The sequence below is a fragment of the Exiguobacterium sp. s34 genome (assembly GCF_018617435.1).
In the GTDB taxonomy this organism is placed as follows: domain Bacteria; phylum Bacillota; class Bacilli; order Exiguobacteriales; family Exiguobacteriaceae; genus Exiguobacterium; species Exiguobacterium aestuarii.
Genome location: NZ_JACSKE010000009.1, coordinates 1 through 53,487 on the forward strand (window position 1 = coordinate 1; position 53,487 = coordinate 53,487).

The 53,487-nt window shown below is 47.3% G+C and carries 68 protein-coding genes and 2 other annotated features; all 68 genes read left to right on the top strand.

Annotated features, from left to right (window positions below; translation table 11 throughout):
• The first annotated feature begins 196 nt into the window (after window positions 1–196).
• The 68 genes from KNO87_RS14535 to KNO87_RS14870 all read left to right on the top strand — a co-directional run bounded on the left by KNO87_RS14535 (window position 197) and on the right by KNO87_RS14870 (window position 53,140).
• Window positions 197–673, top strand: a complete 477-nt coding sequence (locus KNO87_RS14535; protein WP_214791026.1) for a CtsR family transcriptional regulator — start codon at window positions 197–199, stop codon at window positions 671–673.
• Between the two features lie 5 nt (window positions 674–678).
• The gene (locus KNO87_RS14540) at window positions 679–1,113 is read left to right on the top strand and encodes a UvrB/UvrC motif-containing protein (RefSeq protein WP_214796624.1); all 435 of its coding nucleotides are present in this window, start codon (window positions 679–681) and stop codon (window positions 1,111–1,113) included.
• The gene (locus KNO87_RS14545; protein ID WP_214796626.1) at window positions 1,113–2,156 is read left to right on the top strand and encodes a protein arginine kinase; all 1,044 of its coding nucleotides are present in this window, start codon (window positions 1,113–1,115) and stop codon (window positions 2,154–2,156) included. The genes KNO87_RS14540 and KNO87_RS14545 overlap by 1 nt, the downstream gene beginning before the upstream one ends.
• A 24-nt stretch (window positions 2,157–2,180) precedes the next feature.
• Window positions 2,181–4,616: an ATP-dependent Clp protease ATP-binding subunit gene (gene clpC / locus KNO87_RS14550; protein WP_214791038.1), complete on the top strand. Its 2,436-nt coding sequence runs from the start codon at window positions 2,181–2,183 to the stop codon at window positions 4,614–4,616.
• A 57-nt stretch (window positions 4,617–4,673) separates the two neighbouring features.
• Complete coding sequence (gene radA, locus KNO87_RS14555; RefSeq protein ID WP_074032385.1) at window positions 4,674–6,050, top strand: DNA repair protein RadA; 1,377 nt, start codon at window positions 4,674–4,676, stop codon at window positions 6,048–6,050.
• Between the two features lie 114 nt (window positions 6,051–6,164).
• Window positions 6,165–7,229, top strand: coding sequence for a PIN/TRAM domain-containing protein (locus KNO87_RS14560; protein ID WP_214791040.1), 1,065 nt, complete (start codon window positions 6,165–6,167; stop codon window positions 7,227–7,229).
• Between the two features lie 56 nt (window positions 7,230–7,285).
• Entirely contained in the window at window positions 7,286–7,966 is a 681-nt protein-coding gene (gene ispD / locus KNO87_RS14565; RefSeq protein WP_214796644.1) for a 2-C-methyl-D-erythritol 4-phosphate cytidylyltransferase, read from the top strand.
• Window positions 7,963–8,436 (top strand): 2-C-methyl-D-erythritol 2,4-cyclodiphosphate synthase, encoded by a 474-nt coding sequence (gene ispF, locus KNO87_RS14570; RefSeq protein ID WP_214791050.1) that lies wholly within the window; start codon window positions 7,963–7,965, stop codon window positions 8,434–8,436. Before ispD ends, ispF begins: the two co-directional genes overlap by 4 nt.
• 45 nt (window positions 8,437–8,481) lie before the next feature.
• Window positions 8,482–9,939 carry a glutamate--tRNA ligase gene (gene gltX, locus KNO87_RS14575; RefSeq protein WP_214796646.1) on the top strand — a complete coding sequence of 486 codons (1,458 nt, stop codon included), beginning with the start codon at window positions 8,482–8,484 and terminating at the stop codon, window positions 9,937–9,939.
• Window positions 9,936–10,143, top strand: a binding site (T-box leader). It overlaps the preceding gene by 4 nt.
• 52 nt (window positions 10,144–10,195) lie before the next feature.
• Window positions 10,196–10,885, top strand: coding sequence for a serine O-acetyltransferase (cysE, locus tag KNO87_RS14580; RefSeq protein WP_214796628.1), 690 nt, complete (start codon window positions 10,196–10,198; stop codon window positions 10,883–10,885).
• On the top strand, window positions 10,854–12,251 hold the full coding sequence (cysS, locus tag KNO87_RS14585; RefSeq protein WP_214796630.1) for a cysteine--tRNA ligase: 1,398 nt from the start codon (window positions 10,854–10,856) through the stop codon (window positions 12,249–12,251). The genes cysE and cysS overlap by 32 nt, the downstream gene beginning before the upstream one ends.
• Window positions 12,248–12,652, top strand: coding sequence for a Mini-ribonuclease 3 (locus KNO87_RS14590; RefSeq protein ID WP_214796632.1), 405 nt, complete (start codon window positions 12,248–12,250; stop codon window positions 12,650–12,652). Before cysS ends, KNO87_RS14590 begins: the two co-directional genes overlap by 4 nt.
• Window positions 12,653–12,761: 109 nt before the next feature.
• Window positions 12,762–13,511 (top strand): 23S rRNA (guanosine(2251)-2'-O)-methyltransferase RlmB, encoded by a 750-nt coding sequence (gene rlmB / locus KNO87_RS14595; protein ID WP_214791111.1) that lies wholly within the window; start codon window positions 12,762–12,764, stop codon window positions 13,509–13,511.
• A complete protein-coding gene (locus KNO87_RS14600) occupies window positions 13,508–14,047 on the top strand; it encodes an NYN domain-containing protein (protein ID WP_214791058.1) in 540 nt (179 codons plus the stop codon). Before rlmB ends, KNO87_RS14600 begins: the two co-directional genes overlap by 4 nt.
• Window positions 14,048–14,256: 209 nt before the next feature.
• A complete protein-coding gene (gene sigH, locus KNO87_RS14605; RefSeq protein WP_031421852.1) occupies window positions 14,257–14,898 on the top strand; it encodes an RNA polymerase sporulation sigma factor SigH in 642 nt (213 codons plus the stop codon).
• A 128-nt stretch (window positions 14,899–15,026) separates the two neighbouring features.
• The gene (gene rpmG / locus KNO87_RS14610; protein ID WP_026824819.1) at window positions 15,027–15,173 is read left to right on the top strand and encodes a 50S ribosomal protein L33; all 147 of its coding nucleotides are present in this window, start codon (window positions 15,027–15,029) and stop codon (window positions 15,171–15,173) included.
• 34 nt (window positions 15,174–15,207) lie between these two features.
• Complete coding sequence (gene secE / locus KNO87_RS14615) at window positions 15,208–15,378, top strand: preprotein translocase subunit SecE (protein WP_074032412.1); 171 nt, start codon at window positions 15,208–15,210, stop codon at window positions 15,376–15,378.
• 16 nt (window positions 15,379–15,394) lie between these two features.
• On the top strand, window positions 15,395–15,946 hold the full coding sequence (gene nusG / locus KNO87_RS14620; RefSeq protein WP_012727691.1) for a transcription termination/antitermination protein NusG: 552 nt from the start codon (window positions 15,395–15,397) through the stop codon (window positions 15,944–15,946).
• Between the two features lie 147 nt (window positions 15,947–16,093).
• Window positions 16,094–16,519 (top strand): 50S ribosomal protein L11, encoded by a 426-nt coding sequence (gene rplK / locus KNO87_RS14625; protein WP_012727690.1) that lies wholly within the window; start codon window positions 16,094–16,096, stop codon window positions 16,517–16,519.
• A 94-nt stretch (window positions 16,520–16,613) separates the two neighbouring features.
• Window positions 16,614–17,300: a 50S ribosomal protein L1 gene (gene rplA / locus KNO87_RS14630; RefSeq protein WP_074032415.1), complete on the top strand. Its 687-nt coding sequence runs from the start codon at window positions 16,614–16,616 to the stop codon at window positions 17,298–17,300.
• Between the two features lie 59 nt (window positions 17,301–17,359).
• Window positions 17,360–17,513 (top strand) — a sequence feature (ribosomal protein L10 leader region).
• A gap of 44 nt (window positions 17,514–17,557) precedes the next feature.
• Window positions 17,558–18,064, top strand: coding sequence for a 50S ribosomal protein L10 (rplJ, locus tag KNO87_RS14635; RefSeq protein WP_214697119.1), 507 nt, complete (start codon window positions 17,558–17,560; stop codon window positions 18,062–18,064).
• A gap of 60 nt (window positions 18,065–18,124) precedes the next feature.
• Complete coding sequence (gene rplL / locus KNO87_RS14640; protein WP_074032420.1) at window positions 18,125–18,493, top strand: 50S ribosomal protein L7/L12; 369 nt, start codon at window positions 18,125–18,127, stop codon at window positions 18,491–18,493.
• Between the two features lie 79 nt (window positions 18,494–18,572).
• Window positions 18,573–19,169: a class I SAM-dependent methyltransferase gene (locus tag KNO87_RS14645; RefSeq protein WP_074032423.1), complete on the top strand. Its 597-nt coding sequence runs from the start codon at window positions 18,573–18,575 to the stop codon at window positions 19,167–19,169.
• Window positions 19,170–19,362: 193 nt separating this feature from the next.
• Window positions 19,363–22,911 (top strand): DNA-directed RNA polymerase subunit beta, encoded by a 3,549-nt coding sequence (rpoB, locus tag KNO87_RS14650; protein WP_214791113.1) that lies wholly within the window; start codon window positions 19,363–19,365, stop codon window positions 22,909–22,911.
• Between the two features lie 22 nt (window positions 22,912–22,933).
• Window positions 22,934–26,533 carry a DNA-directed RNA polymerase subunit beta' gene (gene rpoC, locus KNO87_RS14655; protein WP_214791060.1) on the top strand — a complete coding sequence of 1,200 codons (3,600 nt, stop codon included), beginning with the start codon at window positions 22,934–22,936 and terminating at the stop codon, window positions 26,531–26,533.
• A 290-nt stretch (window positions 26,534–26,823) separates the two neighbouring features.
• Window positions 26,824–27,246, top strand: coding sequence for a 30S ribosomal protein S12 (rpsL, locus tag KNO87_RS14660; protein WP_012727683.1), 423 nt, complete (start codon window positions 26,824–26,826; stop codon window positions 27,244–27,246).
• Window positions 27,247–27,294: 48 nt separating this feature from the next.
• Window positions 27,295–27,762 carry a 30S ribosomal protein S7 gene (gene rpsG / locus KNO87_RS14665; protein ID WP_012727682.1) on the top strand — a complete coding sequence of 156 codons (468 nt, stop codon included), beginning with the start codon at window positions 27,295–27,297 and terminating at the stop codon, window positions 27,760–27,762.
• 112 nt (window positions 27,763–27,874) lie between these two features.
• Window positions 27,875–29,953 carry an elongation factor G gene (gene fusA, locus KNO87_RS14670; protein ID WP_214791067.1) on the top strand — a complete coding sequence of 693 codons (2,079 nt, stop codon included), beginning with the start codon at window positions 27,875–27,877 and terminating at the stop codon, window positions 29,951–29,953.
• A 114-nt stretch (window positions 29,954–30,067) separates the two neighbouring features.
• Window positions 30,068–31,255 (top strand): elongation factor Tu, encoded by a 1,188-nt coding sequence (gene tuf / locus KNO87_RS14675; protein ID WP_214697124.1) that lies wholly within the window; start codon window positions 30,068–30,070, stop codon window positions 31,253–31,255.
• A 108-nt stretch (window positions 31,256–31,363) separates the two neighbouring features.
• Complete coding sequence (locus KNO87_RS14680; protein WP_214796634.1) at window positions 31,364–31,873, top strand: hypothetical protein; 510 nt, start codon at window positions 31,364–31,366, stop codon at window positions 31,871–31,873.
• A gap of 377 nt (window positions 31,874–32,250) precedes the next feature.
• A complete protein-coding gene (gene rpsJ, locus KNO87_RS14685; RefSeq protein WP_074032438.1) occupies window positions 32,251–32,559 on the top strand; it encodes a 30S ribosomal protein S10 in 309 nt (102 codons plus the stop codon).
• 61 nt (window positions 32,560–32,620) lie between these two features.
• Window positions 32,621–33,247, top strand: a complete 627-nt coding sequence (gene rplC / locus KNO87_RS14690) for a 50S ribosomal protein L3 (protein ID WP_026824832.1) — start codon at window positions 32,621–32,623, stop codon at window positions 33,245–33,247.
• A gap of 28 nt (window positions 33,248–33,275) precedes the next feature.
• On the top strand, window positions 33,276–33,899 hold the full coding sequence (gene rplD / locus KNO87_RS14695) for a 50S ribosomal protein L4 (protein WP_214791072.1): 624 nt from the start codon (window positions 33,276–33,278) through the stop codon (window positions 33,897–33,899).
• Entirely contained in the window at window positions 33,899–34,180 is a 282-nt protein-coding gene (gene rplW, locus KNO87_RS14700; RefSeq protein WP_026824834.1) for a 50S ribosomal protein L23, read from the top strand. Before rplD ends, rplW begins: the two co-directional genes overlap by 1 nt.
• A 34-nt stretch (window positions 34,181–34,214) precedes the next feature.
• Window positions 34,215–35,045 carry a 50S ribosomal protein L2 gene (gene rplB, locus KNO87_RS14705; protein WP_012727674.1) on the top strand — a complete coding sequence of 277 codons (831 nt, stop codon included), beginning with the start codon at window positions 34,215–34,217 and terminating at the stop codon, window positions 35,043–35,045.
• Between the two features lie 66 nt (window positions 35,046–35,111).
• Window positions 35,112–35,387 carry a 30S ribosomal protein S19 gene (gene rpsS / locus KNO87_RS14710; protein WP_012727673.1) on the top strand — a complete coding sequence of 92 codons (276 nt, stop codon included), beginning with the start codon at window positions 35,112–35,114 and terminating at the stop codon, window positions 35,385–35,387.
• A gap of 20 nt (window positions 35,388–35,407) precedes the next feature.
• Window positions 35,408–35,740 carry a 50S ribosomal protein L22 gene (gene rplV / locus KNO87_RS14715; RefSeq protein WP_214791081.1) on the top strand — a complete coding sequence of 111 codons (333 nt, stop codon included), beginning with the start codon at window positions 35,408–35,410 and terminating at the stop codon, window positions 35,738–35,740.
• 13 nt (window positions 35,741–35,753) lie between these two features.
• Window positions 35,754–36,413: a 30S ribosomal protein S3 gene (gene rpsC / locus KNO87_RS14720; protein ID WP_012727671.1), complete on the top strand. Its 660-nt coding sequence runs from the start codon at window positions 35,754–35,756 to the stop codon at window positions 36,411–36,413.
• 32 nt (window positions 36,414–36,445) lie between these two features.
• Window positions 36,446–36,883 carry a 50S ribosomal protein L16 gene (gene rplP / locus KNO87_RS14725; protein ID WP_012727670.1) on the top strand — a complete coding sequence of 146 codons (438 nt, stop codon included), beginning with the start codon at window positions 36,446–36,448 and terminating at the stop codon, window positions 36,881–36,883.
• Window positions 36,870–37,073, top strand: a complete 204-nt coding sequence (gene rpmC / locus KNO87_RS14730) for a 50S ribosomal protein L29 (protein ID WP_012727669.1) — start codon at window positions 36,870–36,872, stop codon at window positions 37,071–37,073. The genes rplP and rpmC overlap by 14 nt, the downstream gene beginning before the upstream one ends.
• A gap of 32 nt (window positions 37,074–37,105) precedes the next feature.
• Window positions 37,106–37,366, top strand: a complete 261-nt coding sequence (rpsQ, locus tag KNO87_RS14735; RefSeq protein ID WP_012727668.1) for a 30S ribosomal protein S17 — start codon at window positions 37,106–37,108, stop codon at window positions 37,364–37,366.
• A 44-nt stretch (window positions 37,367–37,410) separates the two neighbouring features.
• On the top strand, window positions 37,411–37,779 hold the full coding sequence (rplN, locus tag KNO87_RS14740) for a 50S ribosomal protein L14 (RefSeq protein WP_012727667.1): 369 nt from the start codon (window positions 37,411–37,413) through the stop codon (window positions 37,777–37,779).
• A 36-nt stretch (window positions 37,780–37,815) separates the two neighbouring features.
• Entirely contained in the window at window positions 37,816–38,124 is a 309-nt protein-coding gene (rplX, locus tag KNO87_RS14745) for a 50S ribosomal protein L24 (protein WP_074032448.1), read from the top strand.
• 32 nt (window positions 38,125–38,156) lie between these two features.
• Window positions 38,157–38,696, top strand: a complete 540-nt coding sequence (rplE, locus tag KNO87_RS14750; protein ID WP_012727665.1) for a 50S ribosomal protein L5 — start codon at window positions 38,157–38,159, stop codon at window positions 38,694–38,696.
• Window positions 38,697–38,716: 20 nt separating this feature from the next.
• The gene (gene rpsN, locus KNO87_RS14755) at window positions 38,717–38,986 is read left to right on the top strand and encodes a 30S ribosomal protein S14 (RefSeq protein ID WP_012727664.1); all 270 of its coding nucleotides are present in this window, start codon (window positions 38,717–38,719) and stop codon (window positions 38,984–38,986) included.
• A gap of 31 nt (window positions 38,987–39,017) precedes the next feature.
• Window positions 39,018–39,416: a 30S ribosomal protein S8 gene (rpsH, locus tag KNO87_RS14760; RefSeq protein ID WP_026824842.1), complete on the top strand. Its 399-nt coding sequence runs from the start codon at window positions 39,018–39,020 to the stop codon at window positions 39,414–39,416.
• Window positions 39,417–39,449: 33 nt separating this feature from the next.
• Complete coding sequence (gene rplF, locus KNO87_RS14765; RefSeq protein WP_012727662.1) at window positions 39,450–39,989, top strand: 50S ribosomal protein L6; 540 nt, start codon at window positions 39,450–39,452, stop codon at window positions 39,987–39,989.
• Window positions 39,990–40,023: 34 nt separating this feature from the next.
• Window positions 40,024–40,386: a 50S ribosomal protein L18 gene (gene rplR / locus KNO87_RS14770; RefSeq protein ID WP_034804040.1), complete on the top strand. Its 363-nt coding sequence runs from the start codon at window positions 40,024–40,026 to the stop codon at window positions 40,384–40,386.
• Between the two features lie 20 nt (window positions 40,387–40,406).
• Window positions 40,407–40,907 (top strand): 30S ribosomal protein S5, encoded by a 501-nt coding sequence (gene rpsE, locus KNO87_RS14775; RefSeq protein ID WP_012727660.1) that lies wholly within the window; start codon window positions 40,407–40,409, stop codon window positions 40,905–40,907.
• Between the two features lie 15 nt (window positions 40,908–40,922).
• Window positions 40,923–41,108, top strand: a complete 186-nt coding sequence (gene rpmD / locus KNO87_RS14780) for a 50S ribosomal protein L30 (RefSeq protein ID WP_012727659.1) — start codon at window positions 40,923–40,925, stop codon at window positions 41,106–41,108.
• Window positions 41,109–41,139: 31 nt separating this feature from the next.
• The gene (rplO, locus tag KNO87_RS14785; protein WP_012727658.1) at window positions 41,140–41,580 is read left to right on the top strand and encodes a 50S ribosomal protein L15; all 441 of its coding nucleotides are present in this window, start codon (window positions 41,140–41,142) and stop codon (window positions 41,578–41,580) included.
• A complete protein-coding gene (gene secY, locus KNO87_RS14790; protein WP_214697130.1) occupies window positions 41,580–42,869 on the top strand; it encodes a preprotein translocase subunit SecY in 1,290 nt (429 codons plus the stop codon). The genes rplO and secY overlap by 1 nt, the downstream gene beginning before the upstream one ends.
• A 79-nt stretch (window positions 42,870–42,948) precedes the next feature.
• Window positions 42,949–43,599 carry an adenylate kinase gene (locus KNO87_RS14795; protein WP_012727656.1) on the top strand — a complete coding sequence of 217 codons (651 nt, stop codon included), beginning with the start codon at window positions 42,949–42,951 and terminating at the stop codon, window positions 43,597–43,599.
• On the top strand, window positions 43,596–44,354 hold the full coding sequence (map, locus tag KNO87_RS14800; RefSeq protein ID WP_214791083.1) for a type I methionyl aminopeptidase: 759 nt from the start codon (window positions 43,596–43,598) through the stop codon (window positions 44,352–44,354). The genes KNO87_RS14795 and map overlap by 4 nt, the downstream gene beginning before the upstream one ends.
• A 105-nt stretch (window positions 44,355–44,459) precedes the next feature.
• The gene (gene infA, locus KNO87_RS14805) at window positions 44,460–44,678 is read left to right on the top strand and encodes a translation initiation factor IF-1 (protein ID WP_021066622.1); all 219 of its coding nucleotides are present in this window, start codon (window positions 44,460–44,462) and stop codon (window positions 44,676–44,678) included.
• Window positions 44,679–44,708: 30 nt separating this feature from the next.
• Window positions 44,709–44,822 (top strand): 50S ribosomal protein L36, encoded by a 114-nt coding sequence (gene rpmJ, locus KNO87_RS14810; protein ID WP_003156543.1) that lies wholly within the window; start codon window positions 44,709–44,711, stop codon window positions 44,820–44,822.
• Between the two features lie 19 nt (window positions 44,823–44,841).
• A complete protein-coding gene (gene rpsM, locus KNO87_RS14815) occupies window positions 44,842–45,207 on the top strand; it encodes a 30S ribosomal protein S13 (protein WP_012727653.1) in 366 nt (121 codons plus the stop codon).
• Between the two features lie 16 nt (window positions 45,208–45,223).
• On the top strand, window positions 45,224–45,619 hold the full coding sequence (rpsK, locus tag KNO87_RS14820) for a 30S ribosomal protein S11 (RefSeq protein WP_012727652.1): 396 nt from the start codon (window positions 45,224–45,226) through the stop codon (window positions 45,617–45,619).
• Window positions 45,620–45,711: 92 nt separating this feature from the next.
• Window positions 45,712–46,656, top strand: a complete 945-nt coding sequence (locus KNO87_RS14825) for a DNA-directed RNA polymerase subunit alpha (RefSeq protein WP_012727651.1) — start codon at window positions 45,712–45,714, stop codon at window positions 46,654–46,656.
• 24 nt (window positions 46,657–46,680) lie between these two features.
• Entirely contained in the window at window positions 46,681–47,034 is a 354-nt protein-coding gene (gene rplQ / locus KNO87_RS14830) for a 50S ribosomal protein L17 (RefSeq protein WP_012727650.1), read from the top strand.
• A 69-nt stretch (window positions 47,035–47,103) separates the two neighbouring features.
• On the top strand, window positions 47,104–47,940 hold the full coding sequence (locus KNO87_RS14835; RefSeq protein WP_214791086.1) for an energy-coupling factor transporter ATPase: 837 nt from the start codon (window positions 47,104–47,106) through the stop codon (window positions 47,938–47,940).
• On the top strand, window positions 47,916–48,794 hold the full coding sequence (locus tag KNO87_RS14840; RefSeq protein WP_214796636.1) for an energy-coupling factor transporter ATPase: 879 nt from the start codon (window positions 47,916–47,918) through the stop codon (window positions 48,792–48,794). Before KNO87_RS14835 ends, KNO87_RS14840 begins: the two co-directional genes overlap by 25 nt.
• Window positions 48,791–49,582, top strand: coding sequence for an energy-coupling factor transporter transmembrane component T family protein (locus KNO87_RS14845; RefSeq protein ID WP_214796638.1), 792 nt, complete (start codon window positions 48,791–48,793; stop codon window positions 49,580–49,582). The genes KNO87_RS14840 and KNO87_RS14845 overlap by 4 nt, the downstream gene beginning before the upstream one ends.
• Window positions 49,579–50,319, top strand: coding sequence for a tRNA pseudouridine(38-40) synthase TruA (truA, locus tag KNO87_RS14850; RefSeq protein WP_214796640.1), 741 nt, complete (start codon window positions 49,579–49,581; stop codon window positions 50,317–50,319). The genes KNO87_RS14845 and truA overlap by 4 nt, the downstream gene beginning before the upstream one ends.
• 143 nt (window positions 50,320–50,462) lie before the next feature.
• A complete protein-coding gene (rplM, locus tag KNO87_RS14855) occupies window positions 50,463–50,900 on the top strand; it encodes a 50S ribosomal protein L13 (protein WP_026824852.1) in 438 nt (145 codons plus the stop codon).
• 25 nt (window positions 50,901–50,925) lie between these two features.
• Window positions 50,926–51,318, top strand: coding sequence for a 30S ribosomal protein S9 (gene rpsI, locus KNO87_RS14860; RefSeq protein ID WP_012727644.1), 393 nt, complete (start codon window positions 50,926–50,928; stop codon window positions 51,316–51,318).
• A 134-nt stretch (window positions 51,319–51,452) separates the two neighbouring features.
• A complete protein-coding gene (locus KNO87_RS14865; protein WP_214791103.1) occupies window positions 51,453–52,484 on the top strand; it encodes an Mrp/NBP35 family ATP-binding protein in 1,032 nt (343 codons plus the stop codon).
• Window positions 52,485–52,495: 11 nt separating this feature from the next.
• Window positions 52,496–53,140 (top strand): KinB-signaling pathway activation protein, encoded by a 645-nt coding sequence (locus KNO87_RS14870; RefSeq protein WP_214796642.1) that lies wholly within the window; start codon window positions 52,496–52,498, stop codon window positions 53,138–53,140.
• Window positions 53,141–53,487 lie beyond the last annotated feature (347 nt).

Consider the following 53,487-nt stretch of genomic DNA (forward strand, 5'->3'; position numbering starts at 1 on the left):
AGTAGTTGGGGGATCTCCCCCTGTGAGGATAGGACGTTGCCAGGCAACAACGCAGAGGACGACCGAGCATAACGCTCGGTCGTTTTTTTTATCGATTAGCGGTGCTCTTTATAGAGGGCACCGCTTTTCGTTTGCCTTTTTTTAAATCAATGATAAAATATAGTCAAAAGTCAAAGATGGTCAGAGGGTGGTGGAGATGAGAAATATTTCGGATGTCATTGAACAGTATTTGAAGCAAGTGTTGAAGGAAAGTCAGGCAAATGCGATCGAGATTAAACGTCAAGACATCGCGCAACGATTCGAATGTGTTCCATCCCAAATCAATTATGTCATCAACACACGTTTCACCGTCGAAAAAGGATATTTAGTAGAAAGTAAACGTGGCGGTGGCGGGTATATTCGAATCCGACGCGTCATTTTACACGAAAAACAAGACGTTCTTTCAAGTTTAATGGATGTCATTCATAATCACCCACGCCTAAATGAACAACTCGTTGAAAATGTGCTCGTTCGATTAGTGGAAGAACAAATGATGGACGAGCAAGAAGCACAGTTGATCTATCATCTCTTATCAGATGAAGCGTTAAACTTACAGGTTGATGATCGCTTTTTTATTCGACGTCAACAATTACTCGCACTGATGAAAGTACTTCGTTATCGTAATGGGGGATAAGTCGTATGTTATGCGAACGCTGTAAACAACGACCTGCTGTCAATGAAGTCGTTGTGATGGAACAAGATGTACCCGTAAAAAAACGATTATGTCGGCAATGTACGGTAGAACTCATGACGGGTTATGTACCGGTCGTGAAGCGGTGTCCGACTTGCCAGATGACACGCCAAGACTTATTGCGTGTACGAAAAGCAGGATGCGCAACATGTTATACCGTATTTCGGGATGAGTTGATCAAGATTACTCGTCAATATCAACAAGGGCACGATCATCACATTGGATCGATCCCCGACCATTTGCGCACGCCTCATGAACGGATTGAAGAACGGCTCGAAAAGTTGGCAGGGGAGTTGACCCGCGCTGTCGAACAAGAAGATTATGAACGGGCAGCACGGATTCAAAAAGAAATGAAGCAATTAGAAGGGCAGGGAGATGTATAATGGAAACTTTCCTAACACATCCACTTGGTCCAAAAATGAAAGAGCGTGCCAAACTCGATGACTTGGTCGTTTCTACGAGAATTCGACTGGCACGTAACGTCAAAGACACGGTATTCTCTCCCGTACTTTCTAAAGAAGGCGAACGACAACTTTGTGATCGTCTCGAAGGGCGTCTACGTGGGTTAAAGGGATTTGAATATCTTCATATGCGTGATTATGATGAAGTAACACGACAGGCATTGATGGAGAAACACTTGATTAGCCCGGCTGTTGCAACAAATGAAGAGAGTGCGGTCTTCTTAAGTGAAGATGAGACAATCAGCGTGTTGATTAATGAAGAAGACCATCTACGCATTCAAACGTTGCTTCCAGGATATCAAGTGAAAGAAGCGTTTGAGTTAGCGAAGCAAGTAGACGCATTATGCGCAGAATCCCTCTCTTACGCGTTTGATGAGCAATTAGGATATTTGACGACATGTCCAAGCAATATCGGAACAGGACTCAGGGCCTCGGTCATGTTACACTTGCCGGGACTCACCTTAACGGGACGGATTAGTCCGATTTTGCGAGAGCTTCGAAAGCTCGGTTATACGATTCGAGGTCGTTACGGTGAAGGGAGCGATGCTGCCGGACGCTTGTTCCAATTGTCGAATCAACGGACATTAGGAAGTCATGAATCACAATTACTTGCCGACTTCATGGAAGTGACAGAACAAGTGATTCAAGCAGAACGCCATGCGCGTGAGGAACTCGTTGCGAATCGTCAGGAGGAATTAGAAGATCGATTTTATCGGTCATACGGTATTTTAAGATATGCTAAACTACTTTCTTCTACTGAGGCGATCGAAAGATTATCTGATTTACATTTGGCGAGTGACCTAGGGATTTTATCTGATTGGAGTCCACCGAAGTTCCATGAACTCATCGTTCGACTACAATCAGGTTTTCTACAAAAGCATTTCGGGAAAACATTATCTACACAAGAACGGGATCGAGAGCGAGCAACCCTCGTTCGTCGAACGTTAGATCAAGGCTTAGTTTGATCCAACTATAAGGAGGTTTTGTCAATGATGTTTGGACGTTTTACAGAACGAGCACAGCGCGTATTAGCTTTAGCACAAGAGGAAGCAGTACGTCTTGGCCATCATAATATTGGTACAGAACATATTTTATTAGGATTGGTTCGTGAAGGAGAAGGAATCGCTGCAAAAGCGCTCTTCGCTCTCGGATTGACTTCTGAAAAAATTCAACAAGAAGTAGAATCATTAATCGGGCGCGGTTCTGAGAATGGATCAACAATTCATTACACACCACGTGCGAAAAAGGTCATTGAACTCTCGATGGATGAGGCACGAAAATTAGGACATTCATACGTTGGAACGGAACACATTCTTCTTGGATTGATTCGTGAAGGCGAAGGTGTCGCGGCACGCGTCCTCAATAACCTTGGAATCAGCTTAACGAAAGCTCGTCAACAAGTATTGCAGCTTCTCGGTAACACGGAGTCTTCTTCAAACGCCTCGCAACCAGGCGCGAGCGCTGCAACCCCAACACTTGATGGATTGGCACGCGACTTGACGCAACAAGCACGTGAGTCCCGATTAGACCCGGTCATCGGACGAGCAGGTGAGATTCAACGTGTCATTGAAGTCTTATCTCGTCGTACGAAAAACAACCCGGTTCTTATTGGGGAACCAGGTGTCGGGAAAACAGCTGTAGTTGAAGGCCTCGCCCAACAAATCATCAACAACGAAGTACCTGAAACACTTCGCAATAAACGAGTGATGGTACTCGACATGGGTACACTCGTAGCGGGGACAAAATATCGTGGCGAATTCGAAGATCGTTTGAAGAAGGTCATGGACGAAATTCGTCAGGCTGGAAATGTTATTCTCTTCATCGATGAGTTGCACACATTGATTGGTGCGGGTGGCGCAGAAGGTGCGATTGATGCGTCGAACATCCTTAAACCTTCATTGGCCCGTGGTGAGCTTCAATGTATTGGAGCGACAACGCTCGATGAGTACCGGAAATATATCGAGAAAGATGCTGCGCTTGAACGACGCTTCCAACCGATTCAAGTAAATGAGCCGACAACAGAAGAAGCTGAGCAAATTCTTTTCGGTTTACGTGATCGCTATGAGGCCCACCACCGTGTAACCATCACGGACACAGCGATTCATGAGGCAGTCGTTCTGTCTGACCGTTATATCTCAGATCGTTTCTTGCCAGATAAAGCGATTGATCTCGTTGATGAGGCAGCATCAAAAGTACGACTTCGCTCATTCACCGCGCCACCGAACTTAAAAGAATTGGAGTCGCGTCTCGAGTCGATTCGTAAAGAAAAAGACTCAGCTGTTCAAAGCCAAGAGTTTGAAAAAGCAGCATCTCTCCGTGACACGGAACAGAAGTTACGTGATGAGTTGGAAGAGCTAAAAACGGAGTGGCAGAACAAGCAAGGCAATGAAAAGCTTGAAGTGACGAAAGAAGATATCGCTCAAGTTGTCGCAAACTGGACAGGTGTACCGGTCACGAAGATTGCGGAAGAAGAGACAGACCGTCTCCTAAAACTCGAATCAATTCTTCACAACCGTGTCATCGGTCAAGACGATGCCGTGAAGTCGATCTCTCGCGCCATCCGTCGGGCTCGTGCCGGCTTGAAAGATCCAAAACGTCCAATCGGTTCATTCATCTTCCTCGGACCTACTGGAGTCGGGAAAACCGAACTCGCTCGTGCGGTTGCAGAAGCGATGTTTGGTGATGAGGACGCGATTATTCGAATTGACATGTCGGAGTACATGGAGAAACATGCGACGAGCCGTCTCGTTGGTTCGCCTCCTGGATATGTCGGTTACGAAGAAGGCGGTCAGTTAACAGAGAAAGTACGCCGGAAACCATACTCGGTCATTCTTCTCGATGAGATTGAAAAAGCGCACCCTGAAGTGTTCAATATTTTACTTCAAGTGCTTGATGATGGTCGTTTGACGGACTCGAAAGGCCGCACGGTCGACTTCCGAAACACGGTCATCATCATGACATCAAACGTCGGGGCCGCAGCGCTTCAACGTAATAAGTATGTTGGATTCACAGTCGAAGATGATGTGAAACGTGAGTATACAGAAATGAAGGATAAAGTACTCGAGGAATTGAAAAAGGCGTTCCGACCTGAGTTCTTGAACCGGATTGACGAAATCACGGTCTTCCATTCACTTCAAAAAGAGCACATTCAAGAAATCATTAAACTTATGGCAGAGACACTTAAAAAACGTCTCGCCGAACAAGGTGTTGATTTCAGCTTGACGGATGCGGCGCTCGACAAGATTGCCGAAGTCGGCTACGATCCGGAATACGGGGCTCGCCCTCTCCGTCGTGCCCTTCAACGAGAGGTGGAAGATCGCCTCTCAGAAGCAATGCTTGGCGGTACCATTGCCAAAGGTAGTAAAGTTGCGCTCGACGTACAAGATGGAGAGTTTGTCGTTCGTAACGAAGGTGTGGTTCAGTAAATCATTTAGCTCCCTCGTCGTTCATGAGGGAGCTTTTTTTAGACAGGAAGGAAACTTATGGCCAAAATTAAAACGAAATACGTCTGCCAATCGTGTGGATATGAATCAGCCAAATGGATGGGGCGCTGTCCAGGTTGTAATGAATGGAATACGCTCGTCGAGGAGTTTGTCGAGGAGAAGAAAGCGAAACGGGGTGCAGCTTTTGTGCACAGTTCATCCCGACAATTGAAGCCGGAGCGACTAGCGAACGTCGTCTCGCAAGAAGAGACGCGTGTGCACACAAATAGTCGTGAGTTTGACCGGGTGCTCGGTGGAGGGATTGTTCCGGGTTCCCTTGTCTTAGTCGGGGGTGACCCAGGAATCGGGAAGTCGACGATTCTACTACAAGTCAGTGCACATTTAGCCCACAGCGGTAAGAAAGTACTGTATATCTCAGGTGAGGAATCACTCAAACAGACGAAACTGCGGGCGGAGCGTCTCGGGTTACCGACCGAAGACTTGTTTGTGCTCGCTGAGACAGATATGTTGATGATTGAACGGGTCATCGATGAGGAACAACCAGGATTCGTCATCATCGACTCGATTCAGACGGTATATATGGATGAGATTCAATCTGCGCCAGGAAGTGTGTCGCAAGTTCGAGAATGTACGGCAGCACTCATGAAGATTGCGAAGACGCGAGGGATTGCTGTCTTCATCGTCGGTCACGTGACGAAACAAGGATCGATTGCGGGACCACGGCTACTCGAGCACATGGTTGATGCGGTACTTTACTTTGAAGGGGAGCGTCATCATACATTCCGTATTTTACGAGCAGTGAAAAACCGTTTTGGTTCAACGAACGAGATTGGAATTTTCGAGATGAAAGAGAGTGGGCTAGAAGAAGTGCTCAACCCGTCCGAAATCTTCCTAGAAGAACGAACCGCCGGTGTGTCGGGGTCTACGGTCGTCGCTTCGATGGAAGGGACAAGGACGGTACTCGTTGAACTACAGGCTCTTATCTCCCCGACATCATTCGGGAATCCGAGACGTATGGCGACGGGGATCGACCAAAACCGGGTCGCGCTTCTGATGGCTGTCCTTGAGAAACGTTCAGGCTTGTTGCTTCAGACGCAAGATGCCTATTTGAAAGCAGCGGGTGGCGTCAAGTTAGATGAGCCTGCGATTGACCTCGCGATTTGTGTCTCGATTGCCTCGAGTTTCCGCGATCGCCCGACTCGTCCGACGGATGTCTGCATCGGTGAAGTCGGGTTGACCGGAGAAGTGCGACGCGTATCGCGAATTGAACAACGTGTCGCTGAAGCCGCAAAACTAGGATTCACACGTGCCATCATTCCGAAAAACAACATGGGTGGATGGACGGCTCCGGCAGGAATTGAAGTGGTCGGCGTCGGAACGGTAGACGAAGCATTGCAGTTGGCGATCCCGTTTTAACGGGTCGCCAATGGCAGTTTTTAACGCTTTGTAACGAACGTGATTGAAAAAATCATGTTACAATGTAAGTGTTATTTTTTGAAATTTTATTTCATATAGAAGGAGGTGGAATGAGTGAAGATTGCAGTACGAATCGGATTTATTTTGATTGGTCTCGTCGTAGGTTGGTTTGGAATTATCGAAGCGACGCTATTATTAGGAGACTTCGGCATGAATGTGCCGGAATGGTTAACGATTCCATACGTAGCAAGTTTGATTGGTGGACTTATCTTCTTCATTCTTAGTTTATTCTTAACCGATGGTGTTGTTGCATTTATTCGTTTTGTCGAAGAACGGCTCGTCCGTTTACCGGTAGGAGATATTTTATTCGGTTCGATTGGCCTCATTATTGGGCTCTTGATTGCCTTTTTAATCAGTGTGTCGCTCGAAGTCACGAACATTTTCTTATTGAGTAAAATCGTCCCGATTTTTGTCACGGCGCTGTTTGGTTACTTCGGATTCGCGGTCGGATATCGGAAGCGTAACGAATGGATCAAGCTATTTGTGAAGAGCGAGCGGGAGAAGCCGGCGGCTGAACCGGTTCAGCGTTCAAATGATAAAATCTTAGATACGAGCGTGATTATCGATGGACGAATCGCCGATATCGCCACGACTGGATTTGTGGAAGGAACGTTGATTGTTCCGCAGTTCGTCATCGGAGAACTCCAATATATCGCGGACTCGTCGGATACATTAAAACGAAACCGTGGTCGTCGTGGGCTTGATATTTTAAAGGAACTTCAAGAGAATAAGCGAATCCAAGTTGAAATTTATGATGGGGATTTTGAAGACGTACCAGAAGTCGACATTAAACTAATCAAATTGGCAGAGCTTAAAAATGGGATTGTCGTCACGAACGACTATAACTTAAACAAAGTATGTGAAGTTCGAAATGTCCCGGTCTTGAATATTAATGACTTAGCGAATGCCGTTAAACAAATCGTCATCCCAGGCGAAGAGATGGTCGTGACGGTCATTAAAGAAGGAAAAGAGCAAAATCAAGGCGTTGCCTATCTCGAAGACGGAACGATGGTCGTCGTAGAAGGTGGACGTAAGTTGATCTCGAAGACGCTTCCTGTCGTCGTGACGAGTGTGTTACAGACGTCTGCAGGGCGCATGATTTTTGCCCGTCCTGAATAACGAACAAAAAAGAGACGCGTGAGCGCTCTCTTTTTTCACGAAGAGAGGTGTTTAGCATAGTATCTTATACAGTTGTGATCCCGGCTGCGGGAAGAGGGAAACGAATGGGGGCGGATGCGAATAAACTGATGTTGTCGCTCCGTGATAAACCAATCATCGTATGGACGCTACAAGCGTTCGATACCGATCCGTGGTGTGAACGAATCGTTCTAGCGATTCGTCCAGAGGAACGTGAATGGTTTGAAGCGATGACGACACAGGTTGAAACACCGATTACATACGTAACAGGTGGGGAAGAACGACAACAAAGTGTTTACGCAGGACTCAAGGTGGTTGCACCCGATACGATTGTGATGATTCATGATGGTGCCCGTCCATTTGTAAAGCGCGAACAGCTACATCAAGTGGCAGAAGCGGCCTTACAAGGTGGCGCCATTCTAGCGGTACCCGTCAAGGACACGGTCAAACAAGTCGAACGTCATCAAATCGAACGAACCGTGCCCCGTGAAAATTTATGGTTGGCGCAAACGCCACAAGCCTTTCAGATCGATGCCATTTTAGCGGCTCATGAACGGGCGATCGAACAACAGATGATGGGAACGGATGATGCGAGCTTATTCGAATGGATTGGTGAGACTGTACAAGTCGTCCTTGGGGACTACCATAATATTAAGATGACAACGCCAGAAGACTTATTGTTTGGTGATGCGATTTTAGCGAAGGAGGACTTACAATGAGAATTGGTCAAGGATTTGATGTACACGCATTTGCGGAAGGACGTCCGCTAATTTTAGGAGGAATCGAGATTCCGCACGAACGTGGTCTGCTCGGTCATTCAGATGCAGACGTATTACTCCATACGATTGCCGATGCGGCACTCGGTGCGATTGCGGCAGGTGATATCGGGAAGCATTTCCCGGATACGGACCCTGAATTTAAAGATGCAGATTCGAAAGTGTTGCTTCGCCACGTGTGGCAACTTGTGAAAGACGAAGGGTATGTCCTTGGAAATGTGGATGCGACCGTCATGGCACAACGTCCGAAGTTACGTCCTTATATTGATGAGATGCGGGCGGTCATTGCCGATCTTCTCGAAGCGGACATCGAACAGGTGAACGTGAAGGCGACGACGACAGAGAAGCTTGGCTTTACGGGGCGTGAAGAAGGAATCGCGGCACAAGCGGTCATCTTACTCAACCGAGCTTGACAGAAATGGTATACTATTTGGGCAGAAGAGAAGAAAGGTGGAACTATTATGAGTGAAGTGCGTGTACGCTATGCGCCTAGTCCGACGGGGCATCTCCACATCGGGAATGCGCGGACTGCGTTGTTTAACTACTTATTTGCTCGTCATGCAGGCGGGAAATTGATTCTTCGAATTGAAGACACGGACCAAAAACGAAATGTGTTGAACGGTGTCGAGAGTCAAATGAAGTATTTGGAGTGGCTCGGAATCGATTGGGATGAAGGTCCGGGTCGTGACGGAGATTACGGTCCATATTACCAAATGGAACGTCTTTCACTTTATGAGAAATACGTCAACGAATTGATGAGCAAAGGTCTCGCTTACAAATGCTACATGACGTCAGAGGAGCTCGAAGCAGAGCGTGAAGCACAAATTGCGCGCGGCGAGGCACCACGTTATTCTGGTGCACACCGCAATCTGACTGTCGAAGAACGTGAAGCGTTTGAAGCAGAAGGTCGCAAGCCGTCGATTCGCATCCGTGTGCCGGAAGGCGTAACGTATAAGTGGACAGATGTCGTTAAAGGCGACGTCTCATTCGAGTCGAAAGACTTTGGTGATTGGGTCATCGTGAAACAAGATGGCATTCCAACATACAATTTCGCGGTTGTCGTCGATGACCACTTGATGAAAATCAGCCATGTCTTGCGTGGAGACGATCACATTGCGAACACACCAAAGCAGATGATGGTATATGACGCACTTGGATGGGAATATCCTGAGTTCGGTCATATGACGCTTATTTATAACGATCAACATAAGAAACTATCAAAACGTGACGAATCGATCATTCAGTTTATTGAACAATATGCGGACCTCGGTTACTTGCCGGCAGCGCTCTTCAACTTCATTTCCCTTCTTGGCTGGTCGCCGGTTGGAGAAGAAGAAATCTTCTCAAAAGAAGAGTTTATTCAAATGTTTGATGCGAACCGTTTATCGAAGAGTCCAGCGGTATTTGACCAACAAAAACTTTCTTGGATCAACAGTGTATACATGAAGAAGGCCACGCTTGACGAAGTAGTGGCACTCAGTTTACCATTCTTACAAGAAGCAGGACGATTACCCGAGGCGGTATCTGTGGAAGAAGCAGATTGGGCAACAAACTTGATCGCATTGTATAAAGAACAAATGACGCACGGGGCAGAGATTGTCGCGTTGACAGACTTGTTCTTCAAAGATGAAATCGAGTATGACGAGGAAGCGAATGCTGTTCTTTCAGGAGAAACGGTTCCGGCTGTCCTTGCAGAGTTCAAACAACAGCTCGAAGGAATCGAAGACTTCACACCAGAAGCGATTAAAGCGGCGACAAAAGCGACGCAAAAAGCAACTGGTCAAAAAGGGAAGAACTTGTTCATGCCAATCCGTGTCGCAACGACAGGACAAACACATGGACCAGAGCTCCCGAACGCAATTTCGTTAATCGGAAAAGAGCGTGTCTTAAAGCGTCTGACAACTTTATTAGCATAAAGGCATCGATGAGGAAAGTAAGCGGTATGGCACTTTGCAGAGACTAGAACCTAGGCTGGGAGTTCTAGATGTGTCCCCCGAAGAAGTGCACCTCTGAGCCGTCTCGGCGATATGTAGTCGAGGCCGCGACTCGGCGTTAACGAGACTTGAGAGGGGAACACTTTTTCCCAAACAGAGTGGAACCGCGCTTACGGCGTCTCTGTGCCTTGGCACAGGGGCGTCTTTGTTTTTTGTATAAGAAAAGGAGATATCAATTATGGGATTTTGGAGCAGTGTACGCGAGGATTTGCGGACTGTCCTGGAACTCGATCCTGCCGCTCGTTCAAAAGTAGAGGTGGCACTGACGTATCCAGGTCTACACGCCATATGGGCACATCGTATCGCACACGGATTATGGAGACGTAACGTGAAGTTGGTGGCCAAGTTGTTAGCCCAGTTCAGTCGTTGGGTAACCGGGATTGAAATTCATCCGGGAGCAGTACTCGGTGATCGCGTGTTCATCGATCACGGTTTTGGTGTCGTCATCGGTGAGACGGCGATTATCGGGAATGATGTGACGATTTATCAAGGCGTCACACTCGGAGGAACAGGGAAAGAAAAAGGGAAGCGTCATCCGACCATCGGGAGTGACGTGCTCATCTCGGCAGGGGCGAAGGTACTCGGAAACATTACGGTTGGCGATTGCGTCAAAATTGGAGCGAGCTCCGTCGTCTTGAACGATGTGCCGTCTGATTCGACCGTAGTCGGAATTCCGGGTCGTGTCGTCATTCGAAACGGGAAGCGTGTGAAGCAACATGACCTCGATCATCGTTTCCCAGACCCAGACCGTGAGTGTCAAGAACGCTTAGAAGCGGCAGTGGATGAACTACAACAAAAATTAGAGGCGCTTGAAAAGCGGATGGAGGAGAAGACACATGATTCAGCTGTACAACAGTCTCACGAATAAAAAAGAACCGTTTGTTCCAATCGTTCCGGGAAAAGTATCGATGTATGTTTGTGGACCGACCGTCTACAACTATATTCATGTCGGGAACGCCCGACCAGCCATCGCTTTCGATACGGTGCGTCGTTATCTGACATATCGTGGGTACGAGGTGAAATACGTTTTGAACTTCACGGACGTAGACGACAAAATCATTCGCACCGCCAACGAGTTGGGGGAAGACACGGAGACGTTGACGAACCGTTACATTGAAGCTTATTTGGCTGATACGGGAGCATTGAACGTACAACCGGCAGACGTACACCCACGTGTGACGGATACAATGGAAGAAATCATCGAGTTCATTCGTCAGTTAGAGACAGAAGGGTTCGCTTATGAATCAGAAGGCGATGTATATTTCCGGACGAAGAAGTTTGAAACGTACGGGAAATTAAGTCAACAGTCCATCGAAGATTTACGTGCTGGCTCGCGCGTCGATGTCGGAGAAAAGAAAGAAGACCCGCTCGATTTCGTCTTATGGAAAGCCGCTAAACCAGACGAGCCTTCATGGGATAGTCCATGGGGTAAAGGACGACCAGGCTGGCATATCGAATGCTCGGCGATGGCGAAAAAGCATCTCGGCGCAACGATTGACATTCATGCGGGCGGTCATGACTTGAAATTCCCACACCACGAGAATGAGATTGCCCAGTCAGAAGCGTGTAACCATGCGAAGTTTGCCAACTACTGGCTGCATAACGGATTCATCAACATTGAAAATGAGAAGATGTCTAAATCGCTCGGCAACTTCCTACTCGTTCACGAGGCATTGAAAGAAGTCGACCCGATGGTCCTTCGTTTCTTCATGTTGTCGGTCCATTATCGTCATCCGATCAACTACAGCCGTGAATTGATTGAACAGGCGGCAAACGGTTGGAGTCGAATCAAAGAAGCGTATCAAAATATCGAATACCGCTTGTCTGTCACAGCTGGACTTGGTGAACCGAGTGAGTCGATGGAGCGGAAACTTGAAGCAATCAAGACGTCGTTTATCGAATCGATGGATGATGATATCAATACAGCAAATGCCGTGACTGTTCTCTTTGACTTAGCACGGGAAGCGAATATTTATGCCAAGGCGGATCACGTGGCAAAAACGACACTCGAACAAGTTCTCTCGTTATTCGACGAATTGACAGGTGTGCTCGGATTGACGCTCGCTGAAGAGAAAGAATTGCTCGATGCCGAGATTGATCAATTGATTCAAGAACGAAACGACGCACGCGCGGCACGTAACTTTGCACGGGCTGACGAGATTCGTGATTTACTGAAAGAACAAAACATCCAACTCGAAGACACGGCCCAAGGGGTTCGGTGGAAACGGTTATGATGCAACCGAAACAAATGAATGCTCTCGCGCTCGCCTATATGGGTGACGTGGTGTATGAATTGGCCGTACGAGAAAGACTGCTCGAGCAAGGGTTGACGCGCCCGAACGATTTGCATCGAGGGGCAGTCCGTTACGTGAACGCGCGGGCGCAAGCGAGCGTCGTGACCCATTGGCTTGAGACGGACGTGTTGACAGAAGAAGAGCAAGCCGTCGTCAGACGGGGTAAGAATGCGAAGTCAGGCTCGATTCCGAAGCGGGTCGACGTCCATACGTACCGTTACTCTACGGCATTTGAGGCATTGATTGGCTATATCTATTTAACAGAAAGAAGGGATCGTCTTGAAGAACTCATCAAACAAGCGTTCGAACGACTCGAAACCGAGTCGACCGAAACGACATGACGAAAAACGGGGCGCGGAAAAACGAAAGTTTGACCGTCCGCGTGGGGAACGTCCAGAACGTTCACGCCATCAGAAGGCGGAACGACCGGACTATAAGGAAGTAGACGTGATGGAGGAAGGAATCGATTTTCTTTACGGTCGAAACCCTGTACTCGAAGCACTTCGAAGCGGTCGCGACATGAACAAAGTGTTTGTTATGGAAGGGCAACAAAAAGGACCGCTCGCTCAAATCATCTCGATGGCGAATGAAGCATCCGTCCAAGTGTCATTCGTACCGAAAACAAAACTCGAGAAGATGGCTGGTAGTGAACATCACCAAGGTGTTGTAGCGGCCGTCGCGGCTTATGAGTATAAAACAATCGAGGACATGTTCGCGCTCGCCGCTTCAAAAGAGGAGACACCGCTCTTTATTTTGTTGGATGAACTCGAAGACCCGCATAACCTCGGTTCGATTTTACGGACCGCGGATGCTGTCGGGGCACATGGGATCATTATTCCGAAACGCCGTTCCGTCGGTTTGACTCAGACGGTCGCCAAAGCGTCGACTGGCGCGATTGAACATATCCCGGTTGCGCGCGTGACGAATTTGACGCGGACACTCGAAGAGTTGAAAGAAAAAGGATTATGGGTCGTTGGGACCGATGCGAAAGAGAGTCAGGATTATCGTCGATTGGATGGGAATATGCCACTTGTCGTGGTCATCGGGAGTGAAGGCAAGGGAATGAGCCGACTCGTGCGTGAATCATGCGACTTCCTCGTTCACTTACCAATGGTTGGTCATGTCACGTCACTGAATGCATCTGTTGCAGCGGCACTCCTTCTGTATGAAGTGCATCGCTCACGTCACCCGTTAGCATGAGTATCCAAAAACGCGAGCTCCTTCTTGTCGACGGATATAACATCATCGGGGCGTGGCCGCACTTAAGAAGTTTGCGCGATATGGATTTTGACCAAGCGCGCAATTTGTTAATTGAAGCGATGGCGGAATATCAGGCCGTATCTGGGAAAGAAGTCACCATCGTCTTCGATGCCCATATGCGATACGGGCGTGAATCGAAAGAAAAACGAAGTCGTGTCGATGTCGTCTACACAAAAGAAAATGAAACGGCAGACGAATGGATCGAGCGGCGGGCGCACGAACTGGTGGATAACCGACTCGTCACATTATTCGTTGCAACGAACGACTTCACCGAGCAGTGGGTCATTTTTGGCCAAGGTGCCTTACGTGTCCCCGCGACCGAATTATTAAAAGATTGGAAGCATGCCAAAACACTGATTGAGCAACAACGCCTCTCGTTAGAGAAGGAACAATCGAATCGAAAAACGATCGATATCCCTCCGCATATTCAAGAACGATTTGAAGAAATGCGACGTCGTAAATCAAAAGGTGACTGAAATCACGGACGAGTTCATGAAATGGACTCGTCTTTGTTTCGATTTTGACATTTTTTTGCAAAGGAATGTTGTATACTATTACATATATGAGTTACACAGTATTTAATTGACGGAATTTTTAGAAATTTGTTTGACGCATAGGAGTAGGGAGTCCTATAATGGGACACAACCTTACATAGTTCAGGATCAATCGCCGGGGGGTAACGAGCATGAACGGATGGCCGTACGAACAGTTTGAAAAAATGTCAGACGAAGAGTTGGTCTTATTGGCGCGCAACGAAGGGGATAGCGACGCGCTCGAGTTTTTGATTGAACGATACCGGTATTTTGTTCGAGCAAAAGCCCGCTCTTATTTCTTGATTGGTGCAGATCATGAGGACATCGTCCAAGAGGGCATGATCGGTCTCTATAAAGGGGTGCGGGACTATAAAGACGAGCGACTCGCCTCGTTCAAAAGTTTTGCCGAGATGTGCATCACACGTCAGATGATTACAGCAATCAAGACGGCGACGCGTCAAAAACATATTCCGCTCAACTCATATGTGTCACTCGATAAACCGATTTTTGATGAGGAATCTGATCGGACGTTGCTCGATGTCATTTTGCCACCACATCCGACGGACCCGCAGGAACTAATCGTGACTCAAGAAGAGCAGACATTTATGGAAGCGAAGATGGATGAGATTTTAAGTGATCTCGAGCGGAAGGTGTTGCGTCTTTATTTAGACGGACGTTCTTACCAAGAGATTTCAGACGACCTCGACCGTCATGTCAAATCGATTGATAATGCGTTACAGCGCGTGAAGAAGAAGTTTGAACGCCATGTCGACGTCCGAATGCTCACGAGCTAACCGATGATTGACCGCGTGCCTCCTATGTGATACTTTAAAAGCAGCGCCTTGTCCGTAGACGCCATTTACAGGAGGCGTTTTTTTTTCGCTCTTTTTTAAGAGGGATTAGTCGAAAGGGGCGCTTATGAATGGCAAAGAAAGTAAGTCTCGCTTGCTCAGAATGCGGGTCTCGGGAGTATTCGACGACAAAAAAAGATGGTGTGTCGACACGGCTTGAAATGAAAAAGTTTTGTCGCCGCTGTAACGCGCATACGATGCATCGAGAATCAAAGTAACGTAGATTGGCATTCAATGTAGGAGGAAGCTACCATGAACTTTTTGCGCGACGTATGGAAAGAGTTGAAAAAAACGAGTTGGCCAACTCGTAAAGAACTCACGAAATATACCGTTACCGTCATCGCGACCGTTGTCGTGATTGGCCTGTTCGTGTTCGGCGTAGATACTGGAGTCAGCTATCTCGTCAATTTATTGATTAACTAAGGAAGAGGTGAAAGCCGTGGAGAAACAGTGGTTTGTTGTCCAGACGTACTCAGGTTTTGAGAATAACGTCAAAGAAAACCTAGAACGTCGAATCGGTTCGATGAACATGGAAGATAAAATTTTCCGCGTCCTCGTCCCGACTGAAACGACGCAAGAAGAAGTCACATTAAAGAGTGGCGAAAAGAAAATTAAAGAGCGTGAAGTCAAAAGTTTCCCGGGCTACGTGTTCGTAGAGATGGTCATGACTGACGATTCATGGTATGTTGTCCGCAACACGCCTAACGTCACCGGCTTCCTCGGTTCAACGGGTGGCGGAGCAAAACCAATCCCGCTTCAACCGGACGAAGTGACAAACGTCTTGTCACAAATGGGTCTCATCGAGAAGAAAGATCGTTACAACTACGAACTCGGTGACCTTGTCCGCGTGAAAGAAGGCGCGTTCGAGAACTTTGAAGGTACAATCGATGAGATTGAAGCTGACAAAGAGAAGCTCAAAGTCGTGGTCGACATGTTCGGTCGTGAAACAAAAATTGAGCTTGATTTCGAACAAGTTCAGAAAATTAACTAAACCCACTTGCTAATCCGTGAAACGGATGGTACAATCGAAAATGTTTGATGTTGTGCTATATTTCGGTACAAACTCGACCTAATAGATTGAGTGGGAGGGCGCACAACGTCCAAGAAACCACATTTTAGACTTAAGGAGGTGTGTCTCGTGGCGAAAAAAGTTTCTAAACTCGTTAAACTTCAAATCCCGGCTGGTAAAGCTAACCCAGCACCACCAGTAGGTCCAGCACTTGGTCAAGCAGGTGTTAACATCATGGGATTCTGTAAAGAGTTCAACGCTCGTACACAAGACCAAGCCGGATTGATTATTCCTGTAGTCATCACGGTATACGAAGATCGTTCGTTTACATTCATTACGAAAACTCCACCAGCTGCAGTTCTTTTGAAGAAAGCTGCTGGTATCGAGAGTGGTTCTGGTGAACCAAACCGTAAGAAAGTAGCAACGGTTAAGCGTGACAAAGTTCGCGAAATCGCTGAACTTAAAATGCCTGACCTTAACGCATCATCTGTAGAAACAGCGATGCTTATGGTTGAAGGTACTGCACGTAGTATGGGTATTGTAATCGAAGACTAATTGTTAGTCTCTGGGGTTGTCGGTGAATACTGCTCACCTTCAATCCCTTCATTATGTGGGAGGAAATTCCGCTAACCACAAGGAGGAAAAGATCATGGGTAAAAAACACCAAGAAGCAGCTAAGCTTGTTGACCGCACGAAGTCATACGACCTCGCTGAAGCTGTCGAGCTCGTTCAAAAAACAGCTACTGCTAAATTCGATGAAACAATCGAAGTTGCTGTCCGTCTCGGCGTAGATCCGAAGAAAGCAGACCAACAAATCCGTGGTGCCGTTGTACTTCCACACGGTACTGGTAAAACACAAAAAGTTCTCGTCTTCGCTAAAGGTGAGAAAGTGAAAGAAGCGGAAGCTGCTGGCGCAGACTACGTTGGCGACGCTGAGTACATCAACAAAATCCAACAAGGATGGTTCGACTTCGATGTAATCGTTGCGACACCTGACATGATGGGTGAAGTTGGTAAACTTGGTCGTGTTCTCGGACCTAAAGGCCTCATGCCTAACCCGAAAACAGGAACAGTTACTTTCGACGTAGAAAAAGCAATCGCGGATATCAAAGCTGGTAAAGTTGAATACCGTGTTGATAAAGCTGGTAACATCCACGTTCCAGTTGGTAAGAAGTCATTTGAAGCATCTAAACTCACTGAGAACATCGAGACAATTCTCGAAACACTCATGAAAGTGAAGCCTGCTACTGCAAAAGGAACTTACCTTAAAAACATCGCGCTTTCATCTACAATGGGTCCTGGGATCCGTGTAGCGACTGCGGATTTCCTTAAGTAATCTTGTTGAAATAAATTGTTGACAACGTGTGACACCGCTGTTAAAGTAATACACGTTCAACCGAATATGTTGGATTACCGTAGACAGAAGGTGGACATCGGTCCGTAAACCCTTCCGAGGTGTCTTTGCTCGAACTTGAGCCTGTTGTCACAGGTTTACTTTCAAACAATTACGCCCTCGTATGTCTTCATACGAGGGATTTCTTTTGGAGAGCAGCCTCTCGTCCGGTATAAGAATTGACTAGGAGGTGCAAACACATGGCAAACGAAAAAATCGTAGCTCAGAAATCGGCACTCGTCGATGAAATCGCTGAGAAAATGCAAGCGAGCGTTGGAACAGTTGTTGTTGACTACCGTGGACTTACAGTTGAAGAAGTGACTACACTCCGTAAATCACTCCGTGACGCTGGAATCGAGTTCAAAGTTTACAAGAACGGTCTTCTTCGCCGCGCAGCTACTCAGTCGAACTTCGAAGGTCTTGACGAAGTCTTCACTGGTCCTACAGCAATCGCCTTCTCTAACGAAGACGTTGTTGCTCCAGCGAAGATCTTGAACGACTTCTCGAAAGAGCACAAAGCGCTCGAACTCAAAGGCGGAATCATCGAAGGCAAAGTGACTTCACTCGAAGAAATCAAAGCCCTTGCAGAACTTCCATCACGCGATGGTCTTCTCTCGATGCTTCTCAGCGTACTTCAAGCTCCAATCCGTGGGCTCGCAGTCGCAACAAACGCAATCGCAGAACAAAAAGAAGAGCAATCAGCTTAATTTTTATCGCGTAGCGTAACTCAAAAAACTTTTTCACAACATCAAAGGAGGAAAACCATAATGGCTTTCAACAAAGAGCAATTCATCGAAGACCTCAAATCAATGACGGTTCTCGAACTTAACGAACTCGTAAAAACAATCGAAGAAGAATTCGGCGTATCAGCAGCAGCTCCAGTAGCAGTTGCAGGTGCTGGCGCAGGCGCAGCAGCTGAAGAGAAAACTGAATTCGACGTAGTACTCACAAACGCTGGCGCTGGTAAAATCAACGTCATCAAAGCTGTTCGTGAAATCACAGGTCTCGGCCTTAAAGAAGCAAAAGCACTCGTTGACGGAACTCCAGCTCCAGTCAAAGAAGGCGTTTCTAAAGAAGACGCTGAGTCAATCAAAGCTAAGCTTGAAGAAGCTGGCGCATCTGTTGAAGTTAAGTAATTCAACTTCACAACCTATAGAAGCTCGCCACGGCGAGCTTCTTTTATTTCCTTGAAGAAAGGGTTAGGAGGTTCAACGCATGGGAGATCATTACTACACGAACGATCCACGTTCGGAAAGTGCCCCGGAGACATGGACGTACGAGTTGCGAGGGAAACAGTATCATTTCACTTCGGACCGCGGTGTGTTCTCGAAAGGATCGGTCGATTTTGGGTCGCGTCTTTTAATTGAGTCGTTTGAAGTGCCTGATGTCTCAGGACGTATTTTAGATGTAGGCTGTGGCTATGGTCCAATGGGGATCTCGCTTGCCGATGCCTCTGGGCGTGAAGCCTTGCTCATTGATGTAAATGAGCGTGCGCTGGCGCTCTCTGAGCAAAACGCCGCCCGTAATGGAGTGACGGTCGAAACACGACTTTCTCACGCGTATGACGCGGTGGGGGGAGAACGGTTTGCCGCCATTGTCACCAATCCGCCGATTCGCGCGGGGAAACAAGTCGTCCATACGATCTTGCGTGAAGCACATGCGCATTTGGTCGATGGGGGAGCAATCTATGTCGTCATTCAAAAGAAACAAGGAGCACCTTCTGCTAAGAAATTACTAGAAGAGGTGTTTGGTCAAGTCGAAACAATTGCGAAAGAGAAAGGTTACTTTATTTTCCGAGCAATTCGGTCTTGACAAACGGTGAAGTCTTGTTGACTCGCCATAACGTATATGCTAACATTATAAAATGCCATTGGAATGGAATTCGCTTGAAACTGCCGTGTCTGCTGCTTTTTAGGGACGGAAAACGAGCGACATTCAATGACAATGTTCGATTATTACGCCCGAAAAATTCGCTAAAGAATTGGGGGTCTGAGAGGTGAATCAGTTGACTGGTCAACTTGTTCAGTACGGTCGTCACCGTCAGAGAAGAAGCTTTGCCCGTATCAGTGAGGTATTAGAGCTTCCGAATTTGATTGAAATTCAAACTGCTTCTTATGAGTGGTTCTTGCGTGAAGGATTGAAGGAAATGTTTACGGACATTTCGCCGATTTCCGACTTCACAGGAAACCTCGTATTGGAGTTCATCGATTACTCGCTCAGCGAGCCGAAGTATTCGATCGATGAATCGAAGGAGCGCGACGTTACTTATTCTGCGCCACTTCGCGTAAAAGTGCGTCTCCAAAACAAAGAGACAGGTGAGCTCAAAGAACAAGAAGTGTTCATGGGGGATTTCCCGCTCATGACAGAATCGGGAACGTTTATCATTAACGGCGCAGAACGCGTCATCGTTTCCCAGCTTGTCCGTTCACCAAGCGTGTACTATAACGCTAAACTCGATAAAAACGGTAAACGTGGATTTGGCGCAACCGTCATCCCGAACCGTGGTGCTTGGCTCGAACTTGAGACAGACGCTAAAGATATCGTTTATGTTCGTATCGACCGTACCCGTAAAATTCCGGTAACGGTGTTGTTGCGTGCCCTCGGATTCGGTACGGACCAAGAAATTATCGACCTTCTCGGGGATGACGAATATCTTCGTAACACCCTTGAAAAAGATAATACAGAGTCTACAGAGAAAGCGTTGATTGAGATTTATGAGCGTTTACGCCCTGGTGAACCACCAACGGTAGAAAACGCAAAATCACTTCTCGTGTCACGTTTCTTCGACCCGAAACGCTATGACTTGGCGAACGTCGGTCGCTATAAGATGAACAAAAAACTTCATCTTAAGAACCGCTTGTTCGGTCAAAAATTAGCGGAAACACTCGTGGACCCAGAAACAGGCGAAGTACTCGCTGAAGCTGGAACAGTCCTCGACCGTCGCAACTTAGATCGTATCCTCCCACACTTGGAGAACGGCCTCGGTTATGTCGATGCGGAACCAACTGGTGGTGTCGCTGAAGGTGAACCGTTCGGTCTTCAATCAATCAAAGTCATCTCACCAGATGACCCAGATGGAGAGCGTATCTTGAACATCATCGGAAATGGCAATATCGACCGCAGTATCAAGCATATTACGCCGGCTGATATTATCGCTTCAATCAACTACTTCTTCAACTTACTTCACGAAGTCGGAACAACAGATGACATCGACCACTTAGGAAACCGTCGTCTTCGTTCAGTCGGAGAACTTCTCCAAAACCAATTCCGGATCGGGCTTTCTCGTATGGAACGTGTCGTAAAAGAACGTATGTCGATTCAAGATCAAAACGCGATCACACCGCAAGCGCTTATTAACATTCGCCCGGTAATCGCATCACTTAAAGAGTTCTTCGGTAGCTCGCAATTGTCACAGTTCATGGACCAGACGAACCCGCTTGCTGAGTTGACGCACAAACGTCGTCTCTCTGCACTTGGACCGGGTGGTTTGACACGTGAACGTGCTGGTTTCGAAGTTCGAGACGTTCACTATTCGCACTACGGTCGGATGTGTCCAATCGAAACACCGGAGGGACCGAACATCGGACTCATCAACTCACTCTCGTCTTATGCGAAAGTGAACGAGTACGGTTTCATCGAAGCACCGTATCGTCGTGTTGACCCGGAAACAGGTCTTGTTACTGGCGATATCCAATATATGACGGCTGATGAGGAAGACCTCTACGTCGTCGCACAGGCGAACATGCCGCTCACAGAAGACGGTCACTTTGCAGACGAACAAGTTCTTTGCCGTTTCCGCGGACAAAACTTGTCAGTTGAGCCAAGCCGAGTCGATTACATGGACGTCTCGCCGAAACAGGTTGTTTCTGCCGCGACAGCATGTATTCCGTTCCTTGAGAACGATGACTCGAACCGTGCCCTCATGGGAGCGAACATGCAACGTCAAGCAGTACCACTTCTCCAACCAGATTCACCGATCGTCGGTACTGGAATGGAGTACGTGTCTGCAAAAGACTCTGGGGCAGCGATCGTTGCGAAATACCCAGGTGTCGTTGAACGCGTCACAGCGCGTGAAATCTTGATCCGTCGCACGTCTGACGTCAACGGTTCTGAGGTTTCAGGTGATTTAGACCGTTACAAACTTCAAAAATATGTCCGTTCAAACCAAGGGACATGCTACAACCAGAAACCAATCATCGCAGCTGGCGACCGTGTCGAAAAAGGAGAAATCCTCGCAGACGGTCCGTCGATGGATATGGGTGAGCTCGCGCTCGGCCGTAACGTCGTCGTTGCCTTCATGACATGGGATGGTTACAACTATGAGGATGCGATCATCATGAGTGAGCGTCTCGTGAAAGATGACGTGTACACATCGATTCATATCGAAGAGTACGAGTCAGAGTCACGTGACACGAAACTCGGGCCAGAGGAAATCACGCGTGATATTCCAAACGTCGGAGATGACGCGCTTCGTAACTTGGACGATCGTGGAATTATCCGCATCGGAGCTGAAGTTAAAGATGGCGATATCCTCGTCGGTAAAGTAACGCCTAAGGGAGTTACAGAATTGACGGCGGAAGAGCGTCTCTTGCACGCAATCTTCGGTGAGAAGGCACGTGAAGTACGTGATACGTCACTTCGTGTACCAAACGGTGGAGACGGAATCATCTTGGATGTCAAAGTGTTCGACCGTGAAAACGGCGACGAATTGTCTCCAGGCGTCAACCAAATGGTACGTGTTTATATCGTTCAAAAACGTAAGATTCACGAAGGGGATAAGATGGCGGGACGTCACGGTAACAAAGGTGTTATCTCGCGGATCCTCCCTGAAGAAGATATGCCATACATGCCAGACGGTACACCGGTTGACATCATGCTCAACCCGCTTGGGGTACCATCTCGTATGAACATCGGTCAGGTGCTTGAACTTCACTTAGGAATGGCAGCGAAGAAGCTCGGCATCAAAGTGGCAACACCTGTATTCGATGGAGCGCGTGAGGAAGACGTATGGGCAACGATTGAAGAGGCTGGTATGGATAAAGATGCGAAGACGCGTCTCTATGACGGTCGTACGGGTGAACCGTTCGATAACCGTGTCTCTGTCGGTGTCATGTATATGATCAAACTCGCGCACATGGTTGATGACAAACTTCACGCTCGTTCGACTGGACCATACTCACTCGTTACGCAACAACCGCTCGGTGGTAAAGCACAGTTCGGTGGTCAGCGCTTTGGGGAGATGGAAGTTTGGGCTCTTGAAGCGTACGGCGCAGCCTACACGCTCCAAGAAATCTTGACAATCAAGTCGGATGACACGGTTGGTCGTGTGAAAGCATACGAGGCCATCGTGAAAGGCGAGAGCGTTCCGAAAGCGGGCGTTCCTGAATCATTCCGCGTCTTGATCAAAGAGCTTCAAGCGCTCGGTATGGAAGTCAAGATGATGTCAGCGGATGATGAAGAAGTCGAAATGAAAGATGAAGATGACGACAACATCCCGAACGCAACATCGGCGTTAGAACAAGTCGTTCAACCGACTGTTACGGAAGAGGAATAAGGCGAAAAGGGAGGTCGGCCCCTTGGTAGATGTTAATCGATTTGAATATATGAAAATCGGCTTGGCTTCATCAGAGAAGATCCGTTCGTGGTCTTATGGTGAAGTCAAAAAGCCGGAAACGATCAACTATCGTACACTTAAACCAGAGAAGGACGGATTGTTCTGTGAACGAATCTTTGGTCCTACGAAAGACTGGGAATGTTACTGCGGGAAGTACAAACGAATCCGTTATAAAGGAGTCATTTGTGACCGTTGTGGCGTTGAAGTGACGAAAGCGAAAGTGCGTCGCGAGCGAATGGGCCATATCGAGCTCGCGGCACCAGTTTCGCACATCTGGTACTTCAAAGGGATTCCAAGCCGCATGGGGCTTGTTCTCGATATGTCACCACGTGCACTTGAGGAAGTGATTTACTTCGCTTCTTACGTGGTTACAGAGCCAGGTGATACACCGCTTGAGAAGAAACAACTTCTCTCGGAAAAAGAGTTCCGTCTCTATCGTGAAAAATACGGTAGCGACTTCAAAGCAGACATGGGTGCTGAAGCAATCCGCACACTCCTTCAAGACGTCAATCTTGAAAAAGAAGTAGGCGAGCTTCGAGAAGAGTTGAAAACTGTCCAAGGTCAACGTCGTACACGTGCGATCAAACGTTTGGAAGTTCTCGATGCGTTCTTCACATCAGGGAACAATCCAGACTGGATGATCCTTGAAGTACTTCCTGTCATCCCACCAGAGCTTCGCCCAATGGTACAGCTCGATGGTGGACGCTTTGCGACATCTGACTTGAACGACTTGTATCGTCGAGTCATCAACCGTAACAACCGTCTCAAACGTTTGCTCGATCTCGGCGCGCCGAACATCATCGTGCAAAACGAGAAGCGTATGCTTCAAGAAGCGGTTGACGCCCTCATCGACAACGGTCGTCGTGGTCGTCCGGTAACAGGTCCTGGTAACCGTCCGCTCAAATCACTTTCACACATGTTGAAAGGGAAACAAGGTCGTTTCCGTCAAAACCTTCTTGGTAAACGGGTCGACTACTCAGGACGTTCGGTTATCGTCGTAGGACCGAACTTGAAGATGTATCAGTGTGGTCTTCCAAAAGAGATGGCACTTGAGCTCTTCAAACCGTTCGTGATGAAAGAGCTTGTCGGTCGTGGCATCGCTTCAAACATCAAGAACGCAAAACGCAAAATCGAGAAGATGCAACCTGAAATCTGGGGCGTCCTTGAAGAAGTCATCCGTGAGCACCCAGTTCTCTTGAACCGTGCCCCGACACTTCACCGCCTTGGTATTCAAGCATTCGAACCGATTCTTGTTGAAGGTCGTGCGATTCGCCTTCACCCACTCGTATGTACGGCTTATAACGCCGACTTCGATGGTGACCAAATGGCCGTCCACGTTCCGCTTTCTGCAGAAGCACAAGCGGAAGCACGTCTTCTCATGCTCGCTGCACAGAACATCTTGAACCCGAAAGACGGTAAACCAGTTGTTACACCATCGCAGGATATGGTCCTCGGTAACTACTACATCTCACTTGAACGTGAAGATGCCGTCGGTCAAGGGAAAGTGTTCTCGAACGTCAACGAGGCATTGATCGCTTACCAAAACGGATATGTCCACTTGCACTCGCGTGTGGCGCTTCCGGCACGTACGCTCAACAACCCGACGTTCACAGACGAACAGAACGAGAAACTGCTCATTACGACTGTTGGTAAGATGATCTTCAACGAAATCTTGCCGAACACGTTCCCATACTTGAACGAGCCGACGATGGAAAACTTGCAGGAAGCAACTCCTGATAAGTACTTCATCGACAAAGGGGCGAACGTTGCGGAAGAAATCGCATCACGTCCAATTATCGACCCGTTCAAAAAAGGATTCCTTGGAAAAGTCATCGCGGAAGTGTTCCAGAAGTTTGAAACGACTGAAACAAGCCGCATGCTTGACCGCATGAAAGATCTCGGCTTCAAACACTCGACGAAAGCCGGTGTGACAGTTGGGATCGCCGACATCATCGTACTTCCTGATAAACAGGAAATCTTGGATGAGGCACAAAAACAAGTCGACCAAATCATGAAGTCGTTCCGTCGTGGTCTCATCACAGAAGATGAGCGTTACGAGCGCGTTGTACGTGCTTGGAACGAAGCGAAGGATGAAATTCAATCTCGATTGATGAAATCCCTCAACCGCTTGAACCCGATCTTCATGATGTCTGACTCTGGTGCCCGTGGTAACGCCTCTAACTTTACGCAGCTTGCGGGTATGCGTGGTTTGATGGCCGCTCCATCTGGTCGCATCATCGAACTTCCAATCAAATCGTCATTCCGTGAAGGTCTGACGGTTCAAGAGTACTTCATCTCGACTCACGGGGCTCGTAAAGGTCTTGCCGATACAGCCTTGAAGACAGCCGATTCAGGTTACTTGACGCGTCGTCTCGTTGACGTTGCGCAAGATGTCATCATCCGTGAAGAAGATTGTGGAACAGACCGCGGGATTCGCGTATCTGCACTCCGCGAAGGTACGGAAGAAATCGAAAACTTGTACGACCGCCTCGTCGGACGTACATCGTTCGAAACGGTCACACACCCTGAAACGGGCGAAGTGTTGGTCGATAAGAACGAATTGATCACAGAAGACATCGCACGCGTCATCGTTGATGCGGGTGTCGAGCAAGTTGAAATCCGTACGGCCTTCACATGTAACACGTCACACGGCGTATGTAAGAAGTGTTATGGACGTAACTTGGCTACTGGATCAAATGTTGAAGTCGGGGAAGCCGTCGGTATCATCGCCGCACAATCAATCGGTGAGCCAGGAACGCAGCTTACAATGCGTACCTTCCACACAGGTGGGGTTGCCGGAGACGATATCACACAAGGTCTTCCACGTATCCAAGAGGTATTCGAAGCCCGTAACCCGAAAGGTCAAGCGGTCATCTCGGAAATCTCTGGTACGGTCATCGACTTCACGGAATCGCGTGACAAGCGTGAACTCACGGTCGAAGGATTCAGTGAAACACGTTCTTACACGATTCCATTCGGAGCGCGTCTCCGTGTTCAAATCGGCGATACAGTAGAGGCCGGTGAAGTCTTCACGGAAGGTTCGATCGATCCGAAAGAATTGCTCGCCGTCCGTGGTGTATCTGGTGTTCAGAACTATCTTCTCCAAGAAGTTCAAAAAGTATACCGGATGCAAGGGGTAGAAATTGGTGATAAGCACGTTGAGGTCATGGTTCGCCAAATGCTTCGTCGTGTCAAAGTCATCGAGTCTGGTGACACACCACTTCTCCCAGGTTCACTTGTCGACATCAGCGTCTTCAAAGAAGCGTGTAAAGATGCGATTCGTGACGGTAAACACCCAGCGACTGCAAAACCAGTCCTTCTCGGGATCACGAAAGCATCGCTTGAGACAGATTCGTTCCTCTCAGCAGCTTCGTTCCAAGAAACGACTCGTGTCTTGACGGATGCAGCAATCAAAGGGAAACGCGACTATCTCCTCGGACTCAAAGAGAACGTCATCATCGGTAAACTTGTTCCAGCTGGTACTGGAATGGCGGTCTACCGTGATGTCGAACTTAAAGAAGATGAGGCGCCAGTTGCACTCGAAGATACAACGGTCGAGTAAAATACGTCTTGACAGCGCAGGTTGGCGGTGCTACTATGATTTAGTGCCGCCAATCGGTTGTTGTCGATGACAACGATGTCCAGCAGTCGGCAAGCTACTTGGACGTCCATCCGAACTTTCTACGGGAAGGTTTGGCTGCTACAATTGCCACTTTCAAGGTATAACTCACGTTTTTGCGAGGTCATGGAATGCCTACGCCTCGTAAAAGCGTTTCGTTATGACCTTAAATGAACCACCCGGGTCGGTGGGACTAGAAAATAGCAACATTCAGGAAGGGAGGATCTTCAAAGATGCCTACTATTAACCAGTTAGTCCGTAAAGGACGTAAATCGAAAGTCGTTAAATCTGACTCTCCAGCACTTAACAAAGGTTACAACAGTTTCATCAAGTCACAAACAAACGTGAGCTCACCACAAAAACGTGGTGTTTGTACACGTGTTGGTACAATGACTCCGAAGAAACCGAACTCGGCACTTCGTAAGTATGCTCGTGTTCGTTTGACTAACCAAATCGAAGTGACTGCGTACATTCCAGGTATTGGCCACAACCTTCAAGAGCACAGCGTTGTTCTTATCCGTGGAGGACGTGTAAAAGACTTACCAGGGGTACGTTACCACATCGTCCGTGGTGCGCTTGACACTGCAGGTGTTGATGGACGTATGCAAGGCCGTTCTAAATACGGTACGAAACGTCCGAAAGCTGCGAAGAAGTAATTCTCGCAAACTAAACTACAATTGAAATTTTGAAAGGAGGGTACTCGGATGCGTAAAAACCGTGCAGAACGTCGTGACGTTATCGCAGATCCGATCTACAACTCGAAATTGGTAACTCGCCTCATTAACCGTGTCATGTTAGACGGTAAAAAAGGTACAGCTCAAACTATCATTTACAACGCATTTGGCATCATCGCTGAACGCTCAGGCAAAGAGCCTATGGAAGTGTTCGAAGAAGCAATGAACAACATCATGCCTGTACTTGAAGTTAAAGCACGCCGTGTAGGTGGAGCTAACTACCAAGTTCCTGTTGAAGTTCGTCCAGAGCGCCGTACAACACTTGGTCTTCGTTACCTCGTGAACTACGCTCGTCTCCGCAACGAAAAAACGATGGAGCAACGTATCGCGAACGAAATCATGGATGCAGCCAACAACACTGGTGCGTCTGTTAAGAAACGCGAAGACATGCATAAGATGGCAGAAGCAAACAAAGCGTTTGCTCACTATCGTTGGTAATTTAATCGTAAAGTCCACTCCGCCAAGCATGGCTTAACGGAGTGGCTTTCGGGTATAATCATATCGTGTGCGCGCACACGAAAATCAAACATGCGGAAGGAGAATACCCAGTATGGCAAGAGAATTCTCCCTAAAGAATACTCGTAACATCGGGATCATGGCTCACATCGATGCCGGTAAAACGACAACAACTGAACGTATTCTTTATTACACAGGTCGTATCCATAAAATTGGTGAAACGCACGAAGGTGCTTCACAAATGGACTGGATGGAGCAGGAGCAAGAGCGTGGAATCACGATCACTTCAGCTGCGACAACTGCACAGTGGAATGGCCACCGTGTAAACATCATCGATACACCTGGACACGTAGACTTCACAGTAGAAGTTGAACGTTCACTCCGTGTACTTGATGGTGCTGTTGCTGTACTTGACGCTCAGTCAGGTGTAGAACCACAAACTGAAACTGTATGGCGTCAAGCGACGACATATGGTGTACCACGTGTCGTATTCGTCAACAAGATGGATAAAATCGGCGCAGACTTCTTGTACTCTGTGAAGACGCTTCATGAGCGCCTCCAAGCGAACGCTTACGCGATCCAACTCCCAATCGGAGCAGAGGACGATTTCAAAGGGATCATCGATCTCGTTGAAATGAAGACTTACATGTACAACAACGACCTCGGTACTGACATCGAAGTTACAGATGGCTTCCCAGCTGACATGGCTGACCAAGCTGAAGAACTTCGCGGTCAATTGATCGAAGGTGTTGCTGACTTCAACGAAGAGTTGATGATGAAGTACCTTGAAGGTGAAGAGATTTCAATCGAAGAATTGAAAGCTGCAATCCGTCAAGCGACACTTAGCGTTGAATTCTACCCTGTACTCGTTGGTTCTGCCTTCAAGAACAAAGGTGTTCAGCTCATGCTTAACGCCGTTGTTGATTACCTCCCATCACCAGTTGATGTAGAGTCAATCAAAGGGATCAACCTCGATACAGAAGAAGAAATCACGCGTGAGCCTTCTGACGAAGCTCCATTCTCAGCACTTGCGTTCAAAGTTATGACTGACCCTTACGTCGGTAAATTGACGTTCTTCCGCGTGTACTCTGGTACAGCTGAAGCGGGATCATACGTGAAGAACTCGACTAAAGGGAAGCGTGAGCGTCTCGGTCGTATCCTTCAAATGCACGCAAACAGCCGTGAAGAGATTCCAATGGTATACGCTGGTGACATCGCCGCTGCTGTTGGTTTCAAAGACACGACTACTGGTGACACGCTTTGCACAGAGAAAGATAACATCGTTCTCGAGTCAATGACGTTCCCAGAACCAGTTATCTCGGTTGCAATCGAGCCTAAATCGAAAGCAGACCAAGATAAAATGGGTCAAGCTCTTGCGAAACTCGCAGAAGAAGATCCAACATTCCGCACTGAAACAAACCCTGAGACTGGTCAAACGATCATCTCTGGTATGGGTGAGCTTCACCTTGATATCCTCGTTGACCGTATGCGTCGCGAATTCAAAGTAGAAGCTAACGTTGGTGCACCACAAGTTGCTTACCGTGAAACAATCCGTGGCGCTGCGAAGATCGATTCGAAATTCGTTCGTCAGTCTGGTGGACGCGGTCAGTACGGTCACGTTGTCGTAGAATTCGAGCCGAACGAAGAAGGCGCTGGATTCGAGTTCGAGAACAAGATCGTCGGTGGTGTTGTACCACGTGAATACGTCCCAGCTGTTCAAAACGGGATTGAAGAAGCTCTCGAAAACGGTATCCTCGCTGGTTACCCAGTAGTAGACGTTAAAGCTCGCCTCGTATTCGGATCGTACCACGATGTCGACTCGAACGAGATGGCGTTTAAAGTTGCTGCTTCGATGGCGGTTAAACAACTTAAGGACCAAGCGAAAGCTGTCATCCTTGAGCCAATGATGCGTGTTGAAGTTGTTATCCCAGAAGAATACATGGGTGACATCATGGGTGACGTAACGTCACGCCGTGGACGCGTAGAAGGTATGGAAGCTCGCGGTAACGCACAAGTCGTTAAAGCGATGATTCCACTTTCAGAAATGTTCGGTTACGCAACATCACTTCGTTCACGTACACAAGGACGCGGAACGTACTCGATGCACTTCGATCACTACGAAGAAGTACCGAAATCAATTGCTGAAGAAATCGTCAAAAAAGCGAACGGCTAATAACGGTTGTATCGCTAGATTGATTGTTGTAAGCTAAGGAGGACGTATGTTAAAAGTAACCTACGTCTTCCTAGTTAAATAAAAACTAATCGTTTAATAGAGGAGGAATCTAGAATGGGTAAAGAAAAATTCGACCGTTCTAAACCGCACGTTAACGTTGGTACAATCGGCCACGTCGACCACGGTAAAACAACTTTGACTGCAGCAATCTCTGCTGTACTTTCACGTGCACAAGGTAAAACAGCTACTAAGTTTGACCAAATCGATGGTGCTCCAGAAGAGCGCGAGCGCGGTATCACAATCGCAACAGCTCACATCGAGTACGAAACTGACAAGCGTCACTACGCACACGTTGACTGCCCAGGACACGCTGACTATGTTAAAAACATGATCACTGGTGCTGCTCAAATGGACGGCGCGATCCTCGTTGTATCTGCAACAGATGGTCCAATGCCACAAACACGTGAGCACATCCTTCTTTCACGTCAAGTAGGTGTTCCTTACATCGTAGTCTTCATGAACAAAGTTGACATGGTAGACGACGAAGAGCTCCTCGAACTCGTTGAAATGGAAATCCGTGAACTTCTTTCTGAATACGACTTCCCAGGCGACGACCTCCCTGTAATCAAAGGTTCTGCACTTGGCGCACTTAACGGTGAAGCTCAGTGGGAAGAAAAAGTTATGGAACTCATGAACGCTGTTGATGAGTACATCCCAGAACCAGTTCGTGACACAGACAAAGACTTCATGATGCCTGTAGAGGACGTATTCTCAATCACTGGTCGTGGTACTGTAGCGACTGGTCGTGTTGAGCGTGGTGTTCTCCGCGTCAACGACGAGATCGAAATCGTTGGTCTTACAGAAGAAACTAAGAAAACTGTATGTACTGGTGTAGAGATGTTCCGTAAGCTTCTTGACTATGCTGAAGCTGGCGACAACATCGGTGCACTTCTCCGTGGTGTATCACGTGACGACATCGAGCGTGGACAAGTACTTGCTAAGCCGGGTTCAATCACACCACACTCTAAATTCAAAGCATCAATCTACGTTCTTTCTAAAGAAGAGGGTGGCCGTCACACGCCATTCTTCGCGAACTACCGCCCGCAGTTCTACTTCCGTACAACTGACGTAACAGGTATCGTTCACCTTCCAGAAGGTACTGAAATGGTAATGCCAGGAGACAACATCGAGTTGACGATCGAATTGATTTCTACAATCGCGATCGAAGACGGTACACGTTTCTCTATCCGTGAGGGTGGCCGTACTGTAGGTGCTGGTTCAGTAACAGAAATCATCGAGTAATCGATTGATTCAACTGAACAACTTCAAGCAGTCCGCAATATGCGGGCTGCTTTTTTGTGTTTTCCTATGGTCGTGGTAATATGAAACATACGAGAAAGGAGTGGCGTCATGTTAAAACAGTTGGAGACGATTTGTCGTTTAAACGGGATTGATTATCGGATTGGCGGTTCGCAACTTTTAAAGCATCATGGAATCGTCGATGTGACCAATGACATCGATTTGTTCGTAGAGCCGGATCAGTTTGAACGGTTGGATGAGGTCTTGAGTCGTGCCGGAGAGAAACGGTCATCTGAACCACATGAAGCATACTTGACGACTTACTTTGGGGAGTATGTGTTTGAGGGGGATGACGTTGACGTCATGTCCAGTTTTCGGATGAAGTGCACGGACGGGATTTATACACATCCTTATATAGAAGGAGAAGGGAACTGGATGCACCTCGAAGAGTGGGTTGTGCTTTACACAGTCATTGGTCGAGAGGACAAATTGACGCGTTTGGTGCAATATTTCGAGACACATCCCATCAAGGCGGGCATCATCCACACTTGTTTAAAGCGGGCGCCACATTCGGTCATCGAAGCGGTGACAGAGCGGTTTGGAGAGGTTATGAAACGCTAGGTCGAGTTGACATGGGAGTTCGTTTGAAAAATAGTTCAATAAAAGAATGAATTTTCTCTTGCAAAAGCTCGCGAATCTTGTTACATTAGGGAACGTTGAGCAACTCATCAGACAACCGGCAACTTCAAAAATCTAATCTTGCATTCCATGACCAGATTAGATATAATGATTAAGTGTTTGTGCGAGTGGTGAGAGACTTTACAGCAGAAAATGGGTCCAATCGTTGATTTGCAATGATCGGATACCTCTGCTGACACAAGCACGCTGCGTTGAAGCGGGAGGTTATGACACGCCAGGCAGCATTGCCATGGCCGGTGTGGAAATTTCCGCGGAGAATTGTCTATTTTAAAAGTAGGCGACAAAGGAGGGAAATAAACATGGCAAATGAAAAAATTCGTATTCGTTTAAAAGCATATGACCATCGCGTTCTCGATCAATCAGCTGAGAAGATCGTTGACACTGCGAAGCGTTCAGGTGCAAAGGTATCGGGTCCAATCCCGCTCCCAACTGAAAAATCGGTTTACACGATCCTTCGTGCGGTTCACAAGTACAAAGATGCTCGTGAGCAGTTCGAAATGCGTACACACAAACGCTTGATCGACATCGTAAACCCAACACCGAAAACAGTCGATTCGCTTATGCGTCTCGAGTTACCATCAGGTGTAGACATCGAAATCAAACTTTAATTCTTCATATAGTAGATACTAGCCAGAAGAGACAATTAATTATTAACAGGAGGTGTATCTCATGGCTAAAGGAATCTTAGGAACAAAACTTGGTATGACTCAAATCTTCAACGAAGCAGGCGAAGTAGTACCAGTAACAGTAGTTGCTGTAGAAGGTAACGTTGTTCTTCAACTTAAAACAGTTGACACAGACGGTTACGAAGCAGTTCAACTTGGTTTCGGAGACATCAAAGAATCACGTCAAAACAAACCATCAAAAGGTCACGCTGCGAAAGCAAACGCGACACCTAAGCGCTTCATCAAAGAGGTTCGTACTTCAGTAGAAGGATACGAAATCGGTCAAGAGATTAAGGCAGACATTTTCGCTGCAGGTGAATTAGTAGACGTAACAGGTACATCGAAAGGTAAAGGATTCCAAGGTGCGATCAAGCGTCACGGACAATCACGTGGACCAATGGCCCACGGTTCGCGCTACCACCGTCGTCCTGGTTCGATGGGTCCTGTCGCTCCTAACCGCGTATTCAAAGGGAAGCTTCTTCCTGGTCAAATGGGTGGAGAGCGTAAAACAATTCAAAACCTTGAAATCGTTAAAGTTGATGTGGAACGCGGCCTTCTCCTCGTGAAAGGTGCTATCCCAGGCGCTCGTAAATCGAACGTCATCATCAAAACAGCGGTCAAAGGTAACTAATTAACTGCACGGAAAGGAGGAATTACGAATGCCTAAAGTAGCTTTGCTTAACCAAACAGGTTCAAATGTTGGCGAAATCGAATTGGCAGAAGCCATCTTCGGAATCGAGCCAAACGAATCAGTACTTTATGACGCAATCGTCATGCAACAAGCATCACGCCGTCAAGGTACTCACGATACGAAAGGTCGCTCGGAAGTACGCGGTGGCGGCCGTAAACCATGGAAACAAAAGGGAACTGGTCGTGCGCGCCAAGGTTCTATCCGCTCACCACAATGGGTTGGTGGTGGTACAGTCTTCGGTCCAACACCACGTTCATACTCTTACAAACTTCCTAAAAAGGTTCGTCGTTTAGCACTTCTCTCGGCTCTTTCGTCGAAAGTACAAAACAACGAATTCATCGTCCTCGAAGGCCTTGCTTTCGATGCACCAAAAACAAAAGATATGGCTGCTGTACTCAACAGCTTATCAGTAGAACGTAAGGCTCTTGTAGTCACAGCGGACTACAATGAGACTATCGCTCTCGCAGCTCGTAACATCCCAGGAGTGACTGTGATCGACGCAGCAGGCGTAAACGTTCTTGACCTCGTTGCTAACGACAAAGTCATCTTCACTAAAGATGCGGTTGCGAAGGTAGAGGAGGTGCTTGCATAATGGCTCAAGCATACGATATCATCAAACGTCCGATCATCACTGAGCGTTCAGTTAGCCTCATGGAAGCTAACAAATACGTTTTCGAAATCGACGTAAAAGCGACTAAATCGCAAGTGAAACACGCTATCGAAACAATCTTCAACGTGAAAGTTGCTTCGGTAAACACAATGAACTACAAACCGAAAGCGAAACGTGTCGGTCGTCACGCTGGTTACACAGCTCGCCGTAAAAAAGCGATCGTAACTCTTGCAGAAGGCAACACAATCGACTTCCTCGGTTAATTAACTACCTTAGAAGAAAAGGAGGGAATCCTCGATGGCAATCAAAAAGTTTAAGCCGACCACTAACGGTCGTCGTAACATGACATCTCTCGACTTTGCAGAGATCACAACGAATCGCCCTGAAAAATCGTTAACTGAAAAGCTTTCGAAAAAAGGCGGACGTAACAACCAAGGTCGCTTGACTGTTCGTCACCAAGGTGGCGGTCACAAGCGTAAATACCGTATCATCGATTTCAAACGTAACAAAGATGGCGTTGCAGGACGCGTAGCAACGATCGAATACGATCCAAACCGTTCAGCAAACATCGCACTCATCAACTATGTAGATGGTGAGAAACGTTACATCCTCGCTCCTAAGGGCATCAAAGTAGGCATGGAAATCATGTCTGGTCCTGAAGCGGATATCAAAGTGGGGAACGCTCTTCCACTCGTAAACATCCCTGTCGGTACAACAATCCACAACATCGAGCTTAAGCCTGGTAAAGGCGGTCAGCTTGTTCGTGCGGCTGGTGCATCGGCACAAATCCAAGGACGTGACGGCAAGTACGTCATCGTTCGTCTTCAATCAGGTGAATCACGCTTGTTCCTCGGCACTTGCCGCGCGACAATCGGTTCAGTTGGTAACGAAGAACACGAACTCGTAAACATCGGTAAAGCAGGACGTTCACGTTGGTTAGGCAAGCGCCCAACAGTACGTGGTTCTGTAATGAACCCGGTTGATCACCCACACGGTGGTGGTGAAGGTCGTGCGCCAATCGGTCGTTCGGGCCCACTTACTCCTTGGGGTAAACCAGCTCTTGGTCTTAAGACTCGTAAGAAAAACAAATCGAGCGACATGTACATCCTTCGTCGCCGTAAGAAATAATTACTACATGATTCTCGGGCGGTTCGAAAGGGCCGTTCCCGAATCATTCCAAAGGGAGGTTCTAACATGGGTCGCAGCTTGAAAAAAGGTCCATTCGCAGATCACCACTTACTCGCTAAAGTTGACAAACTCAACGAATCTGGTGAGAAGCAAGTCATCAAAACTTGGTCACGTCGCTCGACGATCTTCCCAGAATTCATGGGTCACACGTTCGGTGTGCACGATGGTCGTAAACACGTACCAGTATTCGTGACAGAAGACATGGTTGGTCACAAACTTGGTGAATTCGCTCCAACACGCACTTACAAAGGTCACGGATCAGACAAGAAAACGAAACGGTAATTTGAGGGGAGGTCAAATCCATGCAAGCTAAAGCATCAGCTAATATGGTCCGTCTTGCTCCTCGCAAAGCACGTCTCGTTGTAGACTTAATTCGCGGGAAACAAGTCGGCGAAGCGCTCTCTGTCCTTGCTCACACAAACAAGGCAGCATCGCCAATCGTTGAGAAAGTATTAAAATCAGCGATTGCTAACGCAGAGCACAACTACGATATGAACATTGAGAACCTCGTTGTAACAGAAGCTTTTGTCAACGAAGGTCCAACACTCAAACGCTTCCGCCCACGTGCGATGGGTCGCGCAAGCCGCATTAACAAACGCACAAGCCACATCCACATCGTGGTAACTGAGAAATAAGGAGGGATATGTAGTGGGTCAAAAGGTAAATCCGCACGGTCTTCGCGTTGGTGTTATCAAAGACTGGGATTCGCGTTGGTACGCTGAGAAAGACTACGCTGATCTCCTTCATGAAGACTTCGTTATTCGTGAATACATCGAAAACAAAATGAAGGATGCTAGTGTTTCTAAAGTTGAAATCGAACGCGCTGCAAACCGCGTGAACATTTCGCTTCACACTGCGAAGCCAGGTATGGTAATCGGTAAAGGTGGTTCTGAAATCGAATCACTCCGTAAACACATTACAAAAATCGCTGACGGAAAACGCGTTCACATCAACGTTGTTGAAGTGAAAAACGCTGACGCTGTTGCGAAGCTTGTAGCAGAAAACATTGCTCGTCAATTGGAAGGTCGTGTATCATTCCGTCGTGCAATGAAACAATCAATTCAACGTTCGATGCGTACTGGCATCAAAGGGATCAAAACAGAAGTTTCTGGTCGTCTTGGTGGCGCTGATATCGCTCGTTCAGAGAAATACTCGGAAGGAACAGTTCCACTTCACACACTCCGTGCCGACATCGACTACGGAACAGCTGAAGCTGACACAACTTACGGTAAAATCGGCGTAAAAGTTTGGTTATACCACGGTGAAGTTCTTCCAACAAAAAACAACACAGCGAAAAACGCTGAATAATAAACACTCTTTCAGGAAGGAGGCAACACACTATGTTGTTACCTAAACGCGTGAAATATCGTCGTGTACACCGTGGTAAAATGCGCGGGAATGCTAAACGCGGCACAACTGTACACTTCGGTGAGTTCGGTCTCCAAGCTCTCGAAGCGAGCTGGATTACAAACCGTCAAATCGAATCAGCACGTATTGCAATGACACGTTATATGAAACGTGGTGGTAAAGTGTGGATCAAGATCTTCCCACACAAGCCGTACACTAAAAAGCCTCTCGAAGTCCGAATGGGTTCGGGTAAAGGTGCTCCAGAAGGCTGGGTAGCTGTAGTTAAGCCTGGCAAAGTAATGTTCGAAATCGCAGGTGTATCTGAGGAAGTGGCACGTGAGGCACTTCGTCTTGCATCGCACAAACTTCCAGTAAAATGTAAGTTCGTGAAACGTGAAGAAAATGGTGGTGATACGAATGAAAGCAACTGATCTCCGTCAATCAACAACTGAAGAGCTCAACGGTAAAGTGGGCGAGTGGAAAGAAGAACTCTTTAACCTTCGCTTCCAACTTGCTACAGGTCAGCTTGAGAATCCTGCTCGTATCCGTGAAGTACGCAAGTCGATTGCGCGTGCTAAAACGATTCTTCGTGAACGCGAACTCGGCATCAACAACGGCTAATTACATCGGATTCTTGAGAGGAGGTAACACTCATGGAACGCAACAACCGTAAAGTGTTCACTGGTCGCGTCGTGTCTGACAAAATGGACAAAACGATCGTCGTCGCAGTAGAAACAAAGGTTCGTCATAAACTTTATGGCAAACGTGTAAACTACACGAAGAAATATAAAGCACACGATGAGAACAACGTCGCTAAAGTGGGCGATATCGTTCGCATCGCGGAAACACGTCCTCTTTCTAAAGACAAACGTTTCCGTCTTGTAACAGTAGTAGAAGAATCAGTAATCATCTAATAACAGTTCGGATTTATTAAACATCCGGAGGGAGGTACACTCGCATGATTCAACAAGAATCTCGCTTGAAAGTAGCAGACAACTCTGGCGCGCGTGAACTGTTGACAATTAAGGTTCTCGGTGGTTCTGGTCGTAAGACTGCAAACATCGGTGACATCATCGTCGCAACGGTAAAACAAGCAACACCAGGTGGCGTTGTTAAAAAAGGTGACGTTGTCAGAGCAGTTGTCGTTCGTACAAAACGCGGCGCTCGTCGTAAAGATGGTTCGTACATCCGTTTCGATGAGAACGCAGCAGTCATTATCAAAGATGACAAGAGCCCACGCGGCACACGGATCTTCGGGCCAGTTGCACGTGAACTTCGTGAAAAAGAATTCATGAAGATCGTTTCGTTGGCACCGGAAGTACTTTAATTTCCAATTTCAATCCTATAAGGAGGTGCGCAAACGATGCATGTTAAAAAAGGCGATACAGTCCAGGTAATGTCTGGTAAAGATAAAGGCAAGCAAGGGGTTATCCTCAAAGCTATGCCAAGCAAAAACCGCGTAGTGGTTGAAGGCGTAAACGTGATGAAAAAACACTCTAAACCTTCACAAGCGAATCCACAAGGCGGGATCCTTGAGATCGAAGCACCAATTCACGTCTCGAACGTAATGCCACTCGACCCTAAAACTGGCAAACCAACTCGCGTTGGTTTCAAAGTAGTCGATGGTAAAAAAGTTCGTGTCGCGAAATCGGGCGAATCACTCGATAAATAAGAAGAACGTGACGAAAGGAGGTCCATTCGACTATGAACCGTTTGCAAGAGAAGTATAAAAGCGACATCGTGAAAGCGATGATGGATAAATTCAACTATGACTCGGTCATGCAAGTACCGAAAATCGAAAAGATCGTCATCAACATGGGTGTAGGTGATGCTGTTTCGAACTCAAAAGCACTTGACATGGCAGTTGAAGAATTAACAATTCTTTCAGGTCAAAAACCACTCGTAACGAAAGCGAAGAAATCAATCGCTGGTTTCAAGCTTCGTGAAGGTATGCCAATCGGTGCGAAGGTTACACTTCGTGGCGAGCGTATGTACGATTTCCTCGACAAATTGGTAACTGTTTCACTTCCACGTGTACGTGACTTCCGCGGTGTATCGAAGAAAGCATTCGACGGACGCGGTAACTACACGCTTGGCGTGAAAGAGCAACTTATTTTCCCTGAGATCGATTACGATAAAGTATCTAAAGTACGCGGTATGGACATCGTTGTTGTTACAACAGCAAACACAGACGAAGAAGCACGTGAATTGCTCACACTTCTCGGTATGCCATTCCAAAAATAATCTAGAGGGAGGTCGACAACATGGCTAAAAAGTCAATGGTGAATCGCGAACTTAAACGCGAGAAACTCGTTGCCCAGTACGCTGAAAAGCGTGCGAAGTTGAAAGCTGAAGGCGATTATATCGGACTCAGCAAATTGCCACGTAACTCGTCACCTGTACGCTTGCACAACCGTTGCAGCATCACAGGTCGTCCGCATGGTTACATGGGTAAATTCGGGATCAGCCGTATCAAGTTCCGTGATCTTGCATACAAAGGTCAAATCCCTGGTGTTAAAAAAGCAAGCTGGTAATCCACTAACAGTGTGAAAGGAGGTACATCGCATGGTAATGACAGACCCTATTGCAGATATGCTTACACGTATCCGTAACGCTAACATGGTTCGCCATGAAAAAATGGAGCTTCCAGCTTCGAACATTAAACGTGAGATCGCTGAAATCCTTAAGCGTGAAGGTTTCATTCGCGATGTTGAATATATCGAGGACGCTAAACAAGGTACACTTCGTCTTTTCCTTAAATATGGAGCAAGCAACGAACGTGTAATCACTGGTCTCAAACGTATTTCGAAACCAGGTCTTCGCGTATACGCAAAAGCTGATGAAGTGCCTAAAGTACTCGGAGGACTCGGAATCGCAGTTCTTTCGACATCTAAAGGTCTTATGACTGATAAAGAAGCTCGCCAACAACAAGTCGGCGGCGAAGTGCTCGCCTACATCTGGTAAGTCACTTTTCTAACAAGAACGGAGGTGTAATCAATGTCACGTATTGGTAAAAAACCAGTTACGATTCCTGCTGGCGTTACTGTAACAGTTGCTAATGACAACACGGTCACAGTAAAAGGTGCTAAAGGTGAACTTTCGCTTTCAGCTAACCCGGCATTGGAAATCAAAGTTGAAGAGAACGAATTGACGGTTGTTCGTCCAGACGAATCGAAAGAAAGCCGCACAATTCACGGTACGACACGTGCCCTTATTGCCAACATGGTACAAGGTGTGTCGAACGGATTCCAAAAAACACTTGAGATCTCGGGGGTTGGTTACCGTGCTACTAAGCAAGGTAACAAACTCGTCCTCAACCTCGGCTACTCGCACCCAATCGAGTACGTTGCTGAGGAAGGTATCGAAATCGAAGTTCCTTCAAACACGCAAATCATCGTAAAAGGGATTAACAAAGAGCGCGTCGGTCACGTTGCTGCTCAAATCCGCTCGTACCGTGCTCCAGAACCTTACAAAGGTAAAGGTGTTCGTTACTCTGATGAACGTATTCGCCGTAAAGAAGGTAAAACTGGTAAGTAATTCGTCACGAAATGAACGGAAAGGAGTGGCATAAATGATCACAAAGGCAGATAAAAATGCAGTTCGTAAAAAACGTCATGCTCGCGTACGTCGTACGATCTCGGGGACAGCAGTTCGTCCACGTTTGAACGTATTCCGTTCGAGCAAGCACATTTACGTTCAACTTATCGATGACGCGTCACAAACAACGCTTGTGTCTGCATCTTCGAAAGATAAAGCTCTCGATCTTACAAATGGCGGTAACGTTGAAGCAGCGAAAGCTGTTGGTAAACTTGCTGCAGAACGTGCACTCGAGAAAGGTATCGACACAGTTGTGTTCGACCGTGGTGGATACCTCTATCATGGCCGCGTCAAAGCTGTTGCAGAAGCAGCTCGTGAAGCAGGTCTTAAATTCTAATAAAAAGGAGGGGACACTCGATGCGCCAGTTAGACGTTAACATGGAACAACTTGAAGAACGCGTTGTTACCGTAAACCGCGTCGCGAAAGTCGTAAAAGGTGGCCGCCGCTTCCGTTTTGCTGCTCTCGTAGTCGTAGGTGACAAAAATGGTCACGTCGGTTTCGGTACAGGTAAGGCACAAGAGGTGCCAGAAGCGATTCGCAAGGCTATTGAAGCCGCTAAGAAAAACATGGTACAAGTACCTATGGTTGGTACAACAATTCCACACGAAATCACAGGAGTATTCGGAGCAGGTCGTGTATTCATGAAACCAGCTTCTGAAGGTACTGGGGTTATCGCTGGTGGTCCAGTTCGTGCGGTGCTCGAACTTGCAGGTGTAGGTGACATCCTTTCGAAATCGTTAGGTTCAAACACACCGATCAACATCGTCCGTGCGACGGTACAGGGCTTGACTGAGCTCAAAAAAGCAGAGGAAGTTGCTAAACTACGTGGTAAAAGCGTAGAAGAACTTCTTAACTAAGGGAGGGAACTAGACATGGCGAAACTCGCAATCACCCTCACACGCAGCACAATTGGTCGTCCGGAAGGTCAGCGTGTTACTGTACGTACACTCGGTCTTCGCAAAATGCATCAAACGGTCGTTGTCCCAGACAACGTCGCGATGCGCGGTATGATCAATAAAGTGTCGCACCTTGTGACTGTAAAAGAAATCAACGAATAATAAAGATTTTAATAAATAAGGAGGTGCCATTATGAAACTCCATGAATTGAAGCCAACTCCAGGTTCACGTCACGAACGTAACCGTGTCGGTCGCGGTATGGCGACTGGTAACGGTAAAACTTCTGGTCGTGGACACAAAGGTCAAAAAGCTCGTTCGGGCGGTGGCGTTCGTCCAGGATTTGAAGGTGGACAAAACCCACTTTACCGTCGTCTTCCAAAACGCGGTTTCAACAACCCAACTCGTAAAGAGTACGCGGTTGTTTCCCTAGACACGCTTAACCGTTTCGAAGCAGGTACTGAAGTTACTCCAGAACTCTTAATCGAGACTGGTGTTGTCAGCTCTGCAAAAGACGGAATCAAAGTCCTTGCTAACGGCAAGCTTGAAACTAAATTGACTGTAAAAGCCAACAAGTTCTCGGGTGCAGCGAAAGAAGCGATCGAAGCAGCTGGCGGTACAGTTGAGGTGATCTGATGTTTCAGACGATCTCCAATATGTGGCGCGTGAAAGATATTCGACAGCGTATTCTCTTCACACTCGCAATCATCATCATTTTCCGCATCGGGGCTCATATCCCGGTGCCGATGGTGAATACGGATGTGTTGCGTTTTGACTCAGGAGGTCTTCTTGACTTCTTGAACTTGTTTGGAGGAAATGCTTTACAGAACTTCTCCCTGTTCGCAATGGGGATCATGCCGTACATTACGGCATCGATCGTTGTTCAACTTTTACAAATGGACGTCGTTCCGAAGTTTGCCGAATGGGCTAAACAAGGAGAGGCGGGTCGTAAAAAGTTAGCGACGGTCACGCGCTATGGGACGATCATCTTAGGATTTGTCCAAGCGACTTCATTGTCGTTTGGATTTAACCGCCTCTACCCAGGTCTCGTCAATGAGACATGGGGAACGGCGACTTACTTTGTGATCGCGATTGTACTCACTGCGGGTACAGCGTTCTTGATGTTCCTTGGTGAAATGACAACGGAGAAAGGTGTTGGGAATGGTATTTCCATCATTATCTTCGCCGGTATTGTTGCTGGGTTCCCAAGAATCTTTACGCAGATTTATGAAACAAAACTCCAAAACGCTGGAGATGCATTGTTCATTAATATCGTTTACTTGGTTGTATTGGCCCTTGTTATTTTGGCTGTGACGGTTGGGATCATTTATGTTCAACAAGCGGCACGCAAAATTCCAATCCAATATGCAAAACGCACGGCGAACCGTACCCCTGTGGGCGGCCAGTCGACGCACTTGCCAATCAAGCTAAACGCTGCAGGTGTTATCCCGGTTATCTTCGCGATTTCCTTCATGGTAACACCACCAACTGTTGCAAGCTTCATTGCTTCTCCAGAGACAACGCAAAAGTTACAAACGTACTTTGACACGACGGCGCCAATCGGAATGTCGATTTACGTTGCGTTAATCATTGCGTTCTCTTACTTCTATACATTTGTTCAGGTTAACCCAGAACAGATGGCAGAAAACCTGCAGAAGCAAGGTGGTTATATTCCTGGGATTCGTCCTGGGGCGCAAACAGAACAGTACATCACGAAGTTACTGTATCGATTGACTTTCTTCGGAGCGATCTTCTTATCGCTTGTGGCGATCATGCCGACAATCTTCATTAAGCTTGCCGGTCTTCCAACTTCCGTTCAAATCGGAGGGACGAGCTTATTGATCGTCATCGGGGTAGCCCTCGAAACGATGAAACAAATCGAGAGTCAACTTGTAAAACGACACTATAAAGGCTTTATCCGTTAAAGCGGAAGGAAGGGTCAACCCTTCCTTCCTGTCGTGTTTACAAGCCCTTCGTGAAAATCAAAACTGGAGGCTAACCGAGATGAATCTAGTACTCATGGGCTTACCGGGTGCTGGGAAAGGGACTCAAGCGGCTAAAATCGTAGAAGAGTACCAAATCCCTCACATTTCGACAGGCGACATGTTTCGTGCGGCAATCAAAGGCGGAACGCCACTCGGTAAAGAAGCCAAGTCATTCATGGATAAAGGTGAACTCGTACCGGATGAGGTAACAATCGGAATCGTACGTGAGCGTCTTAGCCAAGATGACACTGAAAAAGGTTTCTTACTCGATGGATTCCCGCGTACTGTTGCTCAAGCAGAGGCACTCGAAAGTTTGCTTAAAGATTTGGGGAAACAGATTGACCACGTCGTCAATATCGATGTGGATGCGGAAATTCTCGTTCCACGCTTGACAGGTCGTTGGATCTGCCCAACGTGTGGCGCGACATATCACGTGATCTTCAACCCACCAAAAGTGGAAGGCATCTGTGATGTGGATGGGTCGGCTCTCATGCAACGTGAAGACGATAAAGAGGAAACGGTCCGCCGTCGCCTTGACGTCAACATCGAGCAATCGAAACCACTCATTGACTTTTACGCTGAAAAAGGGTATCTTCGTACATTGGATGGAGATCGTCCAATCGATGTCGTATATGCCGATGTCAAAGCATTACTCGGTGATACTGAATGATCATCACGAAGACGCCTCGTGAAATTGCGATTATGCGTGAGGCTGGGCAAATTGTTGCTCGAACGCACCAGGTGCTCAAACAGCACATAAAACCAGGAATCACGACGCTTGAGCTCGACCAGATTGCGGAAGATTACATTCGCAGCCAAGGTGCGACGCCATCGTTTAAAGGCTATAACGGTTTTACCGGTAGTGTTTGCGCTTCGGTGAATGAAGAGCTTGTTCATGGCATTCCAGGAAAACGGGTATTGAAAGATGGAGATATTATCTCAATCGACATCGGTGCCTACTATAATGGATACCATGGAGATTCCGCTTGGACTTATCCAGTGGGAACAATCTCAGAAGAGACACAGCGGCTACTTGACGTAACCGAAGAAAGTCTGTATAAAGGATTGGAGCACGCCAAGGCTGGAGGGCGATTGACAGATATTTCGCATGCGATTCAAGCATATGTTGAATCACATGATTTCTCTGTCGTCCGCGAATACGTCGGTCATGGTGTTGGACAAGATTTGCATGAAGAACCGCAAATTCCACACTATGGTCCACCGGGGAAAGGGCCGCGCCTGAAGACTGGGATGACGTTAGCTATTGAACCAATGGTTAATGCTGGTCAACGCTATGTTCGAACACTGGCTGATAACTGGACAGTTGTCACAGTGGACGGTAGCATGTGCGCCCACTTTGAGCACACCATCGCCATCACAGACGATGGATACGAGATTTTAACGAAACTCGATTCCGGTGAATGAGGCTCTATTGTTTCATACTGATCCATTTTGGATCCTTCTCTCACAGTAGATGGCAATAGATCGTCTGTGCTCCTAAAGATCTTCATATAGAAAGGGGAATAAATGATGGCGAAACAAGATGTCATTGAAGTGGAAGGCACTGTTGTCGAACCACTTCCGAACGCAATGTTTAAAGTGGAGTTAGAAAACGGCCACACGGTGCTCGCGCACGTCTCAGGGAAAATTCGGATGCACTACATTCGGATCCTTCCAGGTGACCGCGTAACTGTTGAGTTGTCTCCATACGACTTGACTCGCGGGCGGATTACGTACCGTTATAAGTAACTCCGATTTTTCCAGGAGGAGGGTATACTCATGAAAGTAAGACCGTCGGTAAAACCGATTTGCGAAAAATGTAAAGTTATTCGCCGTAAGGGTAAAGTAATGGTAATTTGCGAAAACCCGAAACACAAACAAAAACAAGGTTAATTTCAGAGGAGGTGCACACATGGCACGTATTGCTGGTGTAGATATTCCACGCGAAAAACGTATCGTTATTTCGCTCACATACATCTATGGTATTGGTAAAACAAAAGCACAAGAAATTTTGAAGGCTGCTAACGTTTCTGAAGAGACACGCACACGCGACCTTACTGAAGATGAACTCAACCGTATCCGTGAGGCAATTGACGGAATCAAAGTTGAAGGTGACCTTCGTCGTGAAGTTTCACTTAACATCAAACGTTTGATCGAGATCGGCGCATACCGCGGTATCCGTCATCGCCGTAGTCTCCCTGTTCGCGGTCAAAACACGAAGAACAACTCGCGTACTCGTAAAGGCCCACGCCGTACAGTAGCGAACAAGAAGAAGTAAAGGAGGGAATTGAACAATGGCGAAACGTAAGCAAAACGTACGTTCTAAACGTAAAGTTAAAAAACATGTTGAAGTCGGTGTGGTACACATCCGTTCTACATTCAACAACACAATCATTACAATCACTGACACGCAAGGTAACGCGATCTCATGGGCTACTTCTGGTAACCTTGGATTTAAAGGATCACGTAAATCGACTCCGTTCGCAGCACAAATGGCTGCTGAAACTGCAGCGAAAGTTGCAATGGACAACGGTATGCGTACAGTAGAAGTTAACGTTAAAGGTCCTGGTGCTGGACGTGAAGCGGCTATCCGTGCGCTCCAAGCTACTGGTCTCGAAGTTACTGCAATCCGTGACGTAACTCCAGTTCCGCACAACGGTTGCCGCCCTCCGAAACGTCGCCGCGTATAATCGCTTGAACGTGTGAGGGGCTTACCTAGCACGACAGCTTATACTTTAGCAGTTCAAACTGCACGGCAGGATATACTCAAGGAGGGGTTCAGATGATCGAGATTGAAAAACCAAAGATCGAAACGGTCGAAATCAGCGAGGACGCTACGTTTGGTAAATTCGTAGTAGAACCGCTTGAACGTGGATATGGCACTACTCTCGGTAACTCACTACGTCGAATTCTATTGTCATCGCTCCCAGGTGCAGCGGTAACAGCGGTTCAAATCGATGGCGTGCTTCACGAGTTCTCTACGATTGACGGTGTCGTCGAAGACGTTACTCAAATCGTACTAAACCTCAAGAAGTTAGCACTCAAAGTGTACTCGGAAGAAGAGAAAACGCTTGAGATTAACGTTTCAAGTGCCGGTGCTGTCACTGCGGCAGACATTACCCATGATAGCGACGTTGAAATCTTGAATCCTGAGCTCCACATCGCGACTCTCGCTGACAATGCGACGCTTCGCATGCGTTTGACTGCTCGCCGTGGTCGTGGTTACGTCCAGGCAGAAGATAACAAACGTGATGATATGCCGATTGGGGTCATTCCAATCGATTCGATCTATACACCGATTCAACGCGTGAACTACGAAGTAGATAAAACACGTGTCGGTCAAGACGCTAGCTTTGATAAGCTTTTATTAGACGTGTGGACAGATGGTTCAATTCGTCCGGAAGAAGCTGTATCATTAGGAGCTAAAATTTTGACTGAACACTTGAACATCTTCGTTGGTTTGACAGATGAGGCTCTCAACGCAGAAATTATGGTCGAGAAAGAAGAAGACCAAAAAGAAAAAGTACTCGAAATGACGATTGAAGAACTCGATCTCTCAGTTCGTTCGTACAACTGCTTGAAGCGCGCTGGCATCAACACTGTTCAAGAACTCGCAAACAAATCAGAGGAAGAGATGATGAAAGTTCGTAACCTCGGACGTAAATCACTCGAAGAAGTTCAACACAAGTTGGACGAACTCGGTTTGGGCTTGCGTAAAGAAGACTAAGTTCAACCGAAGGAGGGAAATGTAATGGCTTATTCGAAACTTGGCCGTACAAGCTCGCAACGCAAGGCGCTTTTGCGTGATCTTGCAACTGACCTAATCATCAACGAGCGCATTCAAACAACTGAACAAAAAGCGAAAGAACTTCGCCCAGTCGTTGAAAAATTGATCACTCTTGGGAAACGTGGCGATCTTCATGCCCGTCGTCAAGTAGCTTCATTCGTTCGTAAGGAGAACGCTGGAGAAAAAGACGCAATCCAAAAATTGTTCGAAGACGTGGCTCCACGCTACGCTGAACGTCAAGGTGGATACACGCGCATCATGAAAGTCGGCCCACGCCGCGGTGATGGTGCAGAAGTTGTAATCATCGAACTCGTCTAATTCATTAGGCAGTCAACAGGGCATGCGGTGACGTATTGCCCTGTTTCCACATAAGAAAGGAGTCGACCCATGGAATCACAAATTATGGTACGGGACGTCGTATTTCATTACCCTGGACAGTCTGAGCCGGCACTTAACGGCCTATCGCTCGATGTATATAAAGGGGAATGGCTTGCGATTGTCGGCCATAACGGTTCTGGTAAGTCGACACTGACGAAATTGTGGAACGGGCTTCTGATTCCTGAAAAGGGGGAAGTCCGCGTCGAGACACTCGATCCGTCGAACGCCGCAGACGTGTGGGACGTTCGAACGCGGATCGGGGTCGTCTTTCAAAATCCCGACAATCAATTTGTCGGGGCGACCGTGCGCGATGATGTGGCATTTTCTCTCGAAAACATGGGACTTCCACGTCAAGAAATGGTTCGTCGAATTGATGACAGTCTAGCGCGCGTTGGATTATCGGAACTAGCGGACCGTGAACCGCATCAGTTATCCGGTGGACAAAAGCAGCGTGTTGCGATTGCTTCGGCTCTCGCAATGCGCCCGCGTGTCCTCGTGCTCGATGAAGCGACCTCGATGCTCGACCCGATTGGGCGACAAGAGGTATTACAAACGGTACGACAGCTCGTCTCGGAAGGGATGACCGTTGTCGCCATTACACACGAGCTCGACGAAGTGTTGTTTGCTGACCGTATCATTGCATTGTCGAAAGGCACGATTGCGATGACCGGTACACCTGAAGACGTGTTTCAACATCCAGATACGCTCCGTGACATTCAATTAGATGTCCCGTTTATCGTTCGGATGCAACTCGAACTGAAGGCACGTGGCATTCCACTCGATCGTCTGATGCTACAACATTCGGAGTTGGTGAACCATCTATGCCGATACGCATTGAAGAAGTAACATATCAATATCAAATGAATACTCCGTTTGAACGAACCGCGCTGCGCGATGTGAATGTAACCATTCCGTCGGGAGCGCTTGTTGCGTTTCTTGGGCATACAGGATCCGGGAAATCAACGCTCGTTCAACATATGAACGGCTTATTACGACCGACAGATGGACGTGTGGTGGTCGACGACATCACCGTTACCCCGATTCGCTCGCGTCGTGATAAAAAGCAAAATCTCTTACCGCTTCGGCGTCGCGTTGGGCTCGTCTTTCAATATCCTGAGCACCAATTGTTTGAAGAGACGGTCGAACGCGACGTCATGTTCGGTCCGCGCAATTTTGGCGCGACAGATGCCGAAGCGAAAGAGCGTGCCCATGAGGCACTTCGACTCGTCGGTTTAGATGAATCATTATGGGACCGTTCCCCATTCGACCTTTCCGGGGGTCAGATGCGCCGTGTCGCGATTGCAGGCGTCTTAGCGAGCCGTCCCGATGTCCTCATCGTGGATGAACCGACAGCGGGTCTCGATCCGATTGGAAGACGCGATATGCTGGCGTTATTTAAGCGGCTACGAGAAGAGCTGAACTTGACACTGATTCTTGTCTCACACGATATGGATGATGTGCTCACCTATGCAGAACGCGTGATTGTGATGGAACGTGGTCAGGTGGCGTTCGATGGGGACCCGTTTGAACTGTTCCAAGACGAATCGCTCGTACATCGTCTCCAGCTTGATATCCCACACGTTCTCCGATTCGCTCGCGATTTAGCGCCAACGTTTGGAGAGACGGTCATTCCGCTCGTACGAACGGAGGGCGAATTGGCGGATTGGATTGCGACGCACTTGAAAGGGGGAGCCGAATGATTATTGGTCAATATATACCGGGCCATTCTTGGCTCCATTCACTCGATGCGCGGGCAAAGACACTTTTTATTTTAGGGTTTATCCCGGTGGTGTTTTTAGCAGATAACTTATGGACGAATTTATTTCTATTAGCATTCACGCTGTTTGTGGTGAAACTATCACAACTATCGTGGCGTTATTTATGGAATGGATTACGCATGATTCTCTTCTTAATCGTCTTCACGTTGATCTTGCAGCTGTTATTTAATCGCGATGGGACACTGCTCTTTGAATTCGGGCCGATCGCAATCTATTCAGAAGGGATTCGAATGGGACTGATCGTCTCGCTCCGATTCTTCTATCTCGTCATGTTGACGACACTCGTTACGTTGACGACAACGCCAATGGAGTTGACTGACTCGATTGAAGCAGGTCTCCGACCGTTTGAGCGGATTCGTGTGCCCGCACACGAGATTGCCTTAATGTTATCGATCTCGCTTCGTTTTTTACCGACCCTTGCCGACGAGACAGACCGCATCATGAAAGCTCAACAAGCGCGAGGTGTTGATTTGATGAGCGGTCCATGGAAGTCTCGTTTAAAAGGTGTCATCCCGCTATTGATCCCGTTATTCATTTCTGCGTTTAAGCGCGCTGAAGACCTCGCCACGGCAATGGAGGCGCGTGGGTATCGTGGTGGTGAAGGACGGACGAGGTTGCGTGAGATGAAGTGGCAGACGCGTGATACGGCAGTATTACTTCTATTTGTCGCGTTAACACTCATTTTGTTTGGATTGAGAGGGATTGGATGAGACGGATTAAACTGACAGTTGCCTATGACGGGACACACTATGCGGGATATCAAGTACAGCCAAACGGGAATACGATTCAGGCCGAGATTGAGGCGGTCTTGACTCGGATGCATCGACACCCCGTCAAAATTGTCGCCTCAGGTCGTACAGACGCCCGTGTCCACGCCTTAGGACAAGTGATTCATTTTGATACAACGCTACAGATGGCGGCGGAGCGGTTCGTGAAAGCATTGAATGCGATGTTGCCGGACGACATTCTCGTCAAACAAGCAGTAGAAGTCGACAAGACGTTCCATGCTCGGTATGGGGCGAAGCGAAAAGAGTATCGCTATCATATTCGTAAGACGGAGGATCCGTTCAGAAGACACTATGCTACCACGGTGACTTACACACTTAGTCTTGACCGGATGCGTCAAGCGATGGAGCGGCTAGTCGGGACTCATGATTTTACCTCATTCTCTGTGACGAAGGCGGAGGTCGAGGATCGTGTTCGTACTATCTATGAAGCAGAAGTACTCGAAGTGGGTGATGAGATTGTATTCCGTTTCGTTGGTTCTGGCTTTTTATATAATCAAGTTCGTATTATGGTGGGGACGATTATCGAGGTGGGAAGAGGCAAGTATGAGCCTACGGACATCACCGAAATGCTGGAGGCGAAAGACCGCCGTGTGGCGGGGATTACCGCGCCCCCGCACGGTTTGTACTTGTGGAATGTGAATTATGAAAAAGTAGATTGACATTCCCTCTATAAAATCGTATTATATTCATTGGCATTTCATTTTCAAATTTAGAGATGAACCACAATCTTAGCCCCGTAAACTAGGATTATGATAAAGCATCAAAAAATTAAGTGAACAGACATTTCTAGGAGGTATTCCACATGCGCACAACATTCATGGCTAAAGCATCTGAAGTAGAACGCAAATGGCTCCTTATCGACGCAGAAGGCAAAACACTCGGTCGTTTGACTAGTGAAGTAGCATCACTTCTTCGCGGTAAGCACAAGCCGACTTTCACACCACACGTTGATTGCGGAGACCACGTCATCATCATCAACGCTGAGAAAATCAAATTGACTGGTAACAAATTGAATGACAAGATCTACTACCGTCATTCAGGTCATCCAGGCGGTTTGAAATCACAAACTGCAAAAGAGCTTCTCGCAAAACGTCCAGAGCGTATGCTTGAACTCGCGATCAAAGGGATGCTTCCAAAAGGATCACTCGGTCGTCAACAATTCAACAAACTCCACGTTTACGCTGGAACTGAACACAAGCATGAAGCACAAAAACCAGAAGTTTACGAACTTCGCGGTTAATCGAGACACAGGGAGGAACTAAACGATGGCAGATGTACGTTACTACGGAACAGGCCGCCGCAAACACTCGGTGGCTCGCGTTCACCTCGTTGCAGGTGACGGTAAAGTTGTTGTAAATGGCCGCGATATCTCAGAATACTTCGGTCATGAGACTTTAATCATGATGGCTAAATCACCACTCGTATTGACTGAAACAGAAGGTAAATACGATGTAATCGTTAACGTTAACGGTGGTGGATACACTGGACAAGCTGGAGCAATTCGCCACGGCGTATCACGTGCGCTTCTTCAAGCGGACCCAGAATTCCGTCCAAGCCTCAAAGAAAAAGGATTCTTAACTCGTGACGCTCGTATGAAAGAACGTAAAAAATACGGTCTTAAAGCAGCACGTCGCGCACCACAATTCTCGAAGCGTTAATCTTCGCGAAGTGGTTCGAACTCTCCATCCTTTTGGGTGGAGAGTTTTTTGTATAAATTAGTCGATTCCGAAGCCGTCAAGAAAACGCTTTTTTTGATATACTGATATCGAAACAGTTATAAGGGGGAAGCAATATGCTTACAGTAGAGCAAGTACGCGAGGAATTGGCGGGGCTCGTTGATCCGACGATCAACCGAACGCTTGGAGATACAGCGGGAGTCAAAGACATCCGCATTAAAGAAGACTATGTCAGTGTGAAAGTGGCACTCGGACAAACAGGGAGCGGGGAACAGCTTCAGTTACAACAAGAAATCGTCACACTGCTCAAGGGGAAAGGCTTTAAGACGGTCGGACTTCGTTTTGAAGCGTTGAATGATGAAAGTTTGAAAGAGGCAACGAAGCCGGCGATTCTTCGTGAGAATTCAGGAACGACATTTATCGCCATTGCTTCAGGTAAAGGTGGCGTAGGAAAGTCGACAGTATCTGTCAACCTCGCTGTCGCTCTTGCACGTGCCGGGAAGAAAGTCGGATTGATCGACGCGGACATTTACGGTTTCAGCGTTCCAGATATGCTTGGAATCGAAGAGCGTCCAGTCGTTCGTGGGGAAAAAATCATACCAGTTGAGCGTTTCGGCGTGAAAGTCATTTCGATGGGCTTTTTCGTTGAAGACAATGCACCGGTGATCTGGCGCGGACCGATGCTCGGGAAGATGCTCAATAATTTCTTCAATGACGTTGAGTGGGGCGACCTCGACTATCTATTACTCGACTTACCGCCAGGAACGGGAGATGTCGCACTTGATATCCATTCCATGCTCCCATCATGTCAAGAATTGATCGTGACGACACCACACGCTACAGCAGCTTTCGTTGCAGCACGTGCGGGAGCAATGGCGATTAAAACGAACCATAAACTGTTGGGTATCATTGAAAACATGGCCTACTTTGAAAGTAAGGTAACGGGTGAGAAGGAATACGTATTTGGTCATGGCGGTGGAGAAAAACTGTCAGAAGCACTGAAGAGTAAACTCCTTGCTCAAATCCCACTCGGTCAACCGTATGACAACGAGGAAGACTTTGCACCATCGGTCTATCGTGATGGGCATCCGTTTGAGCATACGTATGATGAGTTGGCGCAAGCAGTCATTCAACAAATAGAAGGGTGAATCGGTGAGAGATGAAAGTACAAGGTTTTTTACGTTTGTTTTGGACAACGCTCGTGTTTGGGACGTTGTTTGGGTTCCTAATGAATTTATTGGCGAACCCGGGTTATTTGGTCAGTCAGTCCTGGGAGGCAATTGTTACGGCACTTAGTTACTCGAGTACATGGACCGGGATCAGCATGATGGGCTTTTTCGCCTATTTAATCATCCACCGAGTCGGTCTTGACTTGTTTAGAGGACCACGTCTATGGAATCGTGTTCAAGTATTGCTGATTGCTTTCGCAATCTTTGATGCCGTTTATTTACGAATGCTCGCATTTGGGAACGACCATATGTGGCGTTATATCGGTGAGATGGTCGTATTATTAATTGTCGCTTGGGTAGTTGCTGTGAGTAAGGCGAAACAAACAAATATGAGTGCTTTCATCCCAACGCTCTTCTTGATGACGGTGATTACATTAATCGAATGGATTCCGGCTCTTCAAACAACTGATGCAATTCCATTACTTTGGCCGGCGCTCGCGACACTTGTGTTTGCGAACGCTTATCAAGTGTTAATGCTTCATCGTTTCCAACAGACTGGGCAAGTGGCCGAGTCGACTTCATCAGAATCAGGAAAGAAAAAAACTAAAAAGCAGATGTCTTCTAAGTCATCATAACGATCAACCGGTCTTGGATTGCTCCTTATCATGGGAGCAATTCAACGACTGGTTTTTTATTTTGATTGCATTAGAAGAAAAAATAAAGTTTTTTTAGAAAAACAGTTGACGGTTTTTGGCGATGCTGATATATTAATAAACGTCGCTGATGTTGTTCACGAAACAATAATCAGAAAGCGAAAAAAATAATAAAAAGTGGTTGACTTTCATAAGTCAAATCGCTATTATTAAAAAGTCGCTAACACGACAACGATTGGTCTTTGAAAACTGAACGATGAGGCAAAAAAAGTTTTACAATTTTTGAATGAAGCGCAAGCTTCGTCAATTTAAGAGCTATATCAAATTCT

Coding starts and splice junctions, on each gene's coding strand:
- KNO87_RS14535 (WP_214791026.1), top strand. CDS start 197: ATGAGAAATATTTCGGATGTCATTGAACAGTATTTGAAGCAAGTGTTG.
- KNO87_RS14540 (WP_214796624.1), top strand. CDS start 679: ATGTTATGCGAACGCTGTAAACAACGACCTGCTGTCAATGAAGTCGTT.
- KNO87_RS14545 (WP_214796626.1), top strand. CDS start 1,113: ATGGAAACTTTCCTAACACATCCACTTGGTCCAAAAATGAAAGAGCGT.
- clpC (WP_214791038.1), top strand. CDS start 2,181: ATGATGTTTGGACGTTTTACAGAACGAGCACAGCGCGTATTAGCTTTA.
- radA (WP_074032385.1), top strand. CDS start 4,674: ATGGCCAAAATTAAAACGAAATACGTCTGCCAATCGTGTGGATATGAA.
- ispF (WP_214791050.1), top strand. CDS start 7,963: ATGAGAATTGGTCAAGGATTTGATGTACACGCATTTGCGGAAGGACGT.
- cysE (WP_214796628.1), top strand. CDS start 10,196: ATGGGATTTTGGAGCAGTGTACGCGAGGATTTGCGGACTGTCCTGGAA.
- cysS (WP_214796630.1), top strand. CDS start 10,854: ATGATTCAGCTGTACAACAGTCTCACGAATAAAAAAGAACCGTTTGTT.
- KNO87_RS14590 (WP_214796632.1), top strand. CDS start 12,248: ATGATGCAACCGAAACAAATGAATGCTCTCGCGCTCGCCTATATGGGT.
- rlmB (WP_214791111.1), top strand. CDS start 12,762: ATGGAGGAAGGAATCGATTTTCTTTACGGTCGAAACCCTGTACTCGAA.
- KNO87_RS14600 (WP_214791058.1), top strand. CDS start 13,508: ATGAGTATCCAAAAACGCGAGCTCCTTCTTGTCGACGGATATAACATC.
- sigH (WP_031421852.1), top strand. CDS start 14,257: ATGAACGGATGGCCGTACGAACAGTTTGAAAAAATGTCAGACGAAGAG.
- rpmG (WP_026824819.1), top strand. CDS start 15,027: ATGGCAAAGAAAGTAAGTCTCGCTTGCTCAGAATGCGGGTCTCGGGAG.
- secE (WP_074032412.1), top strand. CDS start 15,208: ATGAACTTTTTGCGCGACGTATGGAAAGAGTTGAAAAAAACGAGTTGG.
- rplA (WP_074032415.1), top strand. CDS start 16,614: ATGGGTAAAAAACACCAAGAAGCAGCTAAGCTTGTTGACCGCACGAAG.
- rplJ (WP_214697119.1), top strand. CDS start 17,558: ATGGCAAACGAAAAAATCGTAGCTCAGAAATCGGCACTCGTCGATGAA.
- rplL (WP_074032420.1), top strand. CDS start 18,125: ATGGCTTTCAACAAAGAGCAATTCATCGAAGACCTCAAATCAATGACG.
- KNO87_RS14645 (WP_074032423.1), top strand. CDS start 18,573: ATGGGAGATCATTACTACACGAACGATCCACGTTCGGAAAGTGCCCCG.
- rpsL (WP_012727683.1), top strand. CDS start 26,824: ATGCCTACTATTAACCAGTTAGTCCGTAAAGGACGTAAATCGAAAGTC.
- rpsG (WP_012727682.1), top strand. CDS start 27,295: ATGCGTAAAAACCGTGCAGAACGTCGTGACGTTATCGCAGATCCGATC.
- fusA (WP_214791067.1), top strand. CDS start 27,875: ATGGCAAGAGAATTCTCCCTAAAGAATACTCGTAACATCGGGATCATG.
- tuf (WP_214697124.1), top strand. CDS start 30,068: ATGGGTAAAGAAAAATTCGACCGTTCTAAACCGCACGTTAACGTTGGT.
- KNO87_RS14680 (WP_214796634.1), top strand. CDS start 31,364: ATGTTAAAACAGTTGGAGACGATTTGTCGTTTAAACGGGATTGATTAT.
- rpsJ (WP_074032438.1), top strand. CDS start 32,251: ATGGCAAATGAAAAAATTCGTATTCGTTTAAAAGCATATGACCATCGC.
- rplC (WP_026824832.1), top strand. CDS start 32,621: ATGGCTAAAGGAATCTTAGGAACAAAACTTGGTATGACTCAAATCTTC.
- rplD (WP_214791072.1), top strand. CDS start 33,276: ATGCCTAAAGTAGCTTTGCTTAACCAAACAGGTTCAAATGTTGGCGAA.
- rplW (WP_026824834.1), top strand. CDS start 33,899: ATGGCTCAAGCATACGATATCATCAAACGTCCGATCATCACTGAGCGT.
- rplB (WP_012727674.1), top strand. CDS start 34,215: ATGGCAATCAAAAAGTTTAAGCCGACCACTAACGGTCGTCGTAACATG.
- rpsS (WP_012727673.1), top strand. CDS start 35,112: ATGGGTCGCAGCTTGAAAAAAGGTCCATTCGCAGATCACCACTTACTC.
- rplV (WP_214791081.1), top strand. CDS start 35,408: ATGCAAGCTAAAGCATCAGCTAATATGGTCCGTCTTGCTCCTCGCAAA.
- rplP (WP_012727670.1), top strand. CDS start 36,446: ATGTTGTTACCTAAACGCGTGAAATATCGTCGTGTACACCGTGGTAAA.
- rpmC (WP_012727669.1), top strand. CDS start 36,870: ATGAAAGCAACTGATCTCCGTCAATCAACAACTGAAGAGCTCAACGGT.
- rpsQ (WP_012727668.1), top strand. CDS start 37,106: ATGGAACGCAACAACCGTAAAGTGTTCACTGGTCGCGTCGTGTCTGAC.
- rplN (WP_012727667.1), top strand. CDS start 37,411: ATGATTCAACAAGAATCTCGCTTGAAAGTAGCAGACAACTCTGGCGCG.
- rplX (WP_074032448.1), top strand. CDS start 37,816: ATGCATGTTAAAAAAGGCGATACAGTCCAGGTAATGTCTGGTAAAGAT.
- rplE (WP_012727665.1), top strand. CDS start 38,157: ATGAACCGTTTGCAAGAGAAGTATAAAAGCGACATCGTGAAAGCGATG.
- rpsN (WP_012727664.1), top strand. CDS start 38,717: ATGGCTAAAAAGTCAATGGTGAATCGCGAACTTAAACGCGAGAAACTC.
- rpsH (WP_026824842.1), top strand. CDS start 39,018: ATGGTAATGACAGACCCTATTGCAGATATGCTTACACGTATCCGTAAC.
- rplF (WP_012727662.1), top strand. CDS start 39,450: ATGTCACGTATTGGTAAAAAACCAGTTACGATTCCTGCTGGCGTTACT.
- rplR (WP_034804040.1), top strand. CDS start 40,024: ATGATCACAAAGGCAGATAAAAATGCAGTTCGTAAAAAACGTCATGCT.
- rpsE (WP_012727660.1), top strand. CDS start 40,407: ATGCGCCAGTTAGACGTTAACATGGAACAACTTGAAGAACGCGTTGTT.
- rpmD (WP_012727659.1), top strand. CDS start 40,923: ATGGCGAAACTCGCAATCACCCTCACACGCAGCACAATTGGTCGTCCG.
- rplO (WP_012727658.1), top strand. CDS start 41,140: ATGAAACTCCATGAATTGAAGCCAACTCCAGGTTCACGTCACGAACGT.
- secY (WP_214697130.1), top strand. CDS start 41,580: ATGTTTCAGACGATCTCCAATATGTGGCGCGTGAAAGATATTCGACAG.
- KNO87_RS14795 (WP_012727656.1), top strand. CDS start 42,949: ATGAATCTAGTACTCATGGGCTTACCGGGTGCTGGGAAAGGGACTCAA.
- map (WP_214791083.1), top strand. CDS start 43,596: ATGATCATCACGAAGACGCCTCGTGAAATTGCGATTATGCGTGAGGCT.
- infA (WP_021066622.1), top strand. CDS start 44,460: ATGGCGAAACAAGATGTCATTGAAGTGGAAGGCACTGTTGTCGAACCA.
- rpmJ (WP_003156543.1), top strand. CDS start 44,709: ATGAAAGTAAGACCGTCGGTAAAACCGATTTGCGAAAAATGTAAAGTT.
- rpsM (WP_012727653.1), top strand. CDS start 44,842: ATGGCACGTATTGCTGGTGTAGATATTCCACGCGAAAAACGTATCGTT.
- rpsK (WP_012727652.1), top strand. CDS start 45,224: ATGGCGAAACGTAAGCAAAACGTACGTTCTAAACGTAAAGTTAAAAAA.
- KNO87_RS14825 (WP_012727651.1), top strand. CDS start 45,712: ATGATCGAGATTGAAAAACCAAAGATCGAAACGGTCGAAATCAGCGAG.
- rplQ (WP_012727650.1), top strand. CDS start 46,681: ATGGCTTATTCGAAACTTGGCCGTACAAGCTCGCAACGCAAGGCGCTT.
- KNO87_RS14835 (WP_214791086.1), top strand. CDS start 47,104: ATGGAATCACAAATTATGGTACGGGACGTCGTATTTCATTACCCTGGA.
- KNO87_RS14840 (WP_214796636.1), top strand. CDS start 47,916: ATGCCGATACGCATTGAAGAAGTAACATATCAATATCAAATGAATACT.
- KNO87_RS14845 (WP_214796638.1), top strand. CDS start 48,791: ATGATTATTGGTCAATATATACCGGGCCATTCTTGGCTCCATTCACTC.
- truA (WP_214796640.1), top strand. CDS start 49,579: ATGAGACGGATTAAACTGACAGTTGCCTATGACGGGACACACTATGCG.
- rplM (WP_026824852.1), top strand. CDS start 50,463: ATGCGCACAACATTCATGGCTAAAGCATCTGAAGTAGAACGCAAATGG.
- rpsI (WP_012727644.1), top strand. CDS start 50,926: ATGGCAGATGTACGTTACTACGGAACAGGCCGCCGCAAACACTCGGTG.
- KNO87_RS14865 (WP_214791103.1), top strand. CDS start 51,453: ATGCTTACAGTAGAGCAAGTACGCGAGGAATTGGCGGGGCTCGTTGAT.
- KNO87_RS14870 (WP_214796642.1), top strand. CDS start 52,496: ATGAAAGTACAAGGTTTTTTACGTTTGTTTTGGACAACGCTCGTGTTT.